The 56,457-nt window shown below is 70.2% G+C and carries 52 protein-coding genes (2 of these 52 only partly in view); 28 read left to right on the top strand and 24 right to left on the bottom strand.

Annotated elements, in window-relative coordinates:
• The 5 genes from Q8W67_RS00505 to Q8W67_RS00485 all read left to right on the top strand — a co-directional run.
• On the top strand, window positions 1–2,800 hold the 3' portion of the coding sequence (locus Q8W67_RS00505) for a DUF4159 domain-containing protein (RefSeq protein ID WP_305539136.1). 20 nt of this gene lie to the left of the window's left edge; the window shows 2,800 of its 2,820 coding nt (coding positions 21–2,820); the start codon falls outside the window, past its left edge; the stop codon is at window positions 2,798–2,800.
• Window positions 2,801–2,891: 91 nt separating this feature from the next.
• The gene (locus Q8W67_RS00500) at window positions 2,892–4,976 is read left to right on the top strand and encodes a hypothetical protein (RefSeq protein WP_305539134.1); all 2,085 of its coding nucleotides are present in this window, start codon (window positions 2,892–2,894) and stop codon (window positions 4,974–4,976) included.
• Window positions 4,977–5,188: 212 nt separating this feature from the next.
• Window positions 5,189–7,102 (top strand): extracellular solute-binding protein, encoded by a 1,914-nt coding sequence (locus Q8W67_RS00495; RefSeq protein WP_305539132.1) that lies wholly within the window; start codon window positions 5,189–5,191, stop codon window positions 7,100–7,102.
• Window positions 7,099–8,961: an extracellular solute-binding protein gene (locus Q8W67_RS00490; RefSeq protein ID WP_305539130.1), complete on the top strand. Its 1,863-nt coding sequence runs from the start codon at window positions 7,099–7,101 to the stop codon at window positions 8,959–8,961. Before Q8W67_RS00495 ends, Q8W67_RS00490 begins: the two co-directional genes overlap by 4 nt.
• A gap of 6 nt (window positions 8,962–8,967) precedes the next feature.
• On the top strand, window positions 8,968–10,071 hold the full coding sequence (locus tag Q8W67_RS00485; protein WP_305539128.1) for a microcin C ABC transporter permease YejB: 1,104 nt from the start codon (window positions 8,968–8,970) through the stop codon (window positions 10,069–10,071).
• Between the two features lie 20 nt (window positions 10,072–10,091).
• Here the strand turns inward: Q8W67_RS00485 and Q8W67_RS00480 are convergent, their stop codons facing one another.
• Window positions 10,092–10,583: an Rrf2 family transcriptional regulator gene (locus Q8W67_RS00480; RefSeq protein WP_305539126.1), complete on the bottom strand. Its 492-nt coding sequence runs from the start codon at window positions 10,581–10,583 to the stop codon at window positions 10,092–10,094.
• A gap of 221 nt (window positions 10,584–10,804) precedes the next feature.
• On the opposite strand from Q8W67_RS00480, the gene hmpA reads away from it, so the two are divergent.
• Window positions 10,805–12,046, top strand: a complete 1,242-nt coding sequence (hmpA, locus tag Q8W67_RS00475; RefSeq protein WP_305539125.1) for an NO-inducible flavohemoprotein — start codon at window positions 10,805–10,807, stop codon at window positions 12,044–12,046.
• 117 nt (window positions 12,047–12,163) lie between these two features.
• Here the strand turns inward: hmpA and Q8W67_RS00470 are convergent, their stop codons facing one another.
• Window positions 12,164–13,018 carry a helix-turn-helix domain-containing protein gene (locus Q8W67_RS00470; protein ID WP_305539123.1) on the bottom strand — a complete coding sequence of 285 codons (855 nt, stop codon included), beginning with the start codon at window positions 13,016–13,018 and terminating at the stop codon, window positions 12,164–12,166.
• Between the two features lie 62 nt (window positions 13,019–13,080).
• Here Q8W67_RS00470 and Q8W67_RS00465 point away from each other — a divergent pair, with 62 nt between their 5' ends.
• Together Q8W67_RS00465 and Q8W67_RS00460 are read left to right on the top strand one after the other, a co-directional pair.
• Window positions 13,081–14,277, top strand: a complete 1,197-nt coding sequence (locus Q8W67_RS00465; RefSeq protein ID WP_305539121.1) for an MFS transporter — start codon at window positions 13,081–13,083, stop codon at window positions 14,275–14,277.
• A gap of 64 nt (window positions 14,278–14,341) precedes the next feature.
• Entirely contained in the window at window positions 14,342–14,845 is a 504-nt protein-coding gene (locus Q8W67_RS00460; protein ID WP_305539119.1) for a GNAT family N-acetyltransferase, read from the top strand.
• Window positions 14,846–14,970: 125 nt separating this feature from the next.
• Here Q8W67_RS00460 and Q8W67_RS00455 read toward each other — a convergent pair whose 3' ends face one another.
• From Q8W67_RS00455 to Q8W67_RS00445, 3 genes are all read right to left on the bottom strand, one after another.
• Window positions 14,971–15,231 carry a hypothetical protein gene (locus Q8W67_RS00455; protein WP_305539118.1) on the bottom strand — a complete coding sequence of 87 codons (261 nt, stop codon included), beginning with the start codon at window positions 15,229–15,231 and terminating at the stop codon, window positions 14,971–14,973.
• A gap of 89 nt (window positions 15,232–15,320) precedes the next feature.
• Window positions 15,321–16,502: a multidrug effflux MFS transporter gene (locus tag Q8W67_RS00450; protein ID WP_305539116.1), complete on the bottom strand. Its 1,182-nt coding sequence runs from the start codon at window positions 16,500–16,502 to the stop codon at window positions 15,321–15,323.
• A gap of 95 nt (window positions 16,503–16,597) precedes the next feature.
• A complete protein-coding gene (locus tag Q8W67_RS00445; RefSeq protein WP_305539114.1) occupies window positions 16,598–17,545 on the bottom strand; it encodes a cytochrome c family protein in 948 nt (315 codons plus the stop codon).
• Window positions 17,546–17,836: 291 nt separating this feature from the next.
• Between Q8W67_RS00445 and Q8W67_RS00440 the strand changes: the two genes are divergently transcribed.
• Window positions 17,837–18,580, top strand: coding sequence for a 3-deoxy-manno-octulosonate cytidylyltransferase (locus tag Q8W67_RS00440; RefSeq protein ID WP_305539112.1), 744 nt, complete (start codon window positions 17,837–17,839; stop codon window positions 18,578–18,580).
• Between the two features lie 25 nt (window positions 18,581–18,605).
• Window positions 18,606–19,460 (top strand): prephenate dehydratase, encoded by an 855-nt coding sequence (locus Q8W67_RS00435; protein ID WP_305539641.1) that lies wholly within the window; start codon window positions 18,606–18,608, stop codon window positions 19,458–19,460.
• 6 nt (window positions 19,461–19,466) lie between these two features.
• On the opposite strand, the gene Q8W67_RS00430 is transcribed toward Q8W67_RS00435, so the two are convergent.
• Window positions 19,467–20,192 (bottom strand): tyrosine-protein phosphatase, encoded by a 726-nt coding sequence (locus Q8W67_RS00430; RefSeq protein WP_305539109.1) that lies wholly within the window; start codon window positions 20,190–20,192, stop codon window positions 19,467–19,469.
• 219 nt (window positions 20,193–20,411) lie between these two features.
• On the opposite strand from Q8W67_RS00430, the gene Q8W67_RS00425 reads away from it, so the two are divergent.
• On the top strand, window positions 20,412–20,921 hold the full coding sequence (locus Q8W67_RS00425; protein ID WP_305539107.1) for a GNAT family N-acetyltransferase: 510 nt from the start codon (window positions 20,412–20,414) through the stop codon (window positions 20,919–20,921).
• A 111-nt stretch (window positions 20,922–21,032) separates the two neighbouring features.
• Complete coding sequence (gene ppa / locus Q8W67_RS00420; RefSeq protein ID WP_305539105.1) at window positions 21,033–21,566, top strand: inorganic diphosphatase; 534 nt, start codon at window positions 21,033–21,035, stop codon at window positions 21,564–21,566.
• Between the two features lie 42 nt (window positions 21,567–21,608).
• Here the strand turns inward: ppa and Q8W67_RS00415 are convergent, their stop codons facing one another.
• Window positions 21,609–22,142 carry a gamma carbonic anhydrase family protein gene (locus Q8W67_RS00415; RefSeq protein ID WP_305539103.1) on the bottom strand — a complete coding sequence of 178 codons (534 nt, stop codon included), beginning with the start codon at window positions 22,140–22,142 and terminating at the stop codon, window positions 21,609–21,611.
• Between the two features lie 320 nt (window positions 22,143–22,462).
• Window positions 22,463–22,597 (bottom strand): hypothetical protein, encoded by a 135-nt coding sequence (locus tag Q8W67_RS00410; RefSeq protein ID WP_305539101.1) that lies wholly within the window; start codon window positions 22,595–22,597, stop codon window positions 22,463–22,465.
• 20 nt (window positions 22,598–22,617) lie between these two features.
• Between Q8W67_RS00410 and Q8W67_RS00405 the strand changes: the two genes are divergently transcribed.
• On the top strand, window positions 22,618–22,944 hold the full coding sequence (locus Q8W67_RS00405; RefSeq protein WP_305539099.1) for a hypothetical protein: 327 nt from the start codon (window positions 22,618–22,620) through the stop codon (window positions 22,942–22,944).
• Between the two features lie 172 nt (window positions 22,945–23,116).
• On the opposite strand, the gene Q8W67_RS00400 is transcribed toward Q8W67_RS00405, so the two are convergent.
• Both Q8W67_RS00400 and Q8W67_RS00395 read right to left on the bottom strand, forming a co-directional pair.
• Window positions 23,117–23,281, bottom strand: a complete 165-nt coding sequence (locus Q8W67_RS00400) for a hypothetical protein (protein ID WP_305539097.1) — start codon at window positions 23,279–23,281, stop codon at window positions 23,117–23,119.
• Window positions 23,282–23,375: 94 nt separating this feature from the next.
• Complete coding sequence (locus Q8W67_RS00395; protein ID WP_305539095.1) at window positions 23,376–23,888, bottom strand: META domain-containing protein; 513 nt, start codon at window positions 23,886–23,888, stop codon at window positions 23,376–23,378.
• A gap of 233 nt (window positions 23,889–24,121) precedes the next feature.
• On the opposite strand from Q8W67_RS00395, the gene Q8W67_RS00390 reads away from it, so the two are divergent.
• The 4 genes from Q8W67_RS00390 to Q8W67_RS00375 all read left to right on the top strand — a co-directional run bounded on the left by Q8W67_RS00390 (window position 24,122) and on the right by Q8W67_RS00375 (window position 26,806).
• Window positions 24,122–24,445 (top strand): XRE family transcriptional regulator, encoded by a 324-nt coding sequence (locus Q8W67_RS00390; RefSeq protein WP_305539093.1) that lies wholly within the window; start codon window positions 24,122–24,124, stop codon window positions 24,443–24,445.
• Window positions 24,446–24,630: 185 nt separating this feature from the next.
• Complete coding sequence (locus tag Q8W67_RS00385) at window positions 24,631–25,368, top strand: PIG-L deacetylase family protein (protein WP_305539091.1); 738 nt, start codon at window positions 24,631–24,633, stop codon at window positions 25,366–25,368.
• Window positions 25,365–25,958: an SAM-dependent methyltransferase gene (locus tag Q8W67_RS00380; RefSeq protein ID WP_305539089.1), complete on the top strand. Its 594-nt coding sequence runs from the start codon at window positions 25,365–25,367 to the stop codon at window positions 25,956–25,958. The genes Q8W67_RS00385 and Q8W67_RS00380 overlap by 4 nt, the downstream gene beginning before the upstream one ends.
• Complete coding sequence (locus tag Q8W67_RS00375; protein WP_305539087.1) at window positions 25,955–26,806, top strand: glycosyltransferase family 2 protein; 852 nt, start codon at window positions 25,955–25,957, stop codon at window positions 26,804–26,806. The genes Q8W67_RS00380 and Q8W67_RS00375 overlap by 4 nt, the downstream gene beginning before the upstream one ends.
• Before the next feature lie 95 nt (window positions 26,807–26,901).
• On the opposite strand, the gene Q8W67_RS00370 is transcribed toward Q8W67_RS00375, so the two are convergent.
• From Q8W67_RS00370 to Q8W67_RS00335, 8 genes are all read right to left on the bottom strand, one after another.
• On the bottom strand, window positions 26,902–27,873 hold the full coding sequence (locus Q8W67_RS00370) for a CoA ester lyase (protein WP_305539085.1): 972 nt from the start codon (window positions 27,871–27,873) through the stop codon (window positions 26,902–26,904).
• A 183-nt stretch (window positions 27,874–28,056) separates the two neighbouring features.
• Entirely contained in the window at window positions 28,057–30,807 is a 2,751-nt protein-coding gene (locus Q8W67_RS00365) for a phosphoenolpyruvate carboxylase (protein WP_305539083.1), read from the bottom strand.
• A gap of 221 nt (window positions 30,808–31,028) precedes the next feature.
• A complete protein-coding gene (sucD, locus tag Q8W67_RS00360) occupies window positions 31,029–31,919 on the bottom strand; it encodes a succinate--CoA ligase subunit alpha (RefSeq protein WP_305539081.1) in 891 nt (296 codons plus the stop codon).
• A 14-nt stretch (window positions 31,920–31,933) separates the two neighbouring features.
• Complete coding sequence (locus Q8W67_RS00355) at window positions 31,934–33,112, bottom strand: malate--CoA ligase subunit beta (RefSeq protein ID WP_305539079.1); 1,179 nt, start codon at window positions 33,110–33,112, stop codon at window positions 31,934–31,936.
• 483 nt (window positions 33,113–33,595) lie between these two features.
• Complete coding sequence (gene fchA / locus Q8W67_RS00350; RefSeq protein WP_305539077.1) at window positions 33,596–34,237, bottom strand: methenyltetrahydrofolate cyclohydrolase; 642 nt, start codon at window positions 34,235–34,237, stop codon at window positions 33,596–33,598.
• Window positions 34,238–34,251: 14 nt separating this feature from the next.
• Window positions 34,252–35,112, bottom strand: coding sequence for an NADP-dependent methylenetetrahydromethanopterin/methylenetetrahydrofolate dehydrogenase (locus Q8W67_RS00345; protein WP_305539075.1), 861 nt, complete (start codon window positions 35,110–35,112; stop codon window positions 34,252–34,254).
• Between the two features lie 187 nt (window positions 35,113–35,299).
• Window positions 35,300–36,241, bottom strand: a complete 942-nt coding sequence (locus tag Q8W67_RS00340) for a D-2-hydroxyacid dehydrogenase (protein WP_305539073.1) — start codon at window positions 36,239–36,241, stop codon at window positions 35,300–35,302.
• 103 nt (window positions 36,242–36,344) lie between these two features.
• Window positions 36,345–37,553, bottom strand: coding sequence for an aminotransferase class V-fold PLP-dependent enzyme (locus Q8W67_RS00335; RefSeq protein ID WP_305539071.1), 1,209 nt, complete (start codon window positions 37,551–37,553; stop codon window positions 36,345–36,347).
• Between the two features lie 515 nt (window positions 37,554–38,068).
• On the opposite strand from Q8W67_RS00335, the gene Q8W67_RS00330 reads away from it, so the two are divergent.
• Genes Q8W67_RS00330 through Q8W67_RS00320 form a run of 3 tightly spaced genes read left to right on the top strand, consistent with a single transcriptional unit; the run spans window position 38,069 to window position 40,705 of the window.
• Window positions 38,069–38,884, top strand: coding sequence for a UDP-2,3-diacylglucosamine diphosphatase (locus Q8W67_RS00330; protein ID WP_305539638.1), 816 nt, complete (start codon window positions 38,069–38,071; stop codon window positions 38,882–38,884).
• Between the two features lie 10 nt (window positions 38,885–38,894).
• Window positions 38,895–39,953 carry a glycosyltransferase family 1 protein gene (locus Q8W67_RS00325; RefSeq protein ID WP_305539069.1) on the top strand — a complete coding sequence of 353 codons (1,059 nt, stop codon included), beginning with the start codon at window positions 38,895–38,897 and terminating at the stop codon, window positions 39,951–39,953.
• A gap of 38 nt (window positions 39,954–39,991) precedes the next feature.
• Window positions 39,992–40,705 (top strand): ribonuclease HII, encoded by a 714-nt coding sequence (locus Q8W67_RS00320; RefSeq protein WP_305539067.1) that lies wholly within the window; start codon window positions 39,992–39,994, stop codon window positions 40,703–40,705.
• A gap of 103 nt (window positions 40,706–40,808) precedes the next feature.
• On the opposite strand, the gene Q8W67_RS00315 is transcribed toward Q8W67_RS00320, so the two are convergent.
• Entirely contained in the window at window positions 40,809–41,924 is a 1,116-nt protein-coding gene (locus tag Q8W67_RS00315; RefSeq protein ID WP_305539065.1) for a PA0069 family radical SAM protein, read from the bottom strand.
• A gap of 153 nt (window positions 41,925–42,077) precedes the next feature.
• Here Q8W67_RS00315 and Q8W67_RS00310 point away from each other — a divergent pair, with 153 nt between their 5' ends.
• Window positions 42,078–42,608, top strand: coding sequence for a hypothetical protein (locus tag Q8W67_RS00310; RefSeq protein WP_305539063.1), 531 nt, complete (start codon window positions 42,078–42,080; stop codon window positions 42,606–42,608).
• Window positions 42,609–42,749: 141 nt separating this feature from the next.
• Window positions 42,750–44,201: an amino acid permease gene (locus Q8W67_RS00305; protein ID WP_305539060.1), complete on the top strand. Its 1,452-nt coding sequence runs from the start codon at window positions 42,750–42,752 to the stop codon at window positions 44,199–44,201.
• Here Q8W67_RS00305 and moaB read toward each other — a convergent pair.
• Window positions 44,191–44,748 carry a molybdenum cofactor biosynthesis protein B gene (moaB, locus tag Q8W67_RS00300; RefSeq protein ID WP_305539058.1) on the bottom strand — a complete coding sequence of 186 codons (558 nt, stop codon included), beginning with the start codon at window positions 44,746–44,748 and terminating at the stop codon, window positions 44,191–44,193. The two genes, Q8W67_RS00305 and moaB, sit on opposite strands and share 11 nt — an antisense overlap.
• A gap of 154 nt (window positions 44,749–44,902) precedes the next feature.
• On the opposite strand from moaB, the gene maiA reads away from it, so the two are divergent.
• From maiA to Q8W67_RS00280, 4 genes are all read left to right on the top strand, one after another.
• Entirely contained in the window at window positions 44,903–45,550 is a 648-nt protein-coding gene (gene maiA, locus Q8W67_RS00295) for a maleylacetoacetate isomerase (RefSeq protein WP_305539056.1), read from the top strand.
• 130 nt (window positions 45,551–45,680) lie between these two features.
• The gene (locus tag Q8W67_RS00290; RefSeq protein WP_305539635.1) at window positions 45,681–47,012 is read left to right on the top strand and encodes an NAD(P)/FAD-dependent oxidoreductase; all 1,332 of its coding nucleotides are present in this window, start codon (window positions 45,681–45,683) and stop codon (window positions 47,010–47,012) included.
• Window positions 47,013–47,064: 52 nt separating this feature from the next.
• Complete coding sequence (locus Q8W67_RS00285) at window positions 47,065–47,376, top strand: EthD family reductase (RefSeq protein ID WP_305539054.1); 312 nt, start codon at window positions 47,065–47,067, stop codon at window positions 47,374–47,376.
• Complete coding sequence (locus tag Q8W67_RS00280; RefSeq protein ID WP_305539052.1) at window positions 47,373–47,678, top strand: hypothetical protein; 306 nt, start codon at window positions 47,373–47,375, stop codon at window positions 47,676–47,678. The genes Q8W67_RS00285 and Q8W67_RS00280 overlap by 4 nt, the downstream gene beginning before the upstream one ends.
• Before the next feature lie 19 nt (window positions 47,679–47,697).
• On the opposite strand, the gene Q8W67_RS00275 is transcribed toward Q8W67_RS00280, so the two are convergent.
• The 4 genes from Q8W67_RS00275 to Q8W67_RS00265 form a co-directional block, all read right to left on the bottom strand.
• Window positions 47,698–50,397 (bottom strand): ATP-binding protein, encoded by a 2,700-nt coding sequence (locus Q8W67_RS00275; protein ID WP_370693785.1) that lies wholly within the window; start codon window positions 50,395–50,397, stop codon window positions 47,698–47,700.
• Between the two features lie 27 nt (window positions 50,398–50,424).
• Window positions 50,425–51,039, bottom strand: a complete 615-nt coding sequence (locus Q8W67_RS26745; protein WP_370693784.1) for a GAF domain-containing protein — start codon at window positions 51,037–51,039, stop codon at window positions 50,425–50,427.
• 91 nt (window positions 51,040–51,130) lie between these two features.
• Window positions 51,131–52,447, bottom strand: a complete 1,317-nt coding sequence (locus Q8W67_RS00270; RefSeq protein WP_305539051.1) for an O-antigen ligase — start codon at window positions 52,445–52,447, stop codon at window positions 51,131–51,133.
• A 144-nt stretch (window positions 52,448–52,591) separates the two neighbouring features.
• Window positions 52,592–53,605, bottom strand: a complete 1,014-nt coding sequence (locus Q8W67_RS00265) for a GTP-binding protein (protein WP_305539050.1) — start codon at window positions 53,603–53,605, stop codon at window positions 52,592–52,594.
• A 296-nt stretch (window positions 53,606–53,901) separates the two neighbouring features.
• On the opposite strand from Q8W67_RS00265, the gene Q8W67_RS00260 reads away from it, so the two are divergent.
• Window positions 53,902–55,215 (top strand): efflux RND transporter periplasmic adaptor subunit, encoded by a 1,314-nt coding sequence (locus tag Q8W67_RS00260; RefSeq protein ID WP_305539049.1) that lies wholly within the window; start codon window positions 53,902–53,904, stop codon window positions 55,213–55,215.
• A gap of 16 nt (window positions 55,216–55,231) precedes the next feature.
• Window positions 55,232–56,457, top strand: partial view of an efflux RND transporter permease subunit gene (locus Q8W67_RS00255; protein WP_305539047.1) — the 5' portion only. The gene runs 1,930 nt beyond the window's last position; only the first 1,226 of its 3,156 coding nucleotides appear in the window; it begins with the start codon at window positions 55,232–55,234; its stop codon lies off the right edge, out of view.

Raw genomic sequence — 56,457 nt, 5'->3', positions numbered from 1 at the left:
CGCTCCGCTGGCGCTCGCCGCCCTGATCGGCCTGCCGGCCCTGTGGTTCCTGCTGCGGGTGACCCCGCCGCGCCCCCGCCGGATCAACTTTCCGCCCCTCAAGCTCGTCGCCGACCTGATCCCGCAGCGGCAGACGCCGGCCCGTACGCCGACCTGGCTGCTGATCCTGCGGCTGCTGATCGCCGCCGCGCTGATCCTGGCGGTGGCCGGCCCGGTCTGGAATGCCGGCGGCCTCGGGGCGGGCGGGGGCCGCAGCGCGCTCCTCGTGCTCCTCGACAACGGCTTCCCGGCCGCCCACGACTGGCGCGACCGGCTGCGGGTCGCCACCGACGCCGTGGAGGGCGCGGCCCGCGACGGGCGGCCCGTGGCGGTGATCGGGCTGGCCGACGCCCCGGCCGCCTTCGAGGCGAAGACGCCGGCCGCCGCCCTGGAGCGGTTGCGCGCCATCGCACCCCGCCCGATCCTGTCCGCGCGCGACGCGCATCTCGCGACGATCGGCGCCTTCCTGGAGAAGAACCGGGGCGCCGGCCTCGTCTGGATCAGCGACGGCGTCGCCGGGGCGGGCGACGAGCGCTTCGCCAAGGGTGTCGCCGACCTCGTGGGCGGCAGCGGCGCCGCCCTGACCGTCCTCCGGGCCGACAGGCCGCCGGCCCTGGCGCTCACCGCCACCGAGAATGCCGGCAAGCTCGTCACGCACGCCCTGCGGGCGGCCCCGAACGGGCGCGACGCGGGGGTGATCCGGGCTCTGGACCCGAAGGGCCTGCCGCTCGCCGAGCGCGACTTCGCCTTCGCGGCCGACGCCACCGAGGCGGAAGCGACCTTCGAGATGCCCGTGGAGCTGCGCAACAGCATCAGCCGCCTGGAGATCGCGGGTGAGCGCTCGGCCGGTGCGGTGGTGCTGCAGGACGAGCGCGGCAAGCGGCGCCGGGTCGGCCTCGTCTTCGGCGGCACCCTCGACCAGGCCCAGCCGCTCCTGGCGCCGACCTACTACCTCGCCCGGGCGCTCCAGCCCTTCGCGGACGTGCAGGAGCCGCGGGGTGCCAAGGGCACGGCGGAATCGATCAACCAGCTCCTCGACAATCAGGTCTCGGTGCTCGTCCTCGCCGATGTCGGCGCGCTGGACGAGAAGACCACCGCCCGGGTCGAGGGCTTCGTGAAGGAGGGCGGGATGCTCCTCCGCTTCGCCGGGCCGCGGCTCGCCGCCGGCAACGATCCCCTGGTACCGGTGCGGCTGCGCCGGGGCGGCCGGACGCTCGGCGGTACGCTCTCCTGGGACAGCCCCAAGACCCTTGCGCCGTTCCCGCCCGAGAGCCCCTTCGCGGGCTTGAAGCCGCCGGCCGATATCGGCGTGCGCCGCCAGATCCTGGCCGAGCCGGACGGCGACCTGCCCAACCGGACCTGGGCTTCCCTCCAGGACGGCACCCCGATCGTCACCGCGCAGAAGCGCGGCCAGGGCACGATCGTGCTGTTCCACGTCACCGCCGACACGACGTGGTCGAACCTCCCGCTCTCGGGGCTGTTCATCGACATGCTCAGGCGTGTCGTGGCGCTGGCCGGCGCTTCGGCGCCGATACAGGGTGACACGCCGCGGGCTACCGCTCCGGTGCTCGCCCCGCGGGTGACCCTCGACGGATTCGGCGCGCTGGGCTCGCCTCCGGCCTCCGCCACGGCGGTGTCGGCCGATTACGCGGACCGGGCGAATCCCGAGCACCCTCCGGGCTTCTACGGCCCGCCCGACGGGGGCATCAGCGTGAACGCCCTGAAGCCGGACGACCGGCTGAAGCCCCTCGATGCCGGGGCGATCGCGGGCTCCCGCGTCGGCTCGCTCGCCGGAGCCGAGACCCTGGATCTGCGCCCGGCCCTGTTCACCCTTGCGCTGCTGCTCCTCGCCCTCGACACCCTGGCGGGTCTGTGGCTCGGCGGCTTCCTGCGCCGGTCCGCCTGGGCGAGCCGCCTGCGCGGCCGCCCGGCGGTGCTGGCGTTCGCGGGGCTCCTGCTGTTCGCGGCCCTTCCGGTGCAGCCGGTCCGCGCCGAGGAGCCGCCGGCCAACCGGCCGAACGGCATCGAATCGGCGCTGGTCACGCGGCTCGCCTACATCATCACGGGCGACGCCGCCCTCGACGAGGCGAGCCGGACCGGCCTCACCGGCCTGACCCAGATGCTCGCCGCGCGCACCGCCCTGGAACCGGGCGAGCCCGCCGGCATCGACCCGGCCAAGGACGAGCTGGCCTTCTACCCGCTGATCTATTGGCCGATCGCGCCCTCTCGCCCGCAGCCTTCGGAAGCCGCGATCCGAAAGATCGACGCCTTCATGCGCAACGGCGGCACCGTCCTGTTCGATACCCGCGACGCGCTGACCGCCCGGCCGGGCGGACCGACCTCCCCCGAGGCGACCTACCTGCGCAAGATGCTGGCGACCCTGGAGGTGCCGGAGCTCGAACCGGTGCCCCTCGACCATGTGCTGACCAAGGCGTTCTACCTCGTCGACAGCTTCCCGGGCCGCTACGCCTCTGGCCAGACCTGGGTGGAGGCGCTGCCGCCCGCCGCCGAGGGCGCCGAGCGCCGCCCGGCCCGGGCCGGCGACGGGGTGAGCCCGATCATCATCACCGGCAACGACCTCGCCGCCGCCTGGGCGGTGGGCCGCCGCGGCGAGCCGCTCTACCCGGTGGTCGGCGGCGACCAGCGCCAGCGCGAGATGGCGTTCCGCGGCGGCGTGAACATCGTGATGTACACGCTGACCGGCAACTACAAGGCGGACCAAGTCCATGTGCCCGCGCTGCTGGAGCGGTTGGGGCAGTGATGTTTTTGGACAACCCGCGCAGCGCTGAAACCTCTCGCCCCGCAGAGGGGGGAGGGAGACGTCGCATCACGGATCCGGAGCGCTCTGCCCCATGCTGAGCCTCAGCTTCACCCCCCTCCTGCCCTGGCCGGTGCTGGCCACCCTTGGCGTCGTCGTCGTTGTCCTGGCGGTGTTCGCCGTCCTGGCGCGGGGCCGCACTGCGCTGCTGCGCGCCCTGGTGCTCGCCCTGGTGCTGGCGGCCCTCGCCAATCCCGCCCTGGTGCGGGAGGACCGCGAGCCCGTGAAGGACGTGGCCGCCATCGTGGTCGACCGGTCGGGATCGCAGGCGCTCGGCGACCGGCCGCAGATGACCGATGCGGTCCGCGCCGAGTTGCAGCGCCGCTTCGGCGCGCTCACCGACATCGAGCCCCGCTTCATCGACGTTCCAGACGCCAAGGACGGCGACGACGGCACCAAGCTGTTCACGGCGTTGGGCCAGGCGCTCGCCGACGTGCCGCCGGAGCGGCTCGCCGGGATCGTGATGCTCACCGACGGGGTGGTCCATGACATCCCCGCCTCGATGGCCCAGTTGGGCATCAAGGCGCCGCTCCACGTCCTCGTCACCGGCCATCCGGACGAGCGTGACCGGCAGATCAAGCTCCTGGAGGCGCCGCGCTTCGGCATCGTCGGCAAGGACCTGACCATCCGCGCCGAGGTGATGGAGCGCGGCGGCACCGGACATGCCGCCGTCACGATCCGCCGCGACGGAGAGGAGATCGGCCGGCGCGATGTGCCGACAGACAAGCCGTTCTCGCTGACAACCCGGATCGAGCATGGCGGCCCGAACGTCGTGGAAATCGAGGTCGAGCCGCTGCCGGGCGAGCTCACCACGGTCAACAACCGCGCGGTCCTGCCGATCGAGGGCATCCGCGAGAAGCTGCGGGTGCTCCTCGTCTCCGGCGAGCCGCACCAGGGCGAGCGGACGTGGCGCAACCTCCTGAAGTCCGACGCCAACGTCGACCTCGTGCACTTCACCATCCTGCGCCCGCCGGAGAAGCAGGACGGCACGCCGATCTCGGAACTGTCGCTGATCGCCTTTCCGACGCGCGAGCTGTTCGTCCAGAAGATCAAGGACTTCGACCTGATCATCTTCGACCGCTACGCCAACCAGAGCGTGCTGCCGCAGGCCTATTTCGACAACATCGTCCGCTACGTGCGCGAGGGCGGCGCCCTGCTGGTGGCGGCAGGGCCGGAATATGCCGGGCCGGCGAGCCTCGCGCGGACACGGCTCGCCGGGATCCTGCCCGGAGATCCGGACGGACGGGTCGTCGAGCGGCCCTACAAGGCGACGCCGACGCAGGTCGGCCAGCGACACCCGGTCACGCGCGATCTGCCGGGCTCGGACGCGAACCCGCCCGCCTGGGGTGACTGGCTGCGCATCATCGAGGCGCGCACCCGTCCCGGCATCCAGCCGATCCTCTCGGGGGCAGAGGGACTGCCGTTGCTCACCCTCTCGCGGGAGGAGAAGGGCCGCGTCGCGCTGCTGCTGTCCGACCACGCCTGGCTCTGGGCGCGCGGCTACCAGGAGGGCGGCCCCTATCTCGACCTGCTGCGCCGCCTCGCGCATTGGTTGATGAAGGAGCCGGCCCTCGAGGAGGAGGCGCTGCGGGCGCAGACCACCGGCCGCGGCCGCGAGGTGCGGGTTGAGCGCCAGACCATGGCGGACCAGGTCGAGCCGGTCACCGTCACGGGCCCGACCGGCAAGGTGACGACGCTCACGCTCAAGCCCGGCGAGCCCGGCCTGTTCAGCGCCACCTTCGACGCCGAGACGCTGGGGCTGCACACCCTGCGGTCCGGCAACCTCGTCGCCTTCGTCAGCGTCGGCCCGGCCAATCCGCGCGAGCTCGCCGACGTGTTCAGCGACACCGAGCGCCTGAAGGCGGTGGCGGAGGGCTCGGGTGGCTCGATCCGCCGCGTCGCCGATGCGGGTGGCGCCACCCAGGTGCCGCGGCTCGCGACCGTGCGCAGCGGCCGGCTGGCCGGCGGCGACTGGATCGGCTTCCGCCCGAGCGACAGCGCCAATATCCGCGGCGTCGAGGTCTATCCGCTGGCGCTGGGTCTCGCCGCGCTGGCCGCGCTGGCCGCCGCCGTTCTCGCCATGTGGCTGGTCGAGGGACGCCGCGGACGTGCGGCGTGAGCGGTGTTCTCGATGACATTCCCCCGACGCGACGGGCTCCGTATCCGCGGGAGAGGGAAGGACCTGCGGCTGTCTGGGGGCCGATCCGGCATCGCCACGCGAAGATGCAGGCCGGCAAGCTCGACGCCCGGGGGGCGCCCGCCCTATGACCACGCGGTGAATTCTGAACGCCCGCGCGCCGCGCGGCCTCACGCAACGGAGACAGCCTGCCCGTGACAGCGCAGACCGTGACTGGACGCCTTCTCGCCGCGACGCTCCTCGTCGCCTGCCTCCAGCTCGCCCCGGCCCACGCGCAGGAACCGGCCGCGATGCCGTCCACGCCGGCCACCCTGCCGGCCGCCAGCGGGCAATGGACCCACGCGATCACGCTGATGGGCCAGCCGAAATACGGCCCCGACTTCAAGCACTTCGACTACGCCGACCCAGCCGCCCCCAAGGGCGGGATGGTGCGCCTCGGCACGCAGGGCGGGTTCGACAACTTCAACATCGTCGTCTCGGGCCTGAAGGGTGACCTCGAGGGCGGCATCCAGCAGATCTACGATACGCTGATGACCGAGTCCTCGGATGAGCCGTTCACCTCGTACGGCCTGCTGGCCGAGGCGGTGCGGGTCGCCCCCGATCTCGGCTCGGTCTCGTACCGGCTGCGCGAGAACGCCCGCTGGCACGACGGCAAGCCGATCACGCCCGAGGACGTCGTCTGGTCCTTCCATGTGCTGAAGGCCAACAGCCCGTTCTACGCCGCCTATTACCAGACCGTGGCCAAGGCCGAGGCGACCGGGCCGCACGAGGTGACCTTCACCTTCACGGAGACCGGCAACCGCGAGCTGCCGCAGGTGATCGGGCAGCTGCGCGTCCTGCCCAAGCATTGGTGGACCGCCAAGGATTCCAACGGCAAGCCCCGCAGCGTCACCGAGACCAGCCTCGAACCGCCGCTCGGCTCCGGCCCCTATCGGCTCTCGAAGTTCGAGCCGGGCCGGACCGCGACTTATACCCGGGTGCCCGATTACTGGGGCAAGGATCTGCCGGTGAATGCCGGCCGCTACAACTTCGATACCGAGCGCTACGAGTACTTTCGCGACGGCACCGTGCTGGTAGAGGCGCTGAAGGGCGACCTCTACGACTTCCGGGTCGAGAACATCGCCCGCAACTGGGCCACCGCCTACGACGACTTCCCGGCCGTGAAGGAGGGGCGCCTGATCAAGGAGGCATTCCCCGAGCGCGGCATGGGCATCATGCAGGCCTTCGTCTTCAACGCGCGCCGGGACAAGTTCAAGGACCCGAGGGTGCGACGGGCTTTCAACCTGGCAATGAACTACGAGGAGATGAACAAGGCGCTGTTCTACGGCCTGTACAAGCGCATCAACTCCTACTTCTTCGGCTCGGAATTGGCCTCCTCGGGCCTACCGGAGGGCGACGAGAAGGCGATCCTCGAGAGCGTCAAGGACAAGATCCCGGCTTCGGTCTTCACCACGCCCTACGCCAACCCCGTGAACGACACGCAGGAGGCCGTGCGCAAGAACCTGCGCGAGGCCGTGGGCCTCCTGCGCGAGGCCGGCTACGAATTGCGCAGCGGCAAGATGGTCAACAAGGCCACGGGCGAGCCGCTGACCGTCGAGTTCCTCGAATTCCAGAACACCTTCGAGCGGGTGATCCTGCCGTTCTCGGCGCAGCTGAAGCTGATCGGAATCGACGCCACCCTGCGGGTGATCGACCAGGCGCAATACCAGAACCGCATCCGCAACTTCGACTTCGACGTCACCACGTCGAACTGGGGCGAGTCGCTCTCTCCCGGCAACGAGCAGCGCGAGTATTGGGGCTCGGCGGCGGCCGACAAGCCGGGCTCGCGCAACCTGATCGGGATCAAGGACCCCGGGATCGACGCGCTGATCGAGAAGGTGATCTTCGCGCGGGATCGGGCCGGCGTCGTCGCGGCGACCCGGGCGCTCGACCGGGTGCTGCTCGCCCACGATTACGTCGTGCCGCAATGGGCCTCGAGCGAGCAACGGACCCTGCGCTGGAACCGCTTCAACCACCCGGCCGTGCTGCCGCTCTATGCCGGATCCGGCTTCCCGACGACGTGGTGGTACGACGACCAGCGCGCCGCCAAGACCGGGGCTCCGCGTTGACAGGTCGCGTCTGGAGACCGAGCCGGCGCGGGCTGGTCCTCGGCGCCGGCGCGCTCGCGGCCGTGAGGCCGTCGCCCTCGGCCCGGGCGGCGGAGTCGGAACGTCACGGCCTGTCGAGCTTCGGCGAGCTGAAATACGGCCCCGCCTTCGAGCATTTCGACTACGTGAATCCGATCGCGCCTCGGGGCGGACGCTTCTCGGCGCAGATCTCCGCGACGGTCGGCAACCAGGCGTTCAACACCTTCAACACGCTCAACATCTACGTGCTGCGTGGCGACGGCGCGGCCGGGATGGATCAGACCTTCGACAGCCTGATGGTCCGGGCGCTGGACGAGCCGGACGCGGTCTACGGGCTGGTGGCGCGGGCGGTCACGGTGAGCCAGGACGGCCTGACCTACACCTTCTCTCTGCGCCCGCAGGCCCGGTTCCACGATGGTTCGCGGCTGACGGCCGGGGACGCCGCGTTCAGCCTCAAGCTCCTGCGCGAGAAAGGCCATCCGTCGATCGCCGAGGTGATCCGCGCCATGACCGACGCCCGGGCCGAGGGCGACGAAACGCTCGTCGTCACCTTCGCGGAAGGCCGCGCCCGGGACCTGCCGCTGTTCGTGGCCCAGCTGCCGATCTTCTCGGCCGCCTATTACGGTGCCCGCGACTTCGAGGCATCGACTCTGGAGGCGCCGCTGGGCTCCGGCCCCTACAGGGTCGGCACCGTCGATCCCGGCCGCTCCATCGGGCTGGAGCGGGTCCCGGATTACTGGGCCGCCGACTTGGCCGTCACGACCGGGCAGAATAACTTCGAAACGATCCGCTACGAGTATTTCCGGGACCGCACCGTGGCGTTCGAGGCGTTCAAGAGCGGTGCCTTCACGTTCCGCGAGGAGTTCACCGCCCGGGTCTGGGCTACCGGCTACGATTTTCCCGCGGTGACCGAGGGGCGCGTGGTCCGCGAGACGGTGCCGGATGCCCGGCCGAGCGGCACCCAGGGCTGGTGGATCAACACCCGCCGCGAGACCTTCCGGGATCCCCGGGTGCGCGAGGCGATCGGCCTGTGCTTCGACTTCGAATGGTCGAACCGGAACCTGATGTACGGCGCCTACCAGCGCACGGCCTCGTTCTTCGAGAATTCCGACCTCAAGGCCACGGGCAAGCCCTCGGCCGCGGAACTCGCCCTGCTGGAGCCCTTCAAGGACCTCTCCCCGGAGGTGTTCGGCGAGGCCTGGACGCCGGCCGTGTCGGATGGATCCGGCCAGGACCGGGCCCTGCTCAAGCGCGCCGACGCGCTGCTGCGCGAGGCGGGCTGCACCCGCCAGGGCGGCAGCCTCCTGCTGCCCGACGGACAACCTCTGGCCGTGGAGTTCCTGGATGACGATCCGGTCTTCCAGGCGGTCACGCAGCCGTTCATCCGCAATCTCGGACTGCTCGGTATCAAGGCAACCTTACGCACCGTCGACCCGTCGCAGTACCAAGCCCGGCTCAACGATTTCGACTTCGACGTCACCCCGCGCCGCTATTCCAGCGGCGTGACGCCCGGCGCGGAGCTGCGCGAGACCTACGGCTCCCGGGCGGCCGCCACCAAGGGCTCCAACAACCTGTCGGCGATCGCCGACCCGGCGGTCGACGCGCTGCTCACCGCCATCGCGGACGCCAAGTCCCGGGCGGACCTGACCACCGCCTGCCGGGCCCTCGATCGGGTGCTGCGGGCCGGGCGCTACTGGGTGCCGATGTGGTACGCCAACACGCATCGCCTCGCCCTGTGGGACGTCTACGGCCGCCCCGCCCACCCGCCGAAATACGATCTCGGCGCGCCGGCCACGTGGTGGCTCGACGCCGACAGGGCCAAGCGGATCGGGCGGGACTGAACGACCATGCTGGGCTACATCCTGCGCCGCATCGGCCTGATGGTCCCGACCTTGTTCGGGATCATGCTGATCACCTTCACGATCGTGCAGTTCGCCCCCGGGGGACCGGTGGAGCGGGTGCTGTCGCAGCTGCAGGGCCAGGGCGCGGGCGCGCTGTCGCGCGTCACCGGCGGGTCCGGCGATCTCGGGGGCGGCAGTCGGGCGATGGGCGGCGGCGAGGCCAGCTCCCGCTACCGCGGCGCGCAAGGCCTGAGCCCCGAATTCATCGCCAAGCTGGAGAAGCAGTTCGGCTTCGACAAGCCGGCGCCAGAGCGCTTCGCCAAGATGCTCTGGGACTACGTCCGGTTCGATTTCGGGCGCAGCTATTTTCGCGACGTGACCGTGATCCAGCTGATCAAGGAGCGCCTGCCGGTCTCGATCTCGCTGGGCCTGTGGATGACGCTCCTGTCCTACGCGATCTCGATCCCGCTCGGGATCCGCAAGGCCGTGAAGGACGGCGAGCGCTTCGACCGCTGGACCTCCTTCGTGGTGATCATCGGCTACGCGATCCCGGGCTTCATGTTCGGGCTGATGCTGATCATCCTGTTCGCGGGCGGGTCGTTCTACCAGTGGTTCCCGCTGCGCGGCCTGACCAGCGAGGGCTGGGAGGGTTTTTCTCCCTGGCACAGGCTCACCGACTACGCTTGGCACATGGCGCTGCCGCTCACCGCCCTGGTGATCGGCGCCTTCGCAACCTCGACCCTGCTCACAAAGAACTCGTTCCTCGACGAGATCCGCAAGCAATACGTGCTCACCGCAAGGATGAAGGGCCTGTCCGAGCGGCGGGTGCTCTACGGCCACGTCTTCCGCAACGCCATGCTGATCGTGATCGCGGGCTTCCCCGGCGCCTTCATCTCGGCCTTCTTCACAGGCTCGCTGCTGATCGAGACGATCTTTTCGCTGGACGGCCTGGGCGAATTGTCGTTCCGGGCGATCGTCGGTCGCGATTACCCGGTGGTGTTCGCGACGCTCTACATTTTCTCCCTGCTCGGGCTGGCCGTGAACCTCCTGTCGGACCTGATCTACGTCTGGATCGACCCGCGCATCGATTTTTCGGCACGCGCGACGTGAAGCCGGCGGTCGATGGTCCGTCAGCCGATCGGGGTGCCGCCGGCGCCGGCTCGGCCGTCGCGCGCGTCGGCCGCGGGGACGGCAAGGCCCAGGAGCTGCGCGATCTCACCCCCTTCCGGACCGCCGATGAGATCCGCCAGCGTGTAGCTGTCGAGGACGGCGAGGAAGGCCGCCAGCGCCTCGCCGAGGGCCCGACGTAAGCGGCATGGCGCGGTGATCGCGCAGGCGCCGTTGTCGAAGCACTCGACCAGCGCGAGATCGTCCTCGGTCTGGCGCACGACCGCGCCGATGACGATCTCGGCAGGAGGCTTCGCCAGCCGCAGACCGCCGCCCCGCCCCCGGATCGTCCGGATCAGCCCCAGGCGTCCCAGCTGATGAACCACCTTGGTCAGGTGGTTTTCCGAGATGCCGTAGGCCCGCGCGATCTCGGCGATCGAGCTCTGCCCGGGCTCGTGCAGGCCGACGTAGATCAGGGTGCGCAGGGCGTAATCGGTATAGCGGGTCAGACGCATTTCAACTCCAGAACGCCCCGTTCTTCGAGACTTCGATGGTCCGGGCTCATCGGCGGCTGGTCGCATGCGAGAGACGCCTCCGGTGCTCGCCGGCCCAAGGGCGCTCCTCCCGGCCATCCGCCCGACATCCCGGCGCCCGGACATAAGGTATATATAACTTGCATCTTTTACACGGCCGAGCTAAAAGATGTATGTCCGATGCACCTTTCAGAGTTGCAGCTATGCCCACACCGCTCGCCCCCGCTACCGTTGCCACCATCAAGGCCACCGTGCCCGCCCTGGAGGCGCACGGTCTGACCATCACCCGGCGCATGTACGAGCGCCTGTTCCAGAACGCGGAGATGCGCGACCTCTTCAACCAGTCGCACCATGGCGAGACCGGCTCGCAGCCCAAGGCGCTTGCCCAGGCCGTTCTGGCCTACGCCCGCAACATCGACAATCTCGGCGCCCTCGGGGGGGCGGTCGAGCGCATCGCGCAGAAGCACGTCGCGCTCAACATCCTGCCGGAGCACTATCCCCACGTGGCCGACGCCCTGCTGGGCGCCATCGGCGATGTGCTCGGCGAGGCCGCGACACCCGAAATCTGCGCCGCCTGGGGCGAGGCGTATTGGTTCCTGGCAGAGCTTCTGATCGGCCGCGAGGCCACGATCTACCGGGAGCTTGCCGCCAAGCCCGGTGGCTGGAACGGCTGGCGTGACTTCGTCGTCGAGAGCGATTGTCCGGAGAGTGAGACCATCCGCTCCCTGATCCTGGTCCCGGTCGATGGCGGCCCGGTGCTGCGGCACAGGCCGGGGCAGTATCTGAGCCTTCTCCTGAACCTCCCGGGCCGCGGCGTCCTGAAGCGGAACTACTCGATCTCCTGCGCGCCGAACGACCGCGCCTACCGCATCACCGTCAAGCGCGAGGGCGAGGCCGGCCGGCCCGCCGGCCTCGTCTCGAATTGGCTCCACGACCATGTGCGCCCGGGGACCGTGCTCAAGGTCGCGGCGCCGGCGGGCGAATTCTTCCTCGATGTCCAAGGCGGTGAGCCGGTGGTCCTGGTCAGCGGTGGCGTCGGGCTCACGCCGATGATGAGCATGCTGGAGACCGTCTCCGAGGTCAGCCCGGACCGGCCGACCTGGTACATCCACGCAGCCGTGAACGGCCGGGTGCATGCCATGCGCGACCATGCCCGGACCCTCGCGTCGAACCGCGGGAATCTCCGGGTGCAGACCTTCTACGCCGAACCCGAGGCGGGAGACAGGCAAGGGGAGCACTACGACCTTCCGGGATTGATCACGGCGGACTGGTTGGTGAAGCAGACCCCGCACGAGCGCGCGACCTACTACCTCTGCGGTCCCAAGCCGTTCCTGCGCGCGCTGGTGAACGGTCTCCTGCGCAACGGCGTCCCGGCCGAGCGTGTGAAATTCGAGTTCTTCGGGCCTGCCGACGAACTCATCGAGGACGCGAAGCAGGCCGCCTAAGCGGCTCCGGGGAACCGGCCCCGGTCCGAGGCGCTCCATCCGGATCCGCTCGGGCTGGGTCCCCGGCAGACCCGGGACGCGGACCTTACCGGCCTGCGCCGGTCCGCGTCCCGGACATCACGGCGCCGCCTCTGCCGCTCGGGGCCTCACGCGTCGGTGCTCGCCTCTGGAGGCCGGAGCACCTTCGGCTCCCAGCGCCCGCCCCACCGTCGCGCGCAGGGCCTGGGCGCTCCTGTAGCCCACCGCCGCCGCGACCGCCCCCGGGGGCCGTCCATCGGCCGCCAGGGCGAGCGCGCGGATCACCCGGGCTCGCGCCCGCCAGTCGCCGAAACTGAGGCCGGTCTCCGCGCGGAACCCGCGGGTCAGCGTCCGCCGGCTCGCCCCGGCGCGGTCGGCCCAGGCGTCGAGATCGTCCTCGCAGGCCGGATCCTCGATCAGGCCGAGGCAGACCCGGCGCAGGCGGGCATCGCGGGGTAGCGGCAGGGCGAGCGGGGTCTCGGGGGCGCGGCCGATCTCATCGAGCACCAGGGCGGCGAGATGGCCGCCGCGGTCCGCCTCGTCGTAGAGCACCGGCTCCTCGCCGAGGGCTGCCAGGGCGGCGGCCAGCAACGGCGACACCAGGATCACCCGGCAGCTCCCCGGGAAGGCCGCCACGGCGGCCGGGTCGAGATAGGCCGAGCACATCGCCACCGCGCCGTGCGTCGCCACCGCGTGCGGAAGCCGCGGCGGGATCCACAGGGCATGGCCCTCCGGCACGACCCAAGTGCCGTCCTCGGCCGACGCCATCATCAGGCCCGCGGTTGCGTAGAGGAGCTGCGCGCGCGGGTGGAAGTGCCGGTCCAGGTACATACCGGCCGCGTAGGCCTTGGGCATCACCGCCACCGCGCGGGGCACGTCCTGATAGTCTGCCGCGTCGGTCGAACGACCGTTCTGGGACCGGATGCCCGACGCAAATGGCCCGTTTGCATACATATCCGGCCCGACGCCTCCATCGGGTCAGGCTATCAAGGTTCGGTCCCGGAGGATACGCCGCGATGGATTCGGAAACACTGTCCCGCCGCACGCTGCGCTTCGTCAACATCGCGCATGCCCTCGACCATTTCGTGCTGCTGATCTACCCCACGGCGGTCATCGCCATCGCGGCCCAGACGGGGCTCGGCTACGGCGAGCTGATCGGCCTCGCCACCGGCGCCTTCGTGGCCTTCGGCCTGTGCTCGCTGCCGATGGGCTGGCTCGCGGACCGGTTCGGCCGGCGCACCATGCTGGCGGTCTTCTTCCTCGGCTACGGGATGTCCTGCCTCGGGGTGGCGAGCGCCTCGACCCCGCTGGGCTTCGCCCTCTGGCTCTGCGTGCTCGGCCTCGCCTCGGCGATCTACCACCCGGTCGGCTCGACCATGCTGGTGACCCATGCCCGGCGGCTCGGGCGCGACCTCGGCCTCAACGGCGTCTGGGGCAATTTCGGCGCGGCCTCGGCCTCCGGGGTTACCGCGCTGCTCGCCGCCACCGTCGGCTGGCGCGCGGCCTTCGTGGTGCCGGGCCTGATTTGCCTCGCCTGCGGGGCCGCCTTCCTGGCGCTGGTGCCCGGCGACGGCGAGGCCGCCGGGACGAAGGCCGGCGGGGCAGCGGTCATTCCGGTGACCCGGCCCTGGGCGCTGATGGCGATGTTCGCGCTGGCGATCTTCGCCGGCGGCCTGACCTTCAACCTGACCACGATCAGCCTGCCAAAGGTGATCGACGAGGGCGTCGGCCACGCGCTGCCGCTGGCGCTGATCGGATCGATCGCGACGCTGGTGTTCCTGTTCGGCGCCCTGATGCAGCTCGCCATGGGCCGCCTGATCGACCGCTACAGCCTGCCGTCGCTGTTCGTGGCGCTCTCTGTCCTGCAGCCGCTGGGGCTCGGGATCGCCGCCGTCTCCACAGGCCTGCCGCTGCTCGCCGGCCTCGTGCTGGCGATGACGGCGATCTACGGGCAGGTGGTGATCAACGACGCGATGATCGCCCGCTACGTGCCCCCCGCCTACCGGGCGCGGGCCTACAGCGTGCGCTATTTCGTGGGCTTCACCGCGAGCGGCTTCGTGGTCCCGGCCATCGCGCTCCTGCACGATCGCGGTGGCTTCTCGCTGGTGCTCGGCTGCGCCGCCGCCTGCGGGGCGGTGATCTGGCTCTCGGCGATCGGCTTCCTCCGGCTGACGCAGGGCGGTGTGCGACCCGCCCTGGCGGCGGCCGAGTAGGCCCGGCGTTTGCGGCCCCGGGCCGGCGCTGCTACGCGGCGATGGTTCGACCCGCGAGCCTGCCGTGACCGCATTGTCTCTCGTCATCCGGCCCGAGCGGCCGGAGGACGCCCCCGCCATCGAGCGCCTCCAGGCTCGTGCCTTCGGCCCCGGCCGCTTCGCCCGAACCGCCTATCGCCTGCGCGAGGGGGCGGCCGAGCGGGTCGACCTGGGCGTCACCGCCTCGGTCGGCAGCTTCCTTGTGGGCTCGGTGCGGATGGGCCCGGTGCGCAGCGGGGCGGCACGCTTCGTGATGCTCGGCCCCCTGGCGGTGGATCCGAGCTTCGAGGGCCGTGGGATCGGCAGCACCCTGACCCGGGCGGCGATCGATGCGGCGCGGCAGGCGGGCGAGGGCTTGGTGATCCTGGTGGGCGACGCGCCCTACTACAGCCGATTCGGTTTCACCCCGGTTCCGCCGGGGCGCCTGAGCCTGCCGGGACCGGTGGACCCCGCGCGCCTCCTGTGGCTGGAGCTGGCGGCCGGGTTCTGCGAGGGCGTCTCCGGCCTCGTCGAGGCGGTGCGCGCATAGGGGGCCCGAGCGGCATATCGGCGTCGCGCCGCGCGGCCACAGCGGAGGAGGCCGACCCGGACCTCGATGTGTCAAGGATCGCCCCGCCCGACCGAATGCGTCAGGCGGGGCAAGCCGGGTCGCCGTTACCGACGGGTGCCGGACCCGGAAGTCCCGGAGGTTCCGGTCCCCGAACCGCCCATCCGCGACGTCGAGCCGGTCGTGTCCGAGGTGCCCGACTTCATCTCGTGACCCGGCGCATACCCGGACGCTCCGGGGCTGCCCGCCTTGCTTCCGCGGTCCTGCATCTCGTGACCCGGCGTCCGGGACGATGCGCCCTGCTCGGCCGCGAAGGCGCTCCCGCCGAGAGCCAGCGTGGCGAGGACGATCATGGGCAAGCGCTGCATGGCGATTCTCCTTCTGGTTGTTGGCCCTCAATTCCGAACCCGCCGGGACCGTTCCAAAACGGCGATCCCAGGCACGCGGCACCAGAGCCTCACGCACGCCGCAGCGCCAGCGCGGCGATCAGCCCGGCCGCCAGCAGCGCCAGCGCCACGGGGGTCGCCGAGGTCGCGGGCCACGCGGAGGCCGCGGCCGTGAACAGCGCGCCGAAGGTCATCTGCGTGAAGCCGTAGAGGCTGGAGGCGGAGCCGGCCGCATGCGGATCGACGTTCATCAGGCCCGCCACCGCGTTGGGGCTGAGCAGGCCGACGCCCACCGCGTAGGCGAAGAGCGGCACGATCAGGCTGACGACGCCGAGCATACCCGTCCGGTCGATGGCCAGCAGCGACAGCGCCGCCGCGATGCAGAGGAGGTTGCCGCGCCGCGCCGCCTTTCGGATCGGCATCCGCGCGGCGAGGTGGCTCGCCAGCACGGCGCCGCCGACCATGCCGAACACCACGATCAGGCAATCGAACCCGACCTCCTGCGACGAGCGCCCGAGCCGATCCACGAGGAGGAACGGCGCCACCGCCAGGAACGCATAGAGGCTGGTGCCGCCGCAGGCCCCCGCCACCAGGTAGGCGCGGAACACCGGCACCCGCACCAGCCGTAGGTAGCCGGCCAGCACCGCGCCGAATCCCGGCAGCGCCACCTTGTGCCGGTTGGTCTCCGGCAGGGTGAAGACCACCAGGGCTCCGAGCAGGGCGACGATCCCGGCCAGAACCACGAACACGGCGCGCCAGCCGAAGGCCTCGTTGACCACGCCGCCGATCGCGGGCGCGAGGGCCGGCGTGAGCGTCATCGCGGTGGTCAGGATCGCCAGCTTCCGGGCGGCGTCCTCGCGGGTCGAGACGTCCCGCACCATCGCCCGGCCGATCACCAGGGATCCGCAGGCGCCGAGCGACTGCAGGACGCGCGCCACCAGCAGGACGCCGATATTCGGTGCGGGAATCGCCAGCAGCAGCCCGGCGAGATAGAGGCCGAGCCCGCCGATCAGGATCGGCCGGCGGCCGTAGCGATCCGAGAGCGGACCGTAGAGGAGCTGACCGCCGGCGAGCCCGATCAGGTAGACGGTGATTGTGAGCTGCGCGCCGGCGGTGGTGGTGCCGAGGTCGGCGGCAGCGGCGGCGAGCGCGGGCACGAAGATGTGCAGGGCCACCGTGCCGGTCATGGTCACGGCGACCAGCAACGGCAGGGGCGCCCGGCGCTCCGCCGCATCGGGACCTCGATCTGGCAAGGGAGGTTCCTTCGCGGTTTCCGACCCGGTCGAAGGTCGGGTCGCGGCCGTCCGAAGGCAAAGGCCGGGCCTGAGCCCGGCCCGCTCACCCGGTGCTAGGGCTTGGGTGTCGGCAGCGGCGCATTCTCGTCCTTCGTCGGGCCGCCGATCTCAAGGTCCTTGGCCCGGTCCACCGCCTCGGGGTTGGCCTGCGCCGGCGGCTCCTTGGCGGCCGGGGAAGACGGCGCGGTCGGCTCGGCCGGGATCAGGCTCGAGGGCGTGCCCTGCTGGTCGCCGTCATGGGCGCTGGCCGGCGGCGACGGCGCGTTGCGGTCGCTCGATTCGCCGGTCGTGCGCGGGCTGCCCGGGGACTTTTCCTGGACCGGCGGGGCGGTACCGGTGTCGGCCGGCTTGGCCGGGCTTTCCGCGCCCTCGGACGGCTTCGACGCGGCCGGCTTGGCGGCGGACGGCTTATCCTCGGGCTTGGCCGCCGCGGGGGTCGCCGCCGGCGGCGCATCGCCCTTCTCGACGGCGGGCAGCGGCTTGGGCGCGTCCGCGTTGGTGCGCAAGTAGGCGATGACGTTGGCACGCTCCTGCGGCGAAGCGATGCCGGCGAACGCCATCTTGGTTCCCTTCGCGTAGGCCTTCGGGTTCGTCAGGAACTCGTCGAGGTCGGCGTAGGTCCAGGCCCCGCCCTTCTCCTTGAGGGCCGCCGAATACTCGAAGCCGGGATGCGAGCCCTTCGGCCGCTCCACGACGCCGTACAGGTCCGGGCCGACCTTGTTGGGGCCGCCCTTCTCGAAATTATGGCAGGCGTGGCAGGCCTTGGTGCCGGCCTCACCCTTTTCGGCATTGGCGCTCGCGAGCCGGACGGCGATCGGCTCGACCTTGGCGGCCTCCGGCGCGGCGGCGGCACTCTGGGGCTCGGGCTCGGGCAGGTCGTAGCCGGCTTTTCCAGCCGGTCTCGGATGGTAGATCAGCTCGGCGACGAAACCCGATCCAGCCGCGAACAATAGGGCGCCGAGGACGGCGCCGAGGACCTTGTTCACCTCGAACGAGTTCATGCTCTTCTCTCGATCTGCCCGCGCCCGCCACGGGTTGGCCGGGACGCAGGACCTTGGAAGATTTCAAGGGTGCTTAGCCGTTCCGGCACGATCTTGACAATGGCAGTGGTGGGATCCGCACTGTCGCGGGGACGAACCGCAGAGCCAAATTGCCCAGCTTGTCACCCGCCGGCAGCATTCTTCCGGCTTGTCGGGTCTCCTCCCGGTCCGGGCCGGGGGACGACAACCGGGGATGGGCCTGATAAGCAGCCGCGCCCGCCCGCGGACTCGTCGCCTCAGGTCCGAGCACCCATGTCCGATCCCCTGATCTTGATTCCAGCCCGCCTCGCGGCGACGCGACTGCCGAACAAGCCGCTCGCCGAGATCGCCGGCGAGGCGATGATCGTACATGTCTGGCGCCGGGCCGTCGCGGCAGGCATCGGCCCCGTGGTGGTCGCCACCGACACGGCGGAGATCGCCCGGACCGTGGAGGCCGCGGGGGGCCTCGCCGTGATGACCCGGGCCGACCATCCGTCCGGGTCTGACCGTCTCGCGGAGGCCCTGGAGGCCGTCGATCCCCAAGGGCACCACGACGTGGTGGTCAACGTGCAGGGCGACCTGCCGACCATCGACCCTGCGATCATCGGGGCGTCGGTCGCCCCGCTGGCCGACCGGGCCGTGGACATCGTCACGCTCTGCGCGCCGATCACCGACGCGCATGAGGCGGACAACCCCAATGTGGTCAAGCTCGTGGGCCACGCGGTCGGCCCCGGCCGCCTCCGCGCCCTCTACTTCACCCGCGCCCGCGCCCCCTGGGGCGAAGGGCCGCTCTGGCACCATATCGGCCTCTACGCCTACCGCCGCACCGCGCTGACCCGTTTCGTCGCCCTGCCCCCGGGGGAGCTGGAGACCCGGGAGAAGCTGGAGCAGCTGCGGGCGCTCGAGGCGGGGATGCGGATCGACGCCGTCATCGTCGACGACCTGCCGCTGGGCGTCGACACGCCCGCCGACCTGGAGCGCGCCCGCGCCCTGCTCCAATCCCGCCGCCTGAACTGAACGCGTGACCGAATCCTTGCCGACCATGACCGACCGCACCATCGCCTATCAGGGTGAGCCCGGGGCCAACTCGCATATCATCTGCTCCCAGGCGTTCCCGGACTGGACCGCCCTGCCCTGCGCCACCTTCGAAGACGCTTTCGCGGCGGTCACGGAGGGTCGGGCCCAGCGGGCGATGATCCCGATCGAGAACTCCATCGCGGGTCGCGTGGCCGACATCCACCACCTGATCCCGACCTCGCCGCTGCATATCGTGGCCGAGCACTTCCTGCCGATCCACTTCCAGCTGATGGTGCTGCCCGGCACGTCGGTCGAGACCCTGCGGAGCGTGCACAGCCACGTCCATGCCCTCGGCCAGTGCCGCCGGATCGTCCGGCGCCTCGGCCTGAAGGCGGTCGTGGCCGGCGACACCGCCGGGGCCGCGCGCGAGGTCGCGGAGATCGGCGACCCCAGCCGGGCCGCGCTGGCGCCCGCGCTCGCCGCCGAGGTCTACGGCCTCGACATCCTGGAGCGCGACGTCGAGGACGAGGCGCACAACACCACCCGCTTCGTGGTGTTCTCGCCGGACCCCGAGCCGATCGCGGCGACGGGCCCATGCGTGACGAGCTTCGTCTTCCGCGTCCGCAACATCCCGGCCGCGCTCTACAAGGCGCTCGGCGGCTTCGCGACGAACGGCGTCAACATGACGAAGCTCGAGAGCTACATGATGGACGGCGAGTTCACCGCCACGCAGTTCTACGCGGAGGTGGACGGCCATCCCGAGGATCCGGGCCTCGCCCGCGCGCTCGACGAGCTCGGCTACTTCTCGCGCGAGCTGCGGGTGATCGGCATCTACCCGGCCCACCCGTTCCGCGAGGCGGCGCGTCCGGCCGCGGAGTGACGCCCCTCACTCCCGCCGCAGCACCCGGTCCACGGCCAGGTCGGACCAGAATCCGGGCCGGAAATCGCGCTTGAGCGCCTCCGGGTCGTAGACGGTCTCGACCCAGGTCAGGAAGTCGATGCCGTTCGCCTCCCCCTCCGCGCGGTAGCGGGCGAAGAACGCGTCGAGGATACCGGTCTTGGCGAAGCGGAGGTGGCCGTAGCGGGCCGAGAGCTGCCGGGCGGCCTCGGCCACGGGGCGGCCCTCGTGGAGGATGAGATAGAGGGCCGAGGCCAGTCCGGCCCGGTCGGCCCCCGACTTGCAGTGCATCACCGCCGGGTACTGGATGCCCGCGAAGAAGGCCTTCGCGCCGAGAATCGTGGCGCGGTCGGGGGCCTCCCGGGAGCGCAGCACGAACTCGACCAGGGTGAGGCCGTGGCGCTCGCAGGCCTCCCGTTGAAGCGGCCAGGACCCGTGCTCGCGCCCGCCGCGCAGGGAGATGATCGTGCGTACGCCCTCGGCGCGGAACCGGGCGAGCTGGTGCGGGCCGGGCTGGGCCGAGCGCCAGAGGCCTCCGGAACCGACCCGGTGGCGGTTGAGGTAGGCCAGCCGGAACACCCCGTGGTCGATCAGCAGCATGTTCGCCCACGCCCTCAGCCGGTCGCCGGGTCCCGCGATCGGCCGCTCGAAGCGGGCGATCCGGGCCATGCGCCGCGCGTAGCGCGTCTCGGGCTTGAGGAAGCGGTTGAACAAGGTCGGTGTGCTGCTGCGGAGGTGGGACCGCCTCTATCAGCCGCCCGGAAGGCCCGCAATTCGTGCGCGGGGCGGGAGGTCGGGTCCGATGTCCGACGCCGAGCCGTCGGGTCCCGGAGAATCGGCGCCGATCTTGCCTTCACTCCGCCCGGATCGGGATCGAACCTGGGCGAACTGCGCGGGTTATCCGACAGTCGGACGAGGGGAGGCTTGAGGCCCATGAGTACGCGCACCACGAGCATCCGCCGGGCTCGCGAGGCCGATCTCCTCGGTGCCTTGTCGCGGGTGTTCGACGCCTCGTGGCGCGAGGCCTATCGCGGCATCATACCGGGGGTGGCGCTGGAGCGACTGATCGCCGGCCGGGACCGCGCATGGTGGCGCAGCGCCCTGCGCCGCGGCCGCCCGATCGCGGTCGTCGACACAGGCGACCTGGTGGTCGGCTACGCGGCCTACGGGCGCACGCGCAGCCGCGCGCTCGGCACCGACGCGGAGATCGACGAGATCTATCTCCTGCCGGAATACCAAGGCATCGGCCTCGGACGCCGCCTGTTCAAGGCGGTTCGCAACGACCTCGCGGATCACGGGCTGAGCCGGCTCGGCGTCTGGAGCCTGGAAGACAATGTTCGGGCCGCCGCCTTCTACGAGGGGCTCGGCGGCCAGCCGGGTCCGCGGGTTCTGGACCGGGTCGCGGGGGTCGCGCTGCCCAAGGTCGGCTATATCTTCAGCTAACGTTTTCCTGGACTCGTTGCCGAGCCGGGGGCGAGACAGATTTGCATCCCCGGACGGGGCCACTAAGAGGTCGGGGAAGCGGAACAGACCGCATCCCGGAAGCGATACGCCATGAAGATCGACGCCATCCCGCTCGGCAAGAAGCCGCCGCACGACGTCAACGTGATCGTCGAGGTGCCGCTCGGCGGCGAGCCGATCAAGTACGAGATGGACAAGGAATCCGGCGCGCTGGTCGTCGACCGCTTCCTCTATACGCCGATGTTCTATCCTGGGAACTACGGCTTCATCCCCCACACCCTGTCGGGGGACGGCGACCCCTGTGACGTGCTGGTGGCCAACACCCGCGCGGTGCTGCCGGGCGCGATCATCAGCGCGCGCCCCGTCGGCGTGATGGTGATGCAGGATGAGGGCGGCGAGGACGAGAAGGTCATCGCGGTGCCCTCCCGCCACCTGACCAAGCGCTACGACCGGGTCGAGAACTACACAGACCTGCCCGAGATCACGATCCAACAGATCCAGCACTTCTTCGAGCACTACAAGGATCTTGAGCCCGGAAAGTGGGTCAAGTTCGTCCGTTGGGGCGACAAGGAGGAAGCCCACCGGCTGATCGAGGAAGCGATCGAGCGGGCGAAGAACAAGAAGTAACTTCGGCGGCCGGCTTCTTCCGCGCGGAGCGGCCGGTCCCGCTCAGCCGTCGATGCGGCGCAGGCCGGTCCTGTAGCGCTTGGCATTTTCGACGTAGCGCAGGGCGGCCTGCCGCAGGCCCTCGACTGCCGCCGCGTCGAGGGTCCGAACGGCCTTGGCCGGCGCACCGACGATCAGGCTGTGGTCCGGAAAATCCTTGCCCTCGGTGACCAGCGCGTTCGCCCCGACGAGGCAACCGCGACCGATGCGGGCGCCGTTCAGCACCGTCGCCCCCATGCCCACGAGGCTACCGTCTCCGATCGTGCAGCCGTGGACGATGGCGCCGTGACCCACCGTGACGTCCGCGCCGATCACGAGCGGGTAACCGGGATCGACGTGCATGATCACCCCCTCCTGCACGTTGCTGCGATCGCCGATGCGGATCGGCTCGTTGTCGCCGCGCAGGGCCGCGCCGAACCAGATCCCGACATCGAGGCCGAGATGGACGCGGCCGATCACCTGCGCATCGGGCGCGATCCAGACCCGGGCGGGATCGGCAAGGTCCGGCGCATGGTCGTCGAGGGCGTAGAGCGGCATGGCTAGCTTCCGTCGCGGTGGCTGATCTCGGGGGCGGCGTTCGAGGGCCGGCGAGGCGTCGGAGCCGACGATGCTCATCGCCTGTCGCCGGAATGGCACAGGTCCGGCCGCCCTGCCAATGCTAGGCTGCCGGGACACCGGATCTGAGGCGCGGGTTTGAGGCGGATGACGCGGCTCTCGGCATCGATCGGCCTCGCGGGATTCCTGCTGGCCCAGACCGCGGTGGCGGCCGATCTGCGCGATGGCGCGCCGGCCAGCGGTTTTCTGGCGACCTGTGAGGATCTCGGGACGTTCTGCTTCGCAGAAGCCTGCGGGGGCGATCAGATCGTGGCGGCCCAGATTTGCCAGGCGCGCTGCCCGAGCGCCGCAATGATCAGCATCGTGCCGGCCACCTGCCGGATTTCAAGTGCAAGGCCTGTCGTCGTTCTCAGGCGGCGCGGCTGAGAATTGAGCATGATCCGGCACGGAACCGTGGATGGATCTGAAAGTGTTGGCGCGAAAAATTCCTCCTTCCTGCGGCAACGAAACGCGGGGCGAGGCATTGAATGTTCTCAAGCGGCCACGGTGCAGTCATGAGGACTCGGCCCGATGCTCGCCTGAAGGCGAGACCGGCAGGCTCATAATGATGAAAAGCGAAATCCACCCGCCGCGTGTGGGCCTGAATGCCGATCCGGTTCTGTACGGCGTCGCTGCGGGCTTGGCGGCGCTGTTCCCGCCGGTGATGGCACACACCCAAGCCCCGGCGGATAACGAGGGTCGGTCCGAGGATGACGAGGATCGGGAGCGGCGGGACTCGGAGTGACCGGATTCGGCTGCGCGGCATCGAACGGCGCGCTGGCTTAGAGACTCTCCCCGACGGTATCGGTCAGCTTTCGGAAAAAAGGCGATGCATCGGTCAAGGAGATCGCGCTTCGTCCTGGATCCGATGTCCAGGCCGATGCGCGAGCGCCGGATCGAGACTGAACGCCTTCCCGTCAGGCGGCCAGCCGGGAGATCAGCAACAGCGTCGCCAGCACCGGCGCGGCCGCGGCGAGCCAGAGCGCGCCGGGATGAAATCCCATTGGTGCGGTGAAGCGCAGGGACAGCGACACACCGGGGCGAAAGGGTACTCTCTGCCCGAAACCGATCCCGACTGGCATCCGTCGCCTCCTCGATACAGGAGGAGGAAGTCCCTGCGGCCCTCAAAGTCCGCTGAATCGGAAGACGCGATCGTGTGGCGTGGTGAACCGGTCCTTAAAGAGCGCGGTCGAACTTCAGTTCGCCGCTCGGGCTCTTCAGCACGAGCTGAGAGCCGACCATGTCCCACACCGCCGCCGTGCGCAGGGCGATGAAGAAGGCCTGCTCGGTGGCCGCCAAGCCCTTGTCGCAGCTCTTCTTGGTCAGCGCGAGGGGGCCGACGGCGATGTGCTGCTCCTTGAGCGGGAAGGCGGTGGCCGCAAACGTGTTGCAGCCGCCGTAGCCGCGGGCGCGGTACTGCTTGTCGATGATGAAGCTCGGACGGTCGCCGCCGGTGAACGGCTTGCCGTTGAGGCTCACCGCCGTCCAGGTCGAGTCGAGCGGGAAGATCTTCTCGCTGGCCTTGGCGCCCGGCACGTATTGCGGCTTCTTCTCGTCCTCGCCGCCGGGCCGGCGATTGCCGCGGCCGAAGCCTGTCGCGCCGCCCATCTGGGCCTGGGCCTGCGTCGCTGCAGACAGGTCCACGGCCAGCACGGCACAGGCCAGGGTCGCGATCAGCACAGCTCTCATCGTTCCGCCCCTTCTCGCGCGCTATGCGCTCAGGTCTTCGTCCATCCGGAGGGGCCGCGCCCGGCGCACTTGCCACGCTCGACGCGACCGCGCGCGCCGAGGCTGCCCCGAATCCATTCGCTTGGGCCGATGCGCCAGGATTTCAGCACAATTATGGTCGTGGCACATCGGCGGGCCTCCGGAAACGATCGGCGGCAGATATCGTTGGTGATGATCGCGCATGGGAGGACGACGTGGCAGGATCGGACGAGGGCGGCCAGACCGGGGCGAGCGTACCGTCGATGAGCCCGGCGCAGTCACGCGGCGCACGCGGGTTGCTCGGATGGTCCGAGGCGGACCTCGCCGCCAAGGTCGGCCTCGATGAGCGGTTCGTGCGCGAATTCGAGGGCGGCTATGGCGACCCGCCGAGCGGACAGATCGAGGCCCTGCGCAGCGCGCTGTGTGCGGCCGGCGCGGTCTTCGACGACGGGCAAAGTCCCGGCGTGCACCTCGCGGCCCGGCGGGAGACCGACGAGGGGGTCCGACCCGATGCGCTGACCACCGAGAATGACCGCTAACGGATCGTCCGGCTGCGGACCGCTCCGTCGCCCGCGGGAGCGCTGCTCATGACGCGTTCAGCCGCCATGGCCGATAGCCCGGGGGCTCGACCCGCTCAGGAGCGATCCGTGACCGATCTCGTCAATAGCCAATCTCGGAACGGTGCGCGTTGCACGCCCTTCGCAGCCTCGGCGGAGCCACGCTGATGCGAGCCGAGGCTTTCCTCGCGGCGGCCGACGCGCTTCCGATCGCGCGCCTCGACGCGCTGGTGGCGAGCGGCGGCCTCGTGGTCGTCGCCCCCCATCCCGACGACGAGAGCCTGGGCTGCGGCGGCCTGATCGCAGCGGCGCGCGCTGCCGGCCGGCCCGTCCACCTCGTTGTGGTCAGCGACGGCTGCGGCTCGCACACCCATTCCCGCCTGTATCCACCCGACAGGCTGCGTATCCTGCGCGAGACGGAGACGCTCCGGGCGGTGGCGATCCTCGGCCTCATGGCCGACGACGTCACCTTCCTGCGCCTACCTGACGCGCATGTGCCGAGCGAAGGGCCGGCGGCCGAGGCGGCCGCGCGCGCGGTGGCGCAGGCGGCCGCCGATTGCGGCGCCGGCGCGGTGTTCGTGACCTGGCGGCACGATCCCCATTGCGACCACAAGGCCGCCGCCGCGATCGTCGGTCTGGCCCGTCCGCACATGCCGGGTGTGACGGTCTACGAGTACCCGGTCTGGGGCTGGACCCTGCCCTCGGAGACGGAGGTCGGGCCCGCGCCCGCGGGCCTGCGCCTCGACGTCTCCGCGTACCGCGAGACCAAGGCCAGGGCAGTCGCCGCGCACGAATCGCAGACCACAGACCTGATCTCGGACGACCCCCAGGGCTTCCGCCTGGAGCCCGCGATGATCGCGCGGCTCTGCGGCCCCTACGAGCGTTTCGTCGCGGTCACCGCATGAGCCGGCACACGCAGACTATGCCGGGCGACTACTTCGCCGGCATCTATGCCAGCGACCCGGATCCCTGGCACTTCGCCACATCCGCCTACGAGCGCGACAAATACGCGGCGACGCTGGCCTGCCTGCCCCGGGAACGCTACCGCGCCGCCTTCGAGCCGGCCTGCGCGATCGGCGTGTTCACCCGCGCCCTATCCGAGCGGTGCGACCGGCTCCTGGCGAGCGATCCGGTTCCGAAGGCGGTGGAGGCCGCCCGCGCCCGCTGCGCCGACCGGCCGACGGTGGAGATCCGGCAGGGCGCCGTGCCGGCCGACTGGCCGGAAGGCCGGTTCGACCTGATCGTGCTGTCCGAGTTCCTGTATTTTCTCGCGCCGCCGGACCTCGCAGACCTGGTCCGCCGCGTCGGCGGCGCCACCGAGCTCAGCGGCGATCTGGTGCTGGTACATTGGCTCGGGGAGACCGACTTCCCGCAATCGGGCGACGGGGCCGCCGAGAGCTTCATCGCGCAGGCCGCCTCGTTCGCGGGCGTGCTGCACCAGTCGCGGACCGAGAGCTACCGGATCGACGTGCTGCGCACCGGGACCGGCTCGTGAGCACCGCGGTCATCACCCTCAACAAAGGGCGGGGCGCGCATCTCGCCCGGCTGCTCGAGGGCCTCGGGCGCGGCACGCCCCCCGACGCCTGCATCGTCGTCGAGATCGGCGACGACGACGGCCCCCTGCCGGACCTGCCCTTCCCGGTCGCGCGCATCCCGTTCCCGCAGGCCGGCCTGCCGCTCGCGGCGGCGCGCAATGCCGGGCGCCGGGCGGCCCGGGCCGACACGCTGGTCTTCCTCGACGTGGACTGCATACCCTCGTCCGGCCTCGTCGCCGGCCTGTCGCGGGCAGTCGCAGACCACGACGGCCTGATCTGCTGCGAGATCGGCTACCTCCCGGCCGGCGCGGTGACGGATGGCTGGCGCGAGGCCGACCTGGACCGTCTCGGAGAGCCGCACCCGGTGCGCGCCTTCCCGCCTCCCGGCGCGGTGGCGCCGGCGCCGCAACCCGGCCTGTTCTGGTCGCTGGCCTTCGCGGTGCGTGCCGCGACCTACGACCGGCTCGGCGGCTTCGACGAGGCCTTCTCGGGATACGGGGCGGAGGACACCGATCTCGCCTTTCGGGCGGACACGGCCGGCGTGCCGATCCTGTTCCTCGGCGGCCCGCGGGCCTACCACCAGCATCATCCGGGCTACGAGCCGCCGCTGCAGCACTTCCGCGACATCGTCGCCAACGCCGCGCGTTTCCATGCCCGCCACGGATTCTGGCCGATGGATGGATGGCTCGACGGGTTCGCTCGCCTCGGCCTGATCGACGCTGACCGGTCGAACGGGATCGTGGTCCACCGCGATCCGACACCGGCCGAGATGACCGCCGCCCGGTTGCCGGACGCGCGGCCGTTCTAACGTTGCCGTGAACGGAGTGCGTCGCGGTCGATCATCTGAGCCGCGACGCGAACATGGCTCGCCCGTCCCCGCGAGGAGACGGGCGAGGATGACCCTCACGCCTTCATGGCGTTCGCCTTCTCGATCAGGGCCTCGGCCATGCGGATCGAGGCGATGTCGATGAGGCGCCCGTCCAGGGAGACGGCGCCGCGGCCGGCCTTGGCGGCCTCTTCCATGGCTTCCAGGATCCGGCGGGCCTTGGTCACCTCGGCCTCCGAGGGGGTGAAGACCTGGTTGGCGAGTTCGATCTGGCTCGGGTGGATCGCCCACTTGCCCTCGAAGCCGAGCGCCGCGCAGCGCTTGGCCGCCGAGGTGTAGCCGTCCGGATCCGAGAAGTCGCCGAACGGGCCGTCGATCGGCCGCAGGCCGTAGGCGCGGCAGGCCACCAGCATGCGGTTCTGGGCGAAGAGCCACGGGTCCTGCCAATGGGTCTGGCGGTTGCCGGCCTCGTCCTTGTCGGTGAGCACCGAGAAGTCGGGGTTCACGCCGCCGATCACCGTGGAGCGGGCGCGGGTCGAGGCGGCGTAATCGGCCACGCCGAAGGACATCGCCTCCAGGCGCTTCGACGACTGGGCGATCGCCTCGACATTGGCCATGCCCAGCGCGGTCTCGATCAGCACCTCGAAGCCGATCGCCTTCTCGCGCTTCTTGGCCTGCTCGATCTGGGTGACCAGCACGTCGATGGCGTAGACGTCCGCCGGCACGCCCACCTTCGGGATCAGGATCATGTCGAGGCGCGGGCAGGCTTCGACGATGTCGACCACGTCACGGTACATGTAGTGGGTGTCGAGACCGTTGATGCGGATCATCATGGTCTTGTTGCCCCAATCCAGGTCGTTGAGCGCCTGGATGATGTTGGTGCGGGCCTTCTCCTTGTCGTCGGGGGCGACCGCGTCCTCGAGATCGAGGAAGATGACGTCGGCTGCGGACTGGGCCGATTTCTCCATGAAGGTCGGGTTGGAGCCCGGGACGGCGAGCTCGGAGCGGTGCAGGCGCGGCTTGGCCTGCTGGATCAGGGTGAAGCTCATCGGTGTTTCTCTCTCCTGGTAACGGTTCTGGTGCCGTCGGCGAGCTTGGATGCCCAACCTTCCGGTAACAACATGGGGCCTGTATGGGCGGCCGACAGAGCGGCGAGGGCTTTCCCCTTGGCCCTTTCGTCCCTCGGCGGCTTTCCCCTCCCCCTTGCGGGGAGGAAGGTGCGTTTCAGCCCCTCATCCGGTCGCGCCGAAGCCGACCGCGATGCAGTTGATCGACAGGAGCAGGGCCGACTTGACCTCCTCCCGCCTGTCCTCGTCGGTCTCGGCGCGATAGCGCGCGAGCAGTTCCACCTGCTCACGTCCGACCTGGTTGATGGTCGGGAGCCGGCCTTTCAGCCGGTCGCGGAACAGGGGAAAGCGCTCAGCGAGGTCCGAGCCGCCGCTCACCCGCAGCACCATCTCGCGGGTCAACGCGTACTCGGCTTCGATCAGCGAAAAGATCCGCTCGCGGACGGCGCTGTCGGGGACGAGGCCGGCATAGGCGCGGGCGATGTCGAGATCGACCATCATCAGGGTCTTCTCGACCTCGTCGAGGACGAGGCGCAGCACGCGGGACTCGTGGAACAGGCGGCGCAGGGTCGCCTCGCCCTCCCGGCCCCGCACGTCGACGAAGCTCGCCAGGCCCGAACCCACCCCGTACCAGCCGGTGATCACGTGCCGGTTCTGAGACCACGCGAACACCCAGGGGATCGCCCGCAGGTCAGAGAGCGAGCGGGCACCGAATCGCCGGGCGGGACGCGAGCCGATGTTCAGGAGCGCGATCTCATCGAGGGGGCTGGCGGCCTGGAAATAGTCGACGAGGCCGTCGGTCTGGAGGAACTGGACGTAGGCCGCCCGCGAGGCACCGGCCAGCGCCTCAAGGGCGTCGTCGTGGCCGGCGCCCGCCCGCTCGCCGTCGCCCGCCAGCGCGTGCTCGAACACCGAGGCCGCCAGCAGCTCCATCTGGTAGGCGGCGGTCCCGCGGTTGGCGTATTTGAACGAGACGACCTCGCCCTGCTCGGTGGTGCGGAACCGGCCGCGGATCGAGCCCGGCGGCTGGGCCATGATGCCCCGGTGGGTCGGCACGCCGCCCCGGCTCACCGAGCCGCCGCGCCCGTGGAAGAAGGCGATGCCGACACCCAGCTCCTCGCCGAGGCGGGTCAGCTTGCTCTGCGCCTTGTACAGCTCCCAGTTGGCGGCGATGAAGCCGCCATCCTTGTTGGAGTCGGAGTAGCCGATCATCACCTCCTGCACGCCGCCCTGCCAGCGGGTGGAGCGGCGCACCACCGGCACGGCGAGCAGCGCCCGCATGATCGCCGGGGCGGCCCGCAGGTCGTCGATGGTCTCGAACAGGGGTACGATCGGCAGCGGGCAGATCTCGGTGCCGGCCGCGTCGAGGAACACCCCGGCCTCCTTGGCGAGCAGGTAGGCGCCGAGCACGTCCTCCACCGAGCGGGTCATCGACAGGATGAAGGCGCCGAACGCCTCCCGGTCGAGAGCCTCGCGCATCTCGGCGACGAGCGCGAAGGTCGCCAGGGTCTCGCGAGCGGCGTCGGGCAGGTTCTCGAAGGAGCGGTCCGGGTCCCGGGGCCGAGCGAGCTCCGCCTCGAGCCAGTGCCGCCATGCGGCCGAGCCGAGAGCGGGAGGCTCGGCCTCGCCGTTGCGCTGGTGCCAGAGCGCCTGCAGCGTATCGGTGGTCCGGGTGGTGTTCTCGCGCAGGTCCAGCCGGACCGTGGAGAACCGGAAGATCTCGACCATGCGCCGGACCGGGCGGACGAGGTCGCGGCCGAGCGCCCCGCACTTGGCATCCGCAAGCCCGCGCTCGAGGACGCGCAGGTCCTCGATCAGGCCGTCGGCGCTGGCGTAGTCGGGGCCGGAGGGATGCTGCCCCTCGTTGCGGGCGATGGTCGCCTCGATCTTGCGCAGGACGCAGGAGAGGTACTGGCGGTACGGCTCGCCGGGATTGCGCCGGGTGATGGCCCGGGACTGTCCGCTCTCGGCGAGCTGCCGGTCGAGTTCCTGGCGGAACCCCTCCGGCAGCGGCAGGGAGCGCTCTGTCAGCGAGAGAGTCCGGCCGAGCTCGCGCACGCCGTCGCGGTAGCGCGTGAGCGAGGCGAGCGCGTTGCGGTGCAGGGTCTGCCGGGTGACCGCGGCCGTGACGTAGGGATTGCCGTCCCGGTCGCCGCCGATCCACGAGCCGAACTGGAAGAACGGCGGCACCTGGAAGTCCGCGCCGGGATACGCCTCGGCCAGGGACTCCTCCAGGGTGTCCATGGTCTCGGGCAGCATCTCGAACAGGGTCTCGTCGAAGAAGTGCAGGCCCCAGGCGACTTCGCGCTCGACCGTGGCCTTCTCCAGGTGCAGTTCGCCCGTCATCCAGACCAGTTCGATCTGGTCGCGCAGCTCGTTCATGAGCCCGTTGCGCTCGCGGTCGGTCCAGCGCGGCATCTCCAGCTCGCGCAGCACCAGGTAGATGCGCCGGAACTTTTCCAGGACCGTCACCCGCTTGCCCTCGGTGGGGTGCGCGGTGAGCGTCGGCCGGATGCGCAGGTCGCTCAGGAGCGCCTGGATCTTCTCCGCGGGGACGCCCTGGGCGCGGGCGTCCGCGAAGACCTTGGCGAAGGATCCGCCGAGCGCGGCGCGCCCTTCCGTGCGCTCCACGTGGCGGCGGCGGCGCATCGCGGCGTTCTGCTCGGCGATGGAGATCAGCTGGAACCAGATGCCCTGCACCTGGAGAGCCCGGGCGAGCATCTGCGGCGAGAAGCGCGAGATGTCGGCGGTGCCGTGCAGCACCGCCTCGAGATCGGGGTCGTGGCGGCGGGCCACGTCGAGCAGAGCCTGGAACAGGATGTGGAGGGCCTGTTCCGCGGAGGTGCCGGTGATCACCGGCGGCGCGAAGGCGGTGGCCTCGGCGAGGCCGGGCGAGACGTGCAGGGTACGGGTCATCGAGCCACCTCGTGGCGCACGGTTTTTTCAACGGTCGGCGCGACGCGAGCCCTCCCTCCGGCGGCGGGGGAGGGTGGCCCGTGCGTCAGCAGGGGTTGGGAGAGGAGCGCCGGTTCCGGATAGGTCGCGGCGGGAGCGAGATCCTGCATCGTCGCGCCGCCCTTCTCCCGCCCCGCATCCGCGGGGCACCCTCCCCCGCAGAGGGGGGGAGGGTTAGGAACCTACGCCGCTCGGGCCAGAACATCGGCTACGGTCTGGCCGAAGGAGCCCGGATCGGGCGCGACGGTGAGGCCGTAGGAGCGCATGATCTCGGCCTTCTCGGCGGCGCTGTCGCCGGCCGCCGAGATGATCGCCCCGGCATGGCCCATGCGCCGTCCCTTCGGCGCCGTGAGCCCGGCCACGAACCCGATCACGGGCTTCGACATGTTCTCGCGGATCCAGGCCGAGGCCTCGGCCTCCTGCGGGCCGCCGATCTCGCCGATCATCAGCACCGCCTCAGTGTCCGGGTCGGTCTCGAACAGGGCGAGGTGGTCGAGGAACGACGAGCCGTTGATCGGGTCGCCGCCGATGCCGACAGAGGTCGAGATCCCGAGGCCGAGCGCCTTGAGCTGCGAGGCGGCCTCGTAGCCCAGCGTGCCCGAGCGCGAGATCACCCCGACATTGCCCTTGAGGTAGATGTGGCCTGGCATGATGCCGAGCATCGCCTTGCCGGGCGAGATGATGCCGGCGCAGTTCGGGCCGACCACCATGGTGCGGCGATCCCGCGGGTAGCGCATCAGGTAGCGCTTCACCCGCATCATGTCCTGGGCCGGGATCCCGTCGGTGATCGAGCAGACGAGCCGCAGGCCCGCATCGGCCGCCTCCATGATGGCGTCCGCCGCGAAGGGGGGCGCCACGAAGGTGATCGACGTGGTCGCCCCGGTGGCGGCCACCGCCTCCTTGACGGTGTTGAACACCGGCAGGCCGAGATGGGTGCGGCCGCCCTTGCCGGGGGTGACGCCGCCCACGACGTTCGAGCCGTATTCGAGCATCTCCTTGGCGTGGAAGGTGCCCTTGTCGCCCGTGATGCCCTGGACGATGATCGGGGTGGTCTCGTCGATGAGGATGCTCATGGCGCGGTCTCTCCTCAGCGCTTCTTCTTGGCGGCGTCGCAGGCGTCTACGGCCTTGCGGGCCGCGTCCGACAGGGTGTCGGCGGTGATCAGGTCGAGCCCGCTCTCCGCCAGGATCTTCTGGCCGGCCTCGACGTTCGTTCCGGCCAGGCGCACCACCAGCGGCACGTCGATCTTCACCTCGCGGGCAGCCTGGATGACGCCCTCGGCGACCCAGTCGCAGCGGTTGATGCCGGCGAAGATGTTGACCAGGATCGCCTTGACGTTGCGGTCCGAGAGAACCAACCGGAACGCCGTGGCGACCCGCTCCGGGGAGGCGCCGCCGCCGACATCCAAGAAGTTCGCCGGCTCACCGCCCGCGTGCTTGATCATGTCCATGGTGGCCATGGCGAGTCCGGCGCCGTTGACGATGCAGCCGATCTCGCCCTCCAGCCCGATATAGCTGAGGTTGTGCTCGGCGGCCTGGGCCTCGCGGGGATCCCCCTGCGACGGGTCGTGCATGTCGGCGATGCCCGGCCGGCGGAACATCGCGTTGTCGTCGAAGCTCATCTTGGCATCGAGCGCCAGCACCCGGTCGTCCTTGGTGACGACCAGCGGGTTGATCTCCAGCATCGTGCCGTCGCAGTCGCGGAACGCCCGGTAGGCGTTCATGATGGTCTTCACCGCCGCCGAGACCTGCTTGATGTTCAGCCCGAGCTGGAAGGCGATCTCCCGGGCCTGGAACTGCTGCAGGCCCACCGCCGGCTCGACCACGACCTGGATCAGGGCCTCGGGCTCCTTGGCGGCGATCTCCTCGATATCCATGCCGCCGCGCTGGCTGGCGATGACGCGCACCCGCTCGGCCTTCCGGTCGAGGACGTAGCCGAGATAGAGTTCGCGCTCAAACGGGTCGGCGGTCTCGACATAGACCCGCTGCACCGGCTTGCCCTCGGGCCCGGTCTGGAGGGTGACGAGGCGCTTGCCCAGCAGCTCCTTCGCGGCGTCGCGGACCTCGTTGTAGGTCCGGCACAGCTTGATGCCGCCGGCCTTGCCGCGGGCGCCCGCATGGATCTGCGCCTTTACGGCCCAGAACGAGCCGCCAAGTTCGGTGGCGGCATAGACCGCCTGATCCGGGCTGAAGGCGATGGCGCCTTTCGGGACCGCCACCCCGAAGCTCGCGAGCAACTCCTTCGCCTGATACTCGTGGACATCCATTCGGCGCCTCCTCCGCGGTTCGTTGCCGCCGCTTGATGACGTCTACTTTAGTTGAGTCGAAAGATTACGCCCGTCAAATTTTTTGATCCGCAGCTTCAGGCCGACTTCTTCGCGACTGCAGCACGAATCGTATTCACTATCGCGACGCAACATGCCGAAAAACAGCGAGGCCGGGGCATGATGCACCCGGCCTCGACTGTCGAATCTTTGCCGGCGCCCGGAACGGGCGCCTGGAATGACGGGATCTGGACAGTATCCGATGCCCCGGCGGATCGGCGCGCTCCCCGCTCCTCTCCCTGGACGAGGATGGCCCCCTTAGGGGCTCGGGTGGAGGGCAGCGCGACGGTCCGGGATATGGCTCGCGTTGCGCCGCATCCGGCACCGTCGCTCTCCTCTCCCGACCCTCGCTGACGCGAGGCCCCACCCCCGCAGAGGGGGGGAGGGAGAGCGGCGGCGCGATTCAACCCGCCGCCGGCACCGGTCTCAGTTCACCTTGTCCTTCACCACCGCATAGACCTTCTCGGTGAGTGCGCCGGCGTCGGCGAGCAGGCTTTCCAGCTCCTGCAGGCGTTCGTCGGCGAACTCCCGGTCTTCGATCCCCTTGGCGTTGACGTAGACGTTGAGGGCCGCGCTGCGCAGGCCGGCATAGGCCGAGAGAACCGCTACGCCGGCGTCCGACACGACGTTGAGGTTGCCCTTCTCGGCCGTGATCGCGGCGAGGTCGATCACGGTCCGGCAGGCCCGGCAGCAGGCGAGCGGCACGTCGGTCGCCGTCTTGAGCGCGGCCTGGATCCTCTCGGCGCGCGCCGCCTTCTCCTCGTCGGTGGCCTTGGGCAGACCGTAGGCGCCCATGACCGCGTCGAAGGCCTGGACGTCCTCGCCGATCATGCCGGTGAGTACGACCCGCAGGCCTTCGGACCGGGCCAGCACGTCCTTCAGATCGGCCTCGACCTCAGCGTACTTCTTCTTGCCGATAGTCAGGTTGCAGACCATCGAGACCAGCGCCGCGCCCATGGCGCCGGAGATCGCTGCCGCGCCCCCGCCGCCGGGGGTCGGGTTGGCGCTCGCCAGCTCCGTGAGGAACGTCTGGATGGTCTCGGTCTCGGGCGCGTTGCGATCCGTCATGGGCCTCTCCCGGGTCAGGCCATCGACTTGGCGAGCGCGTAGATCTCCTCGGCGTCGAGCACCTGCTCGGTGCTCTCGAAGAGCTGGCCGACACAGGCCCGATGCAGCTTGAGCTTCAGCCCGCCGATGCCCAGGGCGCCGAACGCCTTCTTGCCGTGCCGATCCTTGCCCTTGTCCATCACGTCGATGCCGCCGATGCCGGTCGGGGGCTGGGCGTTGTAGTCGGCGACGAACTCGATCGCAGAATCCCCGGCCCAGGCCGCCTCCGGCAGCAGCTCGACCCCGATGGCGCCCGCCGTGAACACGAGGTTCGTGCCCTTCACGAGGGCCACCCGGGAGGCCTCGTCCGGCGTCGCGGCCGCCTTCACGGTGACCTTGAAGCGCTTGTTGATCGCGTCCGCGGCCGCCTGCGTCTTGTCCAGCGCGCGCCCGGCGATCGTCACCTCGGCGCCCTCGCCGGCGAGCAGTGCCGCCGAGCGCATGCCGACCGGACCGGTGCCGGCCAGCACGACCGCACGCTTGCCCTGGAGCGAGCCCGCGGCCTTGGCCACCAGCGCCACGCCCGCCGCGGCGGTGGTGTTGGAGCCGTTGGAATCCAGCATGCACGACACCCGGAACGGGCCGAAGAACCGCTTCTTGACGGCCGTGAACAGCTCCTCGCCCGCCGCCATGCTGCCGCCGCCGACGAAGATCGCCGTCGACTTCTTCTCGGAACCGCCGCGGGTGTAGATCGTGCCGTCGACCAGCGCGCCCACGTTCTCGGGCGTCACGCTGCCGTAGCCGGTGATGTGATCGGCGCCGCCGTCGTAGCCGACGACCGTGTCGAACACGTTCGGCATCGGATCGGTGTCGAACAGGAACAGCAGCTTCTTCATGTTTCCTACCTCGGCCCGGGTCGGGCATCATGGGTTTTAAAGACCGTCATCCGTCTTTCCGGGGCCGCGAAGCGGAGCCCGGAATCCAGATGCTCAGGTGGTTCTCAGCCTGCACCGTCGGCGGCTCTGGATTCCCGGCGCACCGGTGGCGCCCCGGAATGTCGGCGCGTAAAACTCGGCGTCGCGCCTACTCGACGACGTTCTGCGGCTTGCCGGCGACGAAGGCCTCGACGTTGTCGACGAGCTGGTCGGCCAGGATCTGCATCGCCTCCTTGCTGGCCCAGGCCACGTGCGGCGTCACGATCAGGTTCGGCAGGTCGGCCTCGCACAGGATGTTGCCGTCTTTCGGCGGCTCCTGCGCCACCACGTCGAAGCCAGCGCCCGCGATGGTGCCGTCCTTGAGCGCGGCCAGCAGCGCCGCCTCATCCACGAGCCCGCCCCGGGCCGTGTTGATGAGGATGGCGCGCTTCTTCATCTTCTTCAGCTCGGCCGCGCCGATCATGCCCTTGGTGTCGGGGGTGAGCGGCACGTGCAGGGTGATCACGTCGGATTGCGTGAGGATCGTCTCGAAATCGACGAGGCCGTCCTGCGGGAACACGTCGTAGGCGATGACCTTCATGCCCAAAGCCTCGGCGCGTTTGCCGATGGCCTTGCCGAGCGCTCCGTAGCCGACGATGCCGAGCGTCGAGCCGGCGATGTCGTAGATCGGGTAGTCGAAGTAGCAGAACTGCGTGGACTTGGCCCAATCGCCGCGCCGCACCGAGTTCGCGTAGGGCACGATCGCCCGGCGCAGGGCGAACATCAGCCCGATCACGTGCTCCGGCACGGTGTTGAACGCGTAGTTGCGGATGTTGACGACCGTGATGCCCTGGGCCTTGGCCTGAGCCTTGTCGACCACGTCGGTGCCGGTGGCGGCCACTGCGATCAGCTTCAGGTCGGGGAGCTGCTTCAGCGTCTCGGCCCGCATCGGGACCTTGTTGATCAGCGCGATCTCCGCGCCCTGCAGCCGGGACACCGTGTCCTCCGGCGTCCAGGTCGACTCGTACTCGACGTATTCGTGCGGGAATTCGAACGGGCGGACCGTCGCGTCGAGGGACTCGCGGTCCAGGAACACGATCTTCTTGGTCATAGATCCCCTCTCGGGCGACGGGCTGCTTCCTCGGGATTCTTGTTCTTACTTGCGCGCCGAGGCGGGGCCGGCAACCCGATCCCGCCTCGGCAGCGTGCAGAGTTCACGCCTTGTGCAGCGGATTCTCGCGCAGGTAGCTCGACGCGGCGGCGACGCCGGAGCCCGGCGTGACCTTCACGCCGCAATCGAGCAGCGCCATCTCGGCGCCCGCGATGGCGCCCAGCAGCGACAACTCGTTGAGGTCACCGATATGGCCGATGCGGAACACCTTGCCGGCGACTTTGGACAGGCCGCTGCCGAGAGACAGGTTGTAGCGCTCATAGGCGTGGGTAATGACCTTGGCGGCATCGACGCCCTCCGGCACCAGGATCGCCGTGACCGTGTCGGAGTTCCACTTCGGCGCCTTGGCGCAGGGCTTGAGGCCCCAGGCCGCCACCGCCTGGCGGGTCGCCTCGGCGAGCACGTGATGGCGGTGGTAGATGTTCTCCAGCCCCTCCTCCTTCACGATCTCCAGCGCCTCGCGCAGGCCGTAGAGCAGCGGCAGCGCCGGCGTGTAGGGGAAGTAGCCGGTGGCGTTGGTGGTGAGCTGGTCCTTCCAGGCGAAATAGACGTGGCCGAGCCGGTCGTTGCGGCCAGCTCCCCCCTCGGCGATCTTGAGCGCCTTGGGGCTGATGCAGATCAGGCCGAGGCCGGCGGGGAGCATGAAGCCCTTCTGCGAGCCCGCGATGGCGCAGTCGACCTTCCACTCGTCCATCTTGAACGGCAGCGAGCCGATCGACGAGATGCCGTCGACGAACAGCAGCGCCGGGTGGCCGGCCGCGTCGATCGCCTTGCGCACCGCGCCGATGTCGCTGGTGACGCCGGTGGCGGTCTCGTTGTGGACGACCATGACGGCCTTGATCTTGTGATCCTTGTCGGCCCGCAGGGCCTCCTCGATCTTCTGCGGATCGGCGCCGGTGCCCCACTCCTCGTCCTGGACGATGACCTCGAGGCCGAGCCGCTGGGCCATGTCGACCCACAGATGGCTGAACTGGCCGTAGCGGGCGGTCAGCACCGTGTCGCCACGGCACAGGGTGTTGGAGAGGGCCGATTCCCAGATGCCGGTGCCGGAGGACGGGAACAGGATGATCGTCCCGTTGGTCGAGCCGAACACCATCTTGGTGTCCTGGAACAGCGGCTTCACCAGATCGGGGAAGCTCGGCGAGCGATGATCCTCGGACGGCACGTGCATCGCGCGCAGCACCCGATCCGGGATGTTGGTGGGACCCGGGATGAAGAGATGATTGCGACCGGGGCGCCGGTTTGCGGCCATGATGTTTCCTCCGAATAGTTCATTGCGCGCGGGCATGAACCCGCGCCGGGTTGTCCAAGCGTCCTCGCGAGTCGGCCCGACGTCGGCGGCCGCGGCTCGCGCCGCGCATCCCCGAACGCCATCCTCTTCCGTGGATCGGGGGGCGCTGCGGAGCGGCAGGCGGCCTCACGCCGCTCGCGTCGCGGCACGCCCCCGCGCGCCGGTCGCCTCCGAAATGCCGTCCCGTCCGACGGCCCCAGGGCCGTCCTCGCCGCCTTCCTGTCTACGCCCGGCCCAGCTCATGCCGAGCCGCCAGTCCTCTGGTATTATGAGGCGGCGAGGATCGAAAGGAAAACCGGAAAAACTTCCGTAACTTGGCAAAAAAATTTTTTGTGCGGCGCAACGACGGCGATCCCCGGTTGAAAGGCTTCGCCGCAGCGCACCCGGATGCCGGCACGCGCCCGAGGCGCGCGTCATCAAACTGAGACGTGATCGCGCTCTGGATCCCGGTACCGTTCGACCGCCGGGAGGATGACGTGGCCGAGGATGAGGAGATGCCGGTCCGGGTCCGGACTCTGTTCCTGTCCGATCTGCATCTCGGTACGCGCGGCTGCCAGGCCGGGCTGCTGCTGTCCTTCCTGAGGGATTACGACGCCGACACGATCTACCTCGTGGGCGACATCGTCGACGGCTGGCAGCTGCGCTCCGGCTGGTACTGGCCGCAAGAGCACAATGACGTGGTGCAGAAGCTCCTGCGCAAGGTTCGCAAGGGCGCGCGGATCGTCTACCTCCCGGGCAATCACGACGAATTCCTGCGCGACTACGTCGGCATGAACTTCGGCGGCATCGAGATTGCCGAGACGGCGATCCACGACGCGGCCGACGGCCTCCGCTACCTCGTGATCCATGGCGACCAGTTCGACATGGTCGTGCGCCACTCGCCCTGGCTCGCCCATCTCGGCGACGGCGCCTACACGCTGGCGCTGAGCCTGAATACGCTGATCAACAAGGGGCGGCGGCGCCTCGGGCTGTCCTACTGGTCGCTCTCCGCCTGGGCGAAGCTGCGGGTGAAGAACGCCGTGAGCTTCATCGGCCGGTTCGAGACCATTCTGGCCGACGAGGCTCGTCGCCAGCAGACCGACGGGGTGATCTGCGGCCACATCCACCACGCCGCCGACCGGCCTATCGGGGAGCTGCGCTATCTCAACACCGGTGACTGGGTGGAATCCTGCACCGGTCTGGTGGAGCATTACGACGGCCGCATCGAGGTGCTGCACTACCCCAGCATCCTGCGGGCCCGCGAGACCGAGGCCGCGCCGCGGGCGGTGTCGGGCCGGCGCGCGGTGGCGTGAGGGGCCGCGCGTGAAGCTCCTCATCGCCAGCGACGCTTGGCATCCCCAGATCAACGGCGTGGTGCGCTCCCTGGAGCAGATGGTCCGCCGGGCTCCGGCGCACGGCTTCGAGACTGCGCTGCTGTCGGTGGCCGATTTCCGCTCGCTGCCCCTGCCGGGCTACCCCGAGATCCGCCTCGCCTATGCCGGGCGGGAGCGGGTGGCGGCACGCTGGACGGCGGAGCGCCCGAGCCATGTCCACATCGCCACCGAGGGGCCCGTGGGCCTCGCGGCGCGGCGGCACTGCCTGGCTCACGACCTGCCCTTCACCACGAGCTATCACACGCGATTTCCCGAGTATCTCGCCGCCCGCGCCCCGGTGCCGGAGGCGTGGTCCTACGCGTATCTGCGCCGGTTCCACGGCGCGGCCCGCGGCACCATGGTCAGCACCGCCTCGCTCCAGGCGGAGCTTTCGGGCCGGGGCTTCACACGGCTGATGCGCTGGACACGCGGGGTCGACACCGATCGGTTCCGGCCGGCCGCTCCGGAGGACGCGCCGCCAGCGGAACTGACCGGGCTGCCGCGGCCGCTGTTCCTGTATGTCGGCCGGTTGGCCGTGGAGAAGAACGTGGCGGCCTTCCTGGGCCTCGACCTGCCCGGCACGAAGGTCGTGGTCGGCGACGGGCCGGACCGGGCGCGGCTGCAGGGGCTGGCGCCCGGAGCGCGCTTCCTCGGGACCCGGACGGGGGCCGACCTCTCGGCCATCTACGCCGCCTGCGACGCCTTCGTGTTCCCGAGCCTCACAGACACGTTCGGCATCGTCTTGTTGGAGGCCCTGGCCTGCGGCCTGCCGGTCGCGGCCTTCCCGGTCCCCGGACCCAACGACGTGGTCGGCGGGGCCCGCGTGGGCGTCCTCGATCGCGACCTGCGCGCGGCGGCGCTCGCCGCGCTCGATCTGTCGCGGGCCGAGTGCCGGCAGGAGGCCCTGCGCTGCGGCTGGGACGTGAGCGCAGGCCAGTTCTTCGGCAACATCATCGCGGCGCATGGCGGCGAGCGGGAGACGCCGCCGAGGAACCGGAACGCAGCCTGACCGGTGACGGGAACGGCTGGGGATGGCAGGAGGGCGCCATGTCGCCCGTCAAGAGAACGCCGCCGGCCAGGAGGGCGCCGCCCGTCGCCGCTCTTCCCTTCGATCCGGGCCGCGCCGCGGATTACCCCGTGGCCATCGGCTGCGACGAGGTCGGGCGCGGCGCCCTCAGCGGCCCCGTGGTGGTGGCCGCGGTCTGGTTCGACCCCGCGGCGATCCCGCCCGCCCTGCTCGCCGCGTTGGACGACAGCAAGCGTGTCCCCGAGCCGATCCGCGAGCGGCTGGCACCGCTGATCCGCACCCATGCCCGCGTCGCCGTGGCGGCGGGCTCCCGGGCGCTGATCGACCGCATCAATATCCGCGCGGCGACCCTCGACGCCATGGCGCGGGCGGTTGCCCGCCTCGGCCTGGAGGCGCCGGTCCTGGTCGACGGGCGTGACGCGCTGCCCGGCCTGCCGGGCCGGGCCGTGATCGGCGGCGACCGGCTCGTGCCGCAGATCGCCGCCGCCTCGATCGTCGCGAAGGTGTTTCGCGATCGTCTGATGCGGTGCCTCGCCGTGCGTCATCCCGGCTACGGCTGGGAGCGCAACGTCGGTTACGGCACGGCCCTCCACCGGGCCGGCCTGATGACCCTGGGCCGGAGCCCGCACCATCGGCTCAGCTTCACCCGGGGCTTCGGTCAGGGACCGGCATCACCGCCATCGCATCTGAAAACCGTCTGCCCGCACGAGCGCGAGAAGCGGACCGGCGCCTGATCATCGTCCCCCGTCATCCGGGGCCGCGAAGTGGGCCCGGGATCCGCGGACGAATGTCTTCCGTCGCGCTGTGCGCGCGTGCCGAACCGACCGAGGCATCGCCTCAGAACAGCGCGAGCTGCGCCCCCGGCTTGCGGAAGGCCTCCCGGTTCAGGTCCATCCGGCCGAAGGCGAAGCCGAGCCGGCCGCCCGCGAGGCGGACCCTCTGCCCGATCATCTCGGCATAGGCGCCCTCGCCGCGGAAGCGATGGCCGAAGCGGGGATCGTTCTCACGGCCGCCCCTGGCCTGCGTGAGCAGGGCGAAGGCCCGGGCCTTGCGCTCGGGGTAGTGCTCGGCGAACCAGTCCGCCACGAGGTCCGCGACCTCGCCGGGGAGGCGCAGCAGGGCGTGGCCGATGCGGCTCGCGCCGCTCTCCCGAGCCCGGGCGAGGATGGCCTCGATCTCGTGGTCCGTCAGCCCGGGGATGATCGGCGAGAGGTTGACCATCACGGGCACTCCCGCCTCGCTCAGGCGCCGCATCGCGGCGAGCCGCTTGTCCGGCCCCGGCGCACGGGGGTCGAGGAGCCGTGCGAGCCGCCGGTCCAGGGTCGGCAGCGAGACCGCCACGAGCACCAGGTTCAGCGCGGCCATCTCGGCCAGGATGTCGAGATCGCGCAGCACCAGGTCGGACTTCGTGGTGATGCCCACAGGGTGATGCGTCTCCCGCAGCACCTCCAGCACGGCACGGGTGATACGGTGCTCCCGCTCCACCGGCTGGTAAGGATCGGTGGCAGTGCCGAGCGCGATGGTCTGCGGGCGGTAGCCTGGTGCACCGATCTCGCGCGCCAGGAGCCGGGCGGCGTCGGGCTTCGTGAAGATCCGCGATTCGAAATCGAGCCCCGGCGACAGGCCGAGCCAAGCGTGCGTCGGACGCGCGTAGCAGTAGATGCAGCCGTGCTCGCAGCCGCGATACGGGTTGATCGACCGGTCGAACGGGATGTCCGGCGAGCTGTTGCGGGCGATGATCCGCGCCGCACGCTCGGGGATGACCTGCGTGCGCAGGGGAGCGGGTGTGTCGGCCTCCCAGCCATCGTCGTGGAACGCCTCGCGCCGGGTCGGCTCGTAGCGGCCGGTGGGATTGGCGGTTGCGCCCCGCCCGCGCCGGGCCTCTCGAGGCCGCGTGCTGGCACCCAGTCGCACCGGAGCGCCGGAGATGGGTCTGCCCGGTGTCTCGACCATCGCGCGTCGCTCCCGTGTTTCACGTGAAACATATCGCGAACGCGCAGGCCGCAAACGCCTCAATTTCAGGCAGACACGGTACGGCCACGCGTCCCGGCTGCGACTTCTTCTTCCGGAGGCCGCACAATGGTTTACGGGCGCGCAAAATCGTCTATGCGCGCGCTCATGCTCTCCGCGGTGACCTTCCTGGCCGACCCGGCCGATCCGGACGCGATCGATCGCTTGGCCGACACGCTCAGCGTGCTGGTGTCCGGCGTCGCGGGCGGCTTGGTCAGCGATGCGGTGATCGTGACCGGGACGGAGAGCGAGGCAGTCGCCACCATCGCGGACGCCACCGGGGCGACCGTGGTCCTCCACCGGAGCGGGAGTCCCTACGCGGCGGGCGCCGCCGCGGCGCGGCGGGACTGGGTGCTGTGCCTGGAGGCCGGAGACGTCCTGGCCGAGGGCTGGATCCGCACCCTCGACCGCTTCGTCGGGACCGCCCGGCCCGAGGCCGGGCTCGGCCGCCTGCACCGCCCTGCCGCGGGCTGGGTCGGCCATCTCGTCGGCCGGGCCGAGGCCCTGGTCGGCGCTCGGCGCGCTCGGGCCGGCGACGTGGTGCGGCGGGAGGCTTTGCGGGCCGGCACGGTCTTCGTGCCGCGCCTCCCGGTCCGCCCGCTGATCGCCCGGATTGACCGGGCCTGAGCGGCATCGCGTCACTGCTCGACAGGCCCGTGCGCGCGACGCATTGGGGAACAACCCCCTGGCGCCAAGGCCGAAAACTTGCTGCAGTGTCGGCTACGGGTAAGCGCCGCTGCGGTGGTGCCGCGAGGAAAGGATGATCGGGTGGATTCTTCGGGCCTGATGGGGCGGAAATCGGTCGACGACATCCTGGAGAGCGGCGAGGGCGAGCAGCAGCTCTCGAAGTCGCTCGGAGCCCTCTCGATCACCGCGATGGGCATCGGCGCGATCATCGGCGCCGGCATCTTCGTCCTCACCGGCACGGCCGCGGCGCAATATGCCGGGCCGGGCATCATGCTGTCCTTCGTGCTCGGGGGCATCGCCTGCGCTTTCGTCGGCCTGTGCTACTCCGAGATGGCAGCGCTGATCCCGGTGGCCGGATCGAGCTACACCTACACCTACGCGACGCTTGGCGAGTTCTTCGCCTGGCTGATCGGCTGGGACCTGATCCTCGAATACGCCATGGGCGCGGCCACGGTGGCGGTGGGCTGGTCGGGCTACGTCACGAGCCTCCTGAAGGATGTCGGCATCGTGATCCCGGCCCGGTTCGCGCACGCGCCGGGAACGCCGATCGAAGGCGGCACGGCCCTGTTCAACCTGCCGGCCGTGGTGATCGTGGCGCTGATCACGATCCTGCTGATGCGCGGCACGAAGGAATCGGCGCGGTTCAACAACATCATGGTGGCGGTCAAGCTCACCGTCGTGGTGGCGTTCATCGCGCTCGGCTGGGGCCATGTCGACACGGCGCATTGGAGCCCGCTGATCCCGCCGAACGACGGCACCTTCGGGCATTACGGCTACAGCGGCATCCTGCGCGGCGCCGGGGTGGTGTTCTTCGCCTTCATCGGCTTCGATGCAGTCTCCACGGCCGCTCAGGAGGCGCGCAAACCCCAGAAGGACATGCCCATCGGCATCCTCGGCTCGCTGGCCGTCTGCACGATCCTCTACGTGCTCGTGGCCGCCGTCCTGACCGGGCTGGTGCCGTACAAGGACCTGAATGTCCCCGACCCGATCGCCAAGGGCGTCGACGTCATCGGCATCGGCTGGTTCGCCCTGCTGATCAAGCTCGGCGCGATCACCGGGCTGACCACGGTGATCCTGGTACTGCTCTACGGCCAGAGCCGGATCTTCTTCACGATGGCCAATGACGGCCTGTTGCCGAAGCTGTTCTCGCAGGTGCACCCGACCTACCAGACGCCCTATCGCAGCCAGGCGCTGATCGGGATCCTGGTCGCCCTGGTAGCGGCCCTGGTGCCGATCAACATCCTGGGCGAGATGGTCAGCATCGGGACGCTCGCCGCCTTCATCCTGGTCTGCGGCGCGGTGATCTATCTGCGGCGGACCGACCGCCACATGAAGCGCCCGTTCCGGGTGCCGGCGGTGCCGGTGGTGCCGATCCTCGGCATCCTGTTCTGCCTGCTGCTGATGGCCGGCCTGCCGCTCGACACCTGGCTGCGGTTGGTGATCTGGATGGCGATCGGGCTCGTCGTGTACTTCTTCTACGGCCGCAGGCACTCGGTCCTGCGCCGCAAGGAGCGCAACGCGGTCACACCGTGATGCTGGCCCCGCGCCGCAGGTGCTCGTCGAGCCGCGGCATGATCTCGACGAAGTTGCAGGGGCGGTGCCGGTAGTCGAGCTGCTGGGCCAGGATGCCGTCCCAGGCGTCCCGGCACGCGCCGGGCGAGCCCGGCAGCACGAACACGTAGGTCGCCTGCGCGACTCCCGCGGTGGCGCGGGATTGCAGCGTCGAGGTGCCGATCTTGTCGTAGGAGATGCGGTGAAACACCGCCGAGAAGCCGTCCATCCGCTTCTCGAACAGCGGCTCCAGCGCCTCGGGGGTCACGTCGCGGCCGGTGAAGCCGGTGCCTCCGGTGGTGATCACCACGTCCACCGCCGGGTCGCGCAGCCACGCCTCGACCTGCCGGCGGATCGCCGGGATCTCGTCCGGCACGATGGCGCGGGCGGCCAGCCGATGGCCGGCTTCGGTGAGGCGCTGGCTGAGGGTGTCGCCGGAGCGATCGTCCTCGATCCGGCGGGTGTCCGAAACGGTGAGCACCGCGATCCCCAGCGGGATGAAATGGCGTGCGTCAGACTGATCGGCCATCGTGTGGGCTCTCCGGGACGAGCGCCCGATATGGGCCGGTATCCCGGACTTGTCGCCCCCCTCGGACCAACCGGCCTGGGCTGCCCCTTGCGGCGGACCGCGAACTCGGCTGTGCTCCGCCGAGGCAACCCGAGCCAGGCAGAGAACCCTCCCCATGCACATGTACGGCAACTGGCGCTCGGCCGCCGCCTTCCGGGTCCGGATCGCGCTGAAGCTGAAGGGCATCGCCTACGAGGAGACCTTCATCGATCTCGATGCCGGCGACCAGCACAAGCCCGAGTTCCGGAAGATCAACCCGCAGGCTGCGGTCCCGGCCCTGTTCGACGGCGACGGGCCGCCGCTCACCCAGTCGCTGGCGATCCTCGACTATCTGGAGGAGACGCAGGGCGGCGTCCGCCTGCTGCCCGAGGATCCGCGGGCGCGGGCGCGGGCGCGCTCGCTGGCGCAGGTGGTGGCCTGCGACACGCACCCGCTCTACGTGCCGCGCGTGCGCACATTCCTGATGGAGGAATACGGGCTTCCCCGGGAGCGGATGCTGGCCTTCCTGCGCAACGCCTTCGCGACCGGCCTGCAGACCCTCGAGACGCGGCTCGCGACGGAGCCGGGAACCGGCCGCTTCTGCCAGGGCGACGCGGTCAGCCACGCCGACCTCTGCCTTGTCAGCCTCTGGGTCGGGACCGGCATCTTCGGGGTCGACACGGCGGCCTACCCCACGGTCGCAAGAATCGCCGAGGCCTGCCTCGCCCTGCCGGCCGTCGCCGAGGCCCATCCGCTGCGCCAGCCGGGCGCCCCGAAAGCGTGACATCGGGCGCCAGGCGCGCGCGCCGACGGATCGCGCGTGCTCTCGGCCGGCAGATGTGGCAATCGGACAGGCAGGACGTTTAAGCAGGCCGGGGCGTTCAATCCCGACCCGAGGGGGAGAAGGGGTGTCGATGGTTCCCGTCGAGAACGAGTCCGATCTGCATCGCATCGTCGTGGTCGGCGGCGGTGCCGCCGGGCTCCAGCTGGTCACGAAGCTCGGCGACAAGCTCGGGCGCGGCAAGCGCGCGCACATTACTCTGGTCGATCGCGCCCGCACGCATATCTGGAAGCCGCTGCTGCACGAGGTCGCGGCCGGCAGCCTCGATGTCGGCCACCACGCCGTCGATTACCTGCACCACGCGCACAAGCACGGCTTCCGCTACCGGATCGGGCGGATGACCGGGCTCGACCGGCAGGCGCGCGCGATCCAGCTCGCGGCGAGCCACGACGCCGAGGGGCGCGAGGTGACGCCGGAGCGCTCGGTTCCCTACGACACGCTCGTGATGGCGGTGGGCTCGACCACCAACGATTTCGGGACGCCCGGGGTAGCCGAGCACGCGATCGCCCTCGACACCCAGGAGCAGGCGGTGCGCTTCCACCAGCGCCTCGTCAACGCGTCCCTGCGGGCCCACACCCAGGCCGGGCCGGTCCGCCCCGGCCAGCTCCACGTCACGGTGATCGGCGCGGGCGCCACCGGGACCGAACTCGCCGCCGAGCTGCACCGGACCCTGCGCCACGTGGTCGCCACCGGTCTCGACCGGATCGACCCCGGCAAGGACATCCGCATCACCCTGGTCGAGGCAGCCGACCGGATCCTGCCGGCGGTGCCGCAGCGCCTTTCGGCCGAGGTGATGCAGCTGCTGGCCAAGATCGGGGTCGACGTGCGCGTGAAGGCGCGGGTGACCGAGGTGCGCGCCGACGGGGTGCACCTCGCCGACGGCACGTTCATCCCCTCGGAGCTGGTGGTGTGGGCGGCCGGCGTGAAGGCGCCGCCCTTCCTGCAGGGCATCGGCGGACTGGAGACCACCCGGACCAACCAGCTCGTGGTCACGCCGACCCTCCAGACGACCCGCGACCCCGACATCTTCGCGCTCGGTGACTGCGCCTACCTGGTCGAGGCCGGATCGGACACGCCGGTGCCGCCCCGGGCCCAGGCGGCGCACCAGCAGGCGAGCCACCTCATCGGCCAGATCCAGGCCAAGATCGAGGGCCGGCCGCTGAAGCCGTTCAAGTACAAGGATTTCGGCTCGCTGGTGTCGCTCGGCGAGTACTCGACCGTGGGCAGCCTGATGGGCTTCGTCCGCGGCAAGAACATGCTCATCGCCGGGCTATTCGCCCGGATGATGTACCGCTCGCTCTACAAGATGCACGAGCGGGCGCTTCACGGCACCGTCAAGACGGCGCTCGACGCCGTGGCCCGCGCGCTCACCCGCCGCACCGAGTCGCGGGTGAAGCTGCACTGACGGTTCTCAGGCACCCCGGGCTCCCGGGGGCCGCAGCAGGGAGGATGACAGAATGATCCTGGTGAGCGTGATGTACCCGGCCGGCCCGAAATTCGACATGGGCTACTACCTCGGCCACCACATGCCGCTGGTGCGCGAGCGCTGGTCGTCGATGGGCCTCCACGATGCGAAGGTCGTCAAAGGCGCCGGCACGCCGGACGGCGGTGCGGCCCCTTTCCAGGTGATGGCGCTCCTCACGTTCGAGTCGGTCGACGCCTTCAAGAAGGCCGCCGCCGCGCACGGGGAGGAGATCTTCGCCGACATCCCGAACTTCACCGCGGCGCAGGCCCAGGTGCAGATCAACGACTTCGCGGAGAGCCCGTGATCGACATCGTCAAGGCGGTGCAGGCGGCCGATCCCGGCCTCGGCACCTACGTGATCGTGCTGCGCGCCGACGCCCGGGCCCTCGACGGACCGGAACGCTTCACCCCCGAGGCGCAGGCCTGGATCGCGGCGAACGCCCCCGGCGGCCGACTGGCACGGGTGCAGGTCCAGCTCGCCCCCTACCCGGGGGCGGCCCCGGCCGCACGCGCGGTCACCGTGGCGGCGTTCGCGGACGCGCGCCAGCTCGCCGCCTTCGCCACCACCTGGACCGGCGACCCGCTGCCGGAGGCGGACGAGCCGTAGCGACGCGGCCGCACCCGGGTCAGGCCGCCCGCAATTGGCGGATCGCCCGGAGCGCGGTCGCCCGCTGCACCTCCAGGCGCCGGATCAGCGGCATCAGGTCGGCGCCCGCATGGGCGGCGGCCTCGACCTCGCGGCACAGGCTCGACAGGCCGACGAAGCCCAGCAGCCCGGCCGCCGCCACCATGGCGTGCGCGTCGTGGGCGATCTGGAGGCGGTCGGTCTCGCTCGGCCGGAAGCGCTCGGACAGCTCGTTGGCCAGAAGGTCCAGCAGCGCGCCGACCCGGTCCGGGCCGAAGCTCGCCTCCATCTCGGTGAGAACCGCGGCGTTGAGCACGGCGGGATCGACGTGCTCGGTGCGATGCGGCTCCTCCGCGCGCGCGGGACGGCGGGCCCCGGGGGCCGTCCAGCGGCTGATCGTGGCGAAGAGATCGGCGCGGCGGAACGGCTTGCCGACATGGTCGTCCATCCCGGCCTCGCGCAGCTCCTCGATCTGCGCGGGCAGGACGTTGGCCGTCATCGCAACGATCGGGACGTCGCAGGCCGGCGGCGCGAGGGCGCGGATCCGCCGCGTGGCGGTGAGCCCGTCGACGCGCGGCATCTGCACGTCCATCAGCACGAGGTCGTAGGGGCGCCCCTCGGCGACGGCCGTTCCAACGGCCGCGATCGCCTCGCCACCGTCCCCCGCCACGTCGACCACGTAGCCCTGCGATTCGAGCACGGCACAGGCGAGGTCCTGGTTGAGCGGCACGTCCTCGACGAGGAGCAGGCGCAGCGGCGGCGCGGCGGGAATCGTCCGGGGCGCGGAGGCCGGCGGCAGGCGCGAGGCGGTCGCGTTCGTCCCATCCCCAGACGTCGGGCCGGACGCGCCGACATCCTCGGCGCCCCGCGGCAGGATGAGGCGGAACCAGAAGGTCGACCCCTCACCCTCGCGGCTCTCGACGCCGATCTCGCCGCCCATGAGCGTGACGAGGTGCCGGGAGATCGCGAGGCCGAGACCGGTGCCGCCGAAGCGCCGGCTGATCGAGCCGTCCACCTGACTGAAGCGCTTAAACAGGCGGTCCAGCTGCGTCGGGGCGATGCCGATGCCGGTATCGGTCACCGCGAAGTGGAGCACGTCACCGGGGCTGCCATCGGGGGCGTCGCCCTGCCCTTCCCGGCGCACCTTCACGGTGACGGAGCCTTCGGGGGTGAATTTCACGGCGTTGTTGAGCAGGTTGAGGAGGACCTGCCGCAGGCGGCCCGGATCGCCGACGACGAAGTTGGGCAGCGCCGGATCGATCTGCGCCTCGATCCTGAGCCCGCTCCGGAGCGTGCTGCCGCGCACGATCGAGACCGTGCTATCCACGATCGGGACCAGCGGAAAGCGGACGGGATCGAGGCTCAGCTCGCCGGCCTCCATCTTCGAGAAGTCGAGGATGTCGTTGACGACGGTGAGTAGCGCCGCCCCCGAGCCGTGGATCAGCTCCAGGCGCCGCCTGTCCTCGCCCTGGATGGTGCTCTCGTCGAGCAGCAGGTCGGCATAGCCCAGGATGCCGTTGAGCGGCGTACGGATCTCGTGGCTCATCGCGGCGAGGAACTCGCTCTTGGCCGCGCTCGCCCGCTCCGCCTCGGCACGCGCCGCCTCCGCGTCCCGGGTCGCCTCGCGCAGCGCCGCCTCGGCCGCCTTGCGCTCGGTGATGTCGAGATGGAGCCCGACCATGCGCTGCGGCTGGCCCTCGGGGCCGAACAGCGTGCGCCCGCGCGCGTAGATCCAGCGCTCGCCGACCCGGAACTCGGCGGCGTAGGCGTTGGATGTCTCGACCGCGCGCCGGATCTCGTTCCAGACGTTTCCGACATCCTCGGGATCGACGAGTGCCGTCCAGGCGGCGGCGGTGATCGTGTGCGCCTTGCCGGTATCCGGCAGGCCGTGCATGCGGGCACTCTCGGGGCCCAGGGTGGCGAGCCCGGTGTGCATGTCCCAGTCCCAGGTGCCGGCATCCGCCGCGTCGAGGGCGATCCCCAGGAGCCCGCGCGCCTCTTCCACGGCGAGCCGGGCGGTGACGATGTCGTCCACGTCCAGGGCGGTGCCGAGCCATTCCAGCACCGTGCCGTTCTCGGGATCGAGGTAGATCGGTATGAGCGAGATTTTGTGCCACCGGTGGGCGCCGTCATGCCGCCGGATCCGCCACTGGCCGCTGTAGCCCTTGCCGGTTGCGAGCGCCCGTTGCCAGGCCGCTTCCATGGCCGCGGCATCCTCCGGGTGGTTGCGGGCGAGGCGCGCGGCCCGGTCGAGCCCGATCGGCCCGTAATAGGCGTGGAACTGCGCGTTGGCGTAGGTCGCCTGCCCGTCGCCGACCCGCATGGTCCAGACCAGGAGCGGCAGGGTCTCGGCGAGACCGCGGTAGCGCATCTCGCTGCGGCGGATCTCGTCCTCGGCGCGCCGCCGCCCGGTCACGTCGATGAGCACGCCGACGAGGCCGATGACCGGATCTTCCCCGCGGCACGTGCCGCGCACGATCACGTCGCGCACCGCCCCGTCGGGCCGCAGGAGCCGTGCCTCGAACTCGAAGCTCGCGCCGCGCGCGATCGAGTCGCCGACGATCGTCGCGATCCGGGCCCGGTCGTCGGGGTGATAGATCTGCGGAAGTTCGGAGAAGCGGGGCGGCGGCCCCCGAGGATCGCGGCCCGCGATCTCGTAGAGGCTCGCCGACCAGACGGGCTCGCCGTCGGCGAGGTCCACCCGCCAGTTGCCGACGCTCGCGAGCTGCTAGGCCATGGTGAGCTGGTGGTTTGCGGCCTCCTGGGCCTGGGCGCGGGCGCCGATCTCGCGATGCTGCTCCCGGATCAGAGCCTCGCGGATCGCCGCCTGCTCGATCTCGTGGCTGCGCCTGGCATTGGCCTCGGTCAGCCGCAGATGGGCCACCACGATCTCGGCGAGGTCGCGAAACGCCGCCGCGTCCGCATCGGACAGCCCGTCGCGCGGCTCAGGATCGACGAGGCAGAACGTGCCGACCGGCAAGCCCGGCCTCAGGCTCAGGGGTAGGCCGGCATAGAAGCGGATCCCGTCCGGCGGCGTGACCAGGGCCAGGCCGCCGAAGCGCGGATCGGCCCGGGCGTCGGGCACCACCAGCAGATCGTCGCTGCGGATCGTGTGCTGACAGAAGCTCTGCTCCCGCGGGATCTGCCCCGGCACGTCGATGCAGGGCGTCTTGAGCCACTGCTGTTTGTCGTCGATGAGCGCGACGAAGGCGCTGCGTACCCCGAACAGGCGGCGTGCCGTGCGGCAGACGGCGTCGAAATGCGGTTCGGGCGGCGTGCCGACGATCCCGAGGGCGCGCAGGGCCGCGAGCCGTCGCGCCTCATCGTCTGCGTGTGCTGTCAACAACGGGTCTCCAGGAGCGGATGCGCGATTCGGCAAGCGTCAGCGCCCCTCGTGGGCCTTGCGGGAGCGATGACGCGGCGGCGGCGGCGTTTCAAGCGAGCCTGGATCCCGGTGCGATCACATTGCCTTGGTGCCGGGCTCCGAGACCTCGATCCGATGCGCTCTCCTCGGCCGCTCGGGGCGGCGGCGCGCGCAGCCGTGCGGCCTCGAGGGCCCAGACCATGCCGAGCATCATGTAGACGTGGCGCCACTTCTCGATGTCGATCTGGAACGCCTGCAGAAAGAACATCAGCAGCGCCGGCCAGACGATCTGCGCGTGCGCCCGAAACGGCGACGGCCGGACCAGGAGCCGGAATCCGACGAAGCCGGTGGTCAGCACCAGGCCGATGAACACCGCGCCGCCGAGCCAGCCGCCGTTGGCGAAGGAGCCGAGATAGGAATTGTGCGGCTCCAGCCCGAAGACCAGGCGCCAGTGCATCGGCCCCATGCCGAACGGGCGCTCCAGCAGCATCGCGAGGCCCCGGATCTGGTTGCCGAAGCGGCCGGTCTCGCCCTGATCGTAATCCTGGGTCAGGGCCGCCCGGGTCTCGAACATCTGGTGGACGTGGTCGATCGAGAGCAGGGCGATCACGGCGATCGTGCCGAGCACGACGGTGGCGAGCGTCAGGAGCACGATGCGGCGACGCAGACGCGCGGAGTTGCTCCCCGCATAGACCGACCCGACCATCAGCAGGACCGCCACGACGCTGCCGCCCCAGGACCCGCGCGAGAACGACAGGAAGATGCCCGCCACGATGATCAGCAGGCCGGCCAGCGACGCCAGCGGCCGCCGGGCGGTGCCGATGAGCAGCCCGTGCATCAGGTAGAGGGCGCCGAGCGTCAGGAAGGAGCCGAACACGTTCGGGTCCTGGAAGGTGCCCGACGCCCGATCGTACTTGTAGAACAGGTCCTCGATCCCGAGCCATTGCAGGTAGCCGACGATGCCGAGCGCCGCCGAGAACACGCAGCTCGCCGTGTAGGCCTTCAGCGCCAGCTCCATCCGGGCGTGCGTGTCGTCCGAGAAGAACATCGCGAAGAAGATGCACGTGACCACGAGGTAGATCAGCTGCACCGTCCAGGTGACCGGGAAATCCTCGTTGAGGTACGGGAACAGCGCGGTGACGATGGCCGCCAGATAGAGCAGCAGCAGCGCGAGCAACGGCACCGCCCCGCGATGCAGGCGCACGCCGAGGCAGAGCCACAGCAGGATCGTGGGGATCGCGACCGCGTCGTAGGGCGAGGTCTCCGAGAAGGCGAAGCAGGCGAAGAACACGAAGGCCGCAAACAGCGCCTTGGCGAGTCCCCGGACGGCCACGATGAGCGGGATGCCGGACGGGACCGGGAAGCCGGGCGCTGCGGTGTGGGCCATGGATACGCGGGCTCCGCGGGCCGGATACGCAGGCCCGCACAGCCGATGTCCATGACACCCAATGGTTGAGAATCGGCTTCGCGATGATGTGACCCTGCGGCGTGGGCCGCCGCTTCCCCCAACGCGAAGCGGCGGCTGCCCGGTTCAGGCCCGGCAGTTCTCGAAGCCCTCGCGGATCGCCGCAGGGTCGAGGTTGCGACCGATGAACACCACCCGGGAGACGCGCGGCTCATCCGGACGCCAATCCCCCTGCACGTCCCCGTCGAGGATCATGTGCACGCCCTGGAAGACGAAGCGCTTCGGCTCGTTCGGGAAAGCCACGATGCCCTTGCAGCGCAGGATGTCCGGTCCCTGCACCTGCGTGAGGTTGGAGATCCAGGGCATGAACCGCTCCGGATCCACTTCGCCCTCGATCTTCGCCGAGACCGACTGGATGTCGGAATCGTGATGGTGATGGTGGCCCTCCTCCAGGAACTCGGGCTCCACCTCCAGGATGCGGTCGAGGTCGAAGGCGTTGCGCTCCAGAACGGCCTCGAGCGGCACGGCGCAGTTCTGCGTGCGGTGGAGCTTGGCGAACGGGTTGATGCCACGGATCTCGGCCTCGACCCGGTCGAGGTCGGCCGGTGAGACGAGGTCGCTCTTGTTGAGCAGGATCACGTCCGCGAAGGCGATCTGGTTCTTCGCCTCGGGGGCATCCTTCAGCCGGTCGGAGAGCCACTTGGCGTCGGCCACGGTCACCACCGCATCGAGGCGGGCGGCATCGCCCACGTCCTGGTCGACGAAGAAGGTCTGCGCGACGGGGGCCGGGTCGGCGAGCCCCGTGGTCTCGACGATGATCGCGTCGAACTTGCCCCGGCGCTTCACCAGGCCGTCCATGATCCGGATCAGGTCGCCGCGCACGGTGCAGCAGACGCAGCCGTTGTTCATCTCGAACACCTCCTCGTCCGCGCCGACGACGAGGTCGTTGTCGATGCCGATTTCGCCGAACTCGTTGACGATCACGGCGTAGCGCTTGCCGTGGTTCTCCGTCAGGATCCGGTTGAGAAGCGTGGTCTTGCCCGCACCGAGATAGCCGGTGAGCACGGTGACCGGGATCTTGCCGGCGGTCGATCCGGCAGTGGATCCGGACTTGGCGGAAGCAGAACTCATGTCGGTCATGGCGGGTTCTTCGGTCGGATCTGCGGGATGGGGCGGGGCCGCTGGCCTGCGGCCGTTGTCATATTGTAACAGATTCCGTCGAAGGAAGGCGGCGCCACACGGTTTCGCGACCGGCCCCCCCAATCGATTGCGGATCAGCCAAGCTTTGCTCTAGGCACGCGAGGCCGCTCGGCCCTGCTTGGGCGGCCTGCCTTAGAAAAGCGCCGCCGATCGCATTGAAGCGGACGGGGTTCTTGCGCGAATCGTACCCTGTCAGTCATCCCGGTTCTTTCGTCCGGCCCCAGAAGATCTTTCGCATGGACGCCCGCAATCCGCTCGAACAGGACGCGGCCCTCGCCACGTCCGCGCGCAGGCGCCGCTGGCCGCGGCTCCTCGTCGTCCTCGTGCTCCTCGCCACCGCGTGCGGCCTCGCGATCGCCTTTTCGGGCCGGACCCGCGAGGCCGCTTCACGCGTCGCCGCCGCGCTGTTCGGATCGAGCACCCCCGACCCGGCAGTCGAGATCGAGAAGGCCGGCGCCGTCGAGCGGATCTTCCGCCCGACCAAGGAGCAGCGCGCCGCCTTCGAGATCCTGCCGGTCTCGACCCAGATGTTCCGCCCGGAGGGCTCCGCCGAGGGCCGCATCGCCCTGAACGAGGACGACAACGTGCCCGTGGTCTCGCCCTATTCGGGCCGGGTGACCAAGGTGCTGGTCCGCGCGGGGGACGACGTGAAGGCCGGCGCCGTTCTGCTGACGCTGGAGGCCACCGACATGGTCCAGGCGCAGAACGACTATCAGGCGGCCCTGAACAACCTCCAGAAGCAGCAGGCGCTGCTGAAGCTCGACCAGACGATCGCGTCCCGCCAGCAGGAGCTGTTCCAGGCGCACGCCGTGGCGCTGAAGGACTACCAGTCGGCGCAGAACGACGTGATCGCCGCCCAGAGCGACCTGAAGACCGCCGAGGCGGCCCTGGGCGCGGTGAAGAGCCGCCTGCGGCTCCTGGGCAAGACCGACGCGGAAATCGCCGCCTACGAGAAGAACGGCTCCATGAGCGCGGAGACCCAGATCCGGGCGCCGATCGCCGGCACCATCGTCCAGCGCAAGGTCGGCATCGGCCAGTACCTCTCGGCCTCGAGCGATCCGGTCTTCGTGATCGGCGACCTGTCCACGGTGTGGCTGATCGCCAACGTGCGCGAGAGCGAGATCCCGAAGATACGCATCGGCCAGGAGGTCGAGGCGAAGGTGGCGGGCTTCGGGGCCCGGGTGTTCAAGGCCAGGGTGAACTACATGGCCTCCAGCCTCGACCCGGCAACGCGGCGACTCGCGGTCCGCAGCGAGGTCGACAATCCCGACCGGGTGCTGCGCCCGGAAATGTTTGCCACCTACACGATCGTCACCGGCAAGGGTGAGCCGTCACCGAGCGTGCCGGTGGCCGCCATCGTGTACGAGGGCGACCGCACCCATCTCTGGGTGGCCCGTCCGGACGGGGCCGTGGAGGCGCGCGACGTCAAGCTCGGCCTGATCAACGGCGAGAACGCCCAGGTGGTCGAGGGGCTGCGCGCCGGCGAGGAGATCGTGACCCGGGGTGCCCTGTTCATCGACCGGGCGGCCACCGGCGACAAGGCGTCCTGAGCGGGGATCGGCGGCGATGAACAGCCTGATCGTCTTCTCGCTCCGCCAGCGCGTGCTGGTGGTCCTTCTCTTCGTGGTGATGCTGGGCATCGGCTACGGCGCCTATACCCAGCTCAACATCGAGGCCTATCCCGACCCGGTCCCGCCACTGGTCGACGTGATCACCCAGAATCCGGGCCAATCCGCCGACGAGATCGAGCGCTACATTACGATTCCCCTGGAGGTGGCGCTCGCCGGCATCCCGAACGCCCAGGTGGTGCGCACGATCTCCCTGTTCGGCCTCTCCGACGTGAAGGTCCAGTTCAACTACGAATACACGTACGAGGAGGCGCTGCAGCGGGTGCTCAACCGCCTGTCGCAGGCCCCGACCCTGCCCAACGGCGCCACCCCGCAGATCTCGCCGACCAGCCCGGTGGGCGAGATCATGCGCTACAAGCTGGTCGGCCCGGCGGGCTACTCGCCCATGGACATGAAGACCCTGCAGGACTGGGTGCTTCAGCGCCGCTTCAAGGCGATTCCCGGCGTCGTCGACGTGACCGCCTTCGGCGGCAAGGCCAAGGAATACGAGGTCGCGGTCGACCTCAACCGCCTTCAGGCCCAGGGCCTGACGCTGGTCCAGCTCACCACCGCGCTCAACAACGCCTCGATCAATGTCGGCGGCCAGACGCTGAATGTCGGGCAGCAATCCGCGGTGGTGCGCGGCATCGGCCTGATCCGCGACATGGACGACATCAAGGACACGATGATCAGCCTCGTCAACGGCACGCCGGTGCTGGTGCGGGACGTGGCCGAGGTGCGCGTGTCGAACGCGCCGCGGCTCGGCATCGTCGGCCACGACGACCAGCCCGACGTGGTCGAGGGCATCGTGCTGATGAGCCGCGGCGGCAAGAGCTTGCCGACCCTGGAGCGCGTCGAGGCGGAGATCGAGAAGATCAACAGCTCGACCATCCTGCCTCCCGACGTGAAGATCGAGCGGATCTACGACCGGTCGGGGCTGATCCACACCACCACCCACACGGTGATGCACAACCTCGTCTTCGGCGTGGTTCTGGTGTTCATCGTGCAGTGGTTGTTCCTCGGCTCGCTCACCAGCGCGATCATCGTGGCGGCCACGATCCCGTTCGCGCTCGGCTTCGCGATCCTGATCCTCGTGGTGCGCGGGGATTCGGCCAACCTCCTGTCACTGGGCGCCATCGATTTCGGACTGATCGTCGACGCGACCGTGATCATGGTGGAGAACGT

The sequence above is a fragment of the Methylobacterium sp. NEAU K genome, assembly GCF_030700285.1.
Lineage (GTDB): Bacteria > Pseudomonadota > Alphaproteobacteria > Rhizobiales > Beijerinckiaceae > Methylobacterium.
This window is presented reverse-complemented; position numbering and strand designations above follow the sequence as displayed.

Bases quoted from the DNA above. Each gene is read 5' to 3' on its own strand.
- Q8W67_RS00500 (WP_305539134.1), top strand. From the start codon at position 2,892: ATGCTGAGCCTCAGCTTCACCCCCCTCCTGCCCTGGCCGGTGCTGGCC.
- Q8W67_RS00485 (WP_305539128.1), top strand. From the start codon at position 8,968: ATGCTGGGCTACATCCTGCGCCGCATCGGCCTGATGGTCCCGACCTTG.
- Q8W67_RS00480 (WP_305539126.1), bottom strand. From the start codon at position 10,583: ATGCGTCTGACCCGCTATACCGATTACGCCCTGCGCACCCTGATCTAC.
- hmpA (WP_305539125.1), top strand. From the start codon at position 10,805: ATGCCCACACCGCTCGCCCCCGCTACCGTTGCCACCATCAAGGCCACC.
- Q8W67_RS00470 (WP_305539123.1), bottom strand. From the start codon at position 13,018: ATGTATGCAAACGGGCCATTTGCGTCGGGCATCCGGTCCCAGAACGGT.
- Q8W67_RS00465 (WP_305539121.1), top strand. From the start codon at position 13,081: ATGGATTCGGAAACACTGTCCCGCCGCACGCTGCGCTTCGTCAACATC.
- Q8W67_RS00455 (WP_305539118.1), bottom strand. From the start codon at position 15,231: ATGCAGCGCTTGCCCATGATCGTCCTCGCCACGCTGGCTCTCGGCGGG.
- Q8W67_RS00445 (WP_305539114.1), bottom strand. From the start codon at position 17,545: ATGAACTCGTTCGAGGTGAACAAGGTCCTCGGCGCCGTCCTCGGCGCC.
- Q8W67_RS00440 (WP_305539112.1), top strand. From the start codon at position 17,837: ATGTCCGATCCCCTGATCTTGATTCCAGCCCGCCTCGCGGCGACGCGA.
- Q8W67_RS00435 (WP_305539641.1), top strand. From the start codon at position 18,606: ATGACCGACCGCACCATCGCCTATCAGGGTGAGCCCGGGGCCAACTCG.
- Q8W67_RS00425 (WP_305539107.1), top strand. From the start codon at position 20,412: ATGAGTACGCGCACCACGAGCATCCGCCGGGCTCGCGAGGCCGATCTC.
- ppa (WP_305539105.1), top strand. From the start codon at position 21,033: ATGAAGATCGACGCCATCCCGCTCGGCAAGAAGCCGCCGCACGACGTC.
- Q8W67_RS00415 (WP_305539103.1), bottom strand. From the start codon at position 22,142: ATGCCGCTCTACGCCCTCGACGACCATGCGCCGGACCTTGCCGATCCC.
- Q8W67_RS00410 (WP_305539101.1), bottom strand. From the start codon at position 22,597: ATGCTCAATTCTCAGCCGCGCCGCCTGAGAACGACGACAGGCCTTGCA.
- Q8W67_RS00405 (WP_305539099.1), top strand. From the start codon at position 22,618: ATGGATCTGAAAGTGTTGGCGCGAAAAATTCCTCCTTCCTGCGGCAAC.
- Q8W67_RS00400 (WP_305539097.1), bottom strand. From the start codon at position 23,281: ATGCCAGTCGGGATCGGTTTCGGGCAGAGAGTACCCTTTCGCCCCGGT.
- Q8W67_RS00395 (WP_305539095.1), bottom strand. From the start codon at position 23,888: ATGAGAGCTGTGCTGATCGCGACCCTGGCCTGTGCCGTGCTGGCCGTG.
- Q8W67_RS00385 (WP_305539091.1), top strand. From the start codon at position 24,631: ATGCGAGCCGAGGCTTTCCTCGCGGCGGCCGACGCGCTTCCGATCGCG.
- Q8W67_RS00380 (WP_305539089.1), top strand. From the start codon at position 25,365: ATGAGCCGGCACACGCAGACTATGCCGGGCGACTACTTCGCCGGCATC.
- Q8W67_RS00370 (WP_305539085.1), bottom strand. From the start codon at position 27,873: ATGAGCTTCACCCTGATCCAGCAGGCCAAGCCGCGCCTGCACCGCTCC.
- Q8W67_RS00365 (WP_305539083.1), bottom strand. From the start codon at position 30,807: ATGACCCGTACCCTGCACGTCTCGCCCGGCCTCGCCGAGGCCACCGCC.
- sucD (WP_305539081.1), bottom strand. From the start codon at position 31,919: ATGAGCATCCTCATCGACGAGACCACCCCGATCATCGTCCAGGGCATC.
- Q8W67_RS00355 (WP_305539079.1), bottom strand. From the start codon at position 33,112: ATGGATGTCCACGAGTATCAGGCGAAGGAGTTGCTCGCGAGCTTCGGG.
- fchA (WP_305539077.1), bottom strand. From the start codon at position 34,237: ATGACGGATCGCAACGCGCCCGAGACCGAGACCATCCAGACGTTCCTC.
- Q8W67_RS00345 (WP_305539075.1), bottom strand. From the start codon at position 35,112: ATGAAGAAGCTGCTGTTCCTGTTCGACACCGATCCGATGCCGAACGTG.
- Q8W67_RS00340 (WP_305539073.1), bottom strand. From the start codon at position 36,241: ATGACCAAGAAGATCGTGTTCCTGGACCGCGAGTCCCTCGACGCGACG.
- Q8W67_RS00335 (WP_305539071.1), bottom strand. From the start codon at position 37,553: ATGGCCGCAAACCGGCGCCCCGGTCGCAATCATCTCTTCATCCCGGGT.
- Q8W67_RS00320 (WP_305539067.1), top strand. From the start codon at position 39,992: ATGTCGCCCGTCAAGAGAACGCCGCCGGCCAGGAGGGCGCCGCCCGTC.
- Q8W67_RS00315 (WP_305539065.1), bottom strand. From the start codon at position 41,924: ATGGTCGAGACACCGGGCAGACCCATCTCCGGCGCTCCGGTGCGACTG.
- Q8W67_RS00310 (WP_305539063.1), top strand. From the start codon at position 42,078: ATGCGCGCGCTCATGCTCTCCGCGGTGACCTTCCTGGCCGACCCGGCC.
- moaB (WP_305539058.1), bottom strand. From the start codon at position 44,748: ATGGCCGATCAGTCTGACGCACGCCATTTCATCCCGCTGGGGATCGCG.
- maiA (WP_305539056.1), top strand. From the start codon at position 44,903: ATGCACATGTACGGCAACTGGCGCTCGGCCGCCGCCTTCCGGGTCCGG.
- Q8W67_RS00290 (WP_305539635.1), top strand. From the start codon at position 45,681: ATGGTTCCCGTCGAGAACGAGTCCGATCTGCATCGCATCGTCGTGGTC.
- Q8W67_RS00285 (WP_305539054.1), top strand. From the start codon at position 47,065: ATGATCCTGGTGAGCGTGATGTACCCGGCCGGCCCGAAATTCGACATG.
- Q8W67_RS00270 (WP_305539051.1), bottom strand. From the start codon at position 52,447: ATGGCCCACACCGCAGCGCCCGGCTTCCCGGTCCCGTCCGGCATCCCG.
- Q8W67_RS00265 (WP_305539050.1), bottom strand. From the start codon at position 53,605: ATGACCGACATGAGTTCTGCTTCCGCCAAGTCCGGATCCACTGCCGGA.
- Q8W67_RS00260 (WP_305539049.1), top strand. From the start codon at position 53,902: ATGGACGCCCGCAATCCGCTCGAACAGGACGCGGCCCTCGCCACGTCC.